The organism is Hydrogenophaga sp. OTU3427 (assembly GCF_038440225.1).
Taxonomy (GTDB): domain Bacteria; phylum Pseudomonadota; class Gammaproteobacteria; order Burkholderiales; family Burkholderiaceae_C; genus Hydrogenophaga.
Map to the genome: position 1 here is coordinate 1 of NZ_JASATI010000025.1, position 56218 is coordinate 56218.

51 protein-coding genes (1 of these 51 cut by a window edge) are annotated in these 56218 nt (G+C 67.8%); 28 read left to right on the forward strand and 23 right to left on the reverse strand.

The window, feature by feature from the left end:
• Nucleotides 1–71: 71 nt before the first annotated feature.
• Both AAHB17_RS14880 and AAHB17_RS14885 read left to right on the forward strand, forming a co-directional pair.
• Nucleotides 72–1862, forward strand: a complete 1791-nt coding sequence (locus AAHB17_RS14880; RefSeq protein WP_342131414.1) for an acyl-CoA dehydrogenase — start codon at nt 72–74, stop codon at nt 1860–1862.
• 93 nt (nt 1863–1955) lie between these two features.
• Complete coding sequence (locus AAHB17_RS14885; RefSeq protein WP_342131415.1) at nt 1956–2924, forward strand: NAD(P)H-dependent flavin oxidoreductase; 969 nt, start codon at nt 1956–1958, stop codon at nt 2922–2924.
• Nucleotides 2925–2974: 50 nt separating this feature from the next.
• On the opposite strand, the gene AAHB17_RS14890 is transcribed toward AAHB17_RS14885, so the two are convergent.
• From AAHB17_RS14890 to AAHB17_RS14900, 3 genes are read right to left on the reverse strand one after another with little or no spacing between them, the layout of a single operon-like run.
• Nucleotides 2975–3979 (reverse strand): cytochrome d ubiquinol oxidase subunit II, encoded by a 1005-nt coding sequence (locus tag AAHB17_RS14890; RefSeq protein ID WP_342131416.1) that lies wholly within the window; start codon nt 3977–3979, stop codon nt 2975–2977.
• 13 nt (nt 3980–3992) lie between these two features.
• Nucleotides 3993–5375: a cytochrome ubiquinol oxidase subunit I gene (locus AAHB17_RS14895; protein ID WP_342131417.1), complete on the reverse strand. Its 1383-nt coding sequence runs from the start codon at nt 5373–5375 to the stop codon at nt 3993–3995.
• A gap of 17 nt (nt 5376–5392) precedes the next feature.
• Nucleotides 5393–5965 (reverse strand): GbsR/MarR family transcriptional regulator, encoded by a 573-nt coding sequence (locus tag AAHB17_RS14900; protein ID WP_342131418.1) that lies wholly within the window; start codon nt 5963–5965, stop codon nt 5393–5395.
• 151 nt (nt 5966–6116) lie between these two features.
• Between AAHB17_RS14900 and AAHB17_RS14905 the strand changes: the two genes are divergently transcribed.
• The gene (locus tag AAHB17_RS14905) at nt 6117–7205 is read left to right on the forward strand and encodes a PA0069 family radical SAM protein (RefSeq protein ID WP_342131419.1); all 1089 of its coding nucleotides are present in this window, start codon (nt 6117–6119) and stop codon (nt 7203–7205) included.
• A gap of 10 nt (nt 7206–7215) precedes the next feature.
• Here AAHB17_RS14905 and AAHB17_RS14910 read toward each other — a convergent pair whose 3' ends face one another.
• Nucleotides 7216–8580: an MBL fold metallo-hydrolase gene (locus tag AAHB17_RS14910; RefSeq protein ID WP_342131420.1), complete on the reverse strand. Its 1365-nt coding sequence runs from the start codon at nt 8578–8580 to the stop codon at nt 7216–7218.
• Nucleotides 8581–8699: 119 nt separating this feature from the next.
• Between AAHB17_RS14910 and AAHB17_RS14915 the strand changes: the two genes are divergently transcribed.
• On the forward strand, nt 8700–9017 hold the full coding sequence (locus AAHB17_RS14915; protein WP_342131421.1) for a DUF805 domain-containing protein: 318 nt from the start codon (nt 8700–8702) through the stop codon (nt 9015–9017).
• 71 nt (nt 9018–9088) lie between these two features.
• On the opposite strand, the gene dnaJ is transcribed toward AAHB17_RS14915, so the two are convergent.
• The 3 genes from dnaJ to grpE form a co-directional block, all read right to left on the reverse strand.
• Nucleotides 9089–10222 (reverse strand): molecular chaperone DnaJ, encoded by a 1134-nt coding sequence (dnaJ, locus tag AAHB17_RS14920; protein WP_342131422.1) that lies wholly within the window; start codon nt 10220–10222, stop codon nt 9089–9091.
• A gap of 88 nt (nt 10223–10310) precedes the next feature.
• A complete protein-coding gene (gene dnaK, locus AAHB17_RS14925) occupies nt 10311–12251 on the reverse strand; it encodes a molecular chaperone DnaK (RefSeq protein WP_342131423.1) in 1941 nt (646 codons plus the stop codon).
• 95 nt (nt 12252–12346) lie between these two features.
• Nucleotides 12347–12901, reverse strand: coding sequence for a nucleotide exchange factor GrpE (gene grpE, locus AAHB17_RS14930; RefSeq protein WP_342131424.1), 555 nt, complete (start codon nt 12899–12901; stop codon nt 12347–12349).
• A 110-nt stretch (nt 12902–13011) separates the two neighbouring features.
• Between grpE and AAHB17_RS14935 the strand changes: the two genes are divergently transcribed.
• Nucleotides 13012–13860: a fumarylacetoacetate hydrolase family protein gene (locus AAHB17_RS14935; protein WP_342131425.1), complete on the forward strand. Its 849-nt coding sequence runs from the start codon at nt 13012–13014 to the stop codon at nt 13858–13860.
• 470 nt (nt 13861–14330) lie between these two features.
• Nucleotides 14331–16595 (forward strand): CshA/CshB family fibrillar adhesin-related protein, encoded by a 2265-nt coding sequence (locus AAHB17_RS14940; protein ID WP_342131426.1) that lies wholly within the window; start codon nt 14331–14333, stop codon nt 16593–16595.
• 18 nt (nt 16596–16613) lie between these two features.
• Here the strand turns inward: AAHB17_RS14940 and AAHB17_RS14945 are convergent, their stop codons facing one another.
• The 11 genes from AAHB17_RS14945 to AAHB17_RS14995 all read right to left on the reverse strand — a co-directional run bounded on the left by AAHB17_RS14945 (nt 16614) and on the right by AAHB17_RS14995 (nt 28901).
• Nucleotides 16614–17156: a MarR family winged helix-turn-helix transcriptional regulator gene (locus AAHB17_RS14945; protein WP_342131427.1), complete on the reverse strand. Its 543-nt coding sequence runs from the start codon at nt 17154–17156 to the stop codon at nt 16614–16616.
• A gap of 13 nt (nt 17157–17169) precedes the next feature.
• A complete protein-coding gene (locus tag AAHB17_RS14950; RefSeq protein ID WP_342131428.1) occupies nt 17170–17589 on the reverse strand; it encodes an acyl-CoA thioesterase in 420 nt (139 codons plus the stop codon).
• A gap of 31 nt (nt 17590–17620) precedes the next feature.
• Nucleotides 17621–19321: an acyl-CoA dehydrogenase family protein gene (locus AAHB17_RS14955; protein WP_342131429.1), complete on the reverse strand. Its 1701-nt coding sequence runs from the start codon at nt 19319–19321 to the stop codon at nt 17621–17623.
• Nucleotides 19318–20046 (reverse strand): ABC transporter ATP-binding protein, encoded by a 729-nt coding sequence (locus tag AAHB17_RS14960; protein ID WP_342131430.1) that lies wholly within the window; start codon nt 20044–20046, stop codon nt 19318–19320. The genes AAHB17_RS14955 and AAHB17_RS14960 overlap by 4 nt, the downstream gene beginning before the upstream one ends.
• 1 nt (nt 20047) lies before the next feature.
• Entirely contained in the window at nt 20048–21814 is a 1767-nt protein-coding gene (locus tag AAHB17_RS14965; protein ID WP_342131431.1) for a branched-chain amino acid ABC transporter ATP-binding protein/permease, read from the reverse strand.
• A gap of 2 nt (nt 21815–21816) precedes the next feature.
• Nucleotides 21817–22857: a branched-chain amino acid ABC transporter permease gene (locus AAHB17_RS14970; RefSeq protein WP_342131432.1), complete on the reverse strand. Its 1041-nt coding sequence runs from the start codon at nt 22855–22857 to the stop codon at nt 21817–21819.
• 111 nt (nt 22858–22968) lie between these two features.
• On the reverse strand, nt 22969–24102 hold the full coding sequence (locus AAHB17_RS14975) for an ABC transporter substrate-binding protein (RefSeq protein WP_342131433.1): 1134 nt from the start codon (nt 24100–24102) through the stop codon (nt 22969–22971).
• Between the two features lie 43 nt (nt 24103–24145).
• On the reverse strand, nt 24146–24910 hold the full coding sequence (locus tag AAHB17_RS14980; RefSeq protein ID WP_342131434.1) for a 3-hydroxyacyl-CoA dehydrogenase: 765 nt from the start codon (nt 24908–24910) through the stop codon (nt 24146–24148).
• A 49-nt stretch (nt 24911–24959) separates the two neighbouring features.
• A complete protein-coding gene (locus AAHB17_RS14985; RefSeq protein ID WP_342131435.1) occupies nt 24960–26210 on the reverse strand; it encodes a thiolase family protein in 1251 nt (416 codons plus the stop codon).
• Nucleotides 26211–26217: 7 nt separating this feature from the next.
• On the reverse strand, nt 26218–28083 hold the full coding sequence (locus tag AAHB17_RS14990) for a feruloyl-CoA synthase (protein WP_342131436.1): 1866 nt from the start codon (nt 28081–28083) through the stop codon (nt 26218–26220).
• Nucleotides 28084–28118: 35 nt separating this feature from the next.
• On the reverse strand, nt 28119–28901 hold the full coding sequence (locus AAHB17_RS14995) for a crotonase/enoyl-CoA hydratase family protein (protein ID WP_342131437.1): 783 nt from the start codon (nt 28899–28901) through the stop codon (nt 28119–28121).
• A 118-nt stretch (nt 28902–29019) separates the two neighbouring features.
• Between AAHB17_RS14995 and AAHB17_RS15000 the strand changes: the two genes are divergently transcribed.
• The 4 genes from AAHB17_RS15000 to AAHB17_RS15015 all read left to right on the forward strand — a co-directional run bounded on the left by AAHB17_RS15000 (nt 29020) and on the right by AAHB17_RS15015 (nt 32126).
• Nucleotides 29020–29883 (forward strand): amidohydrolase family protein, encoded by an 864-nt coding sequence (locus AAHB17_RS15000; protein WP_342131438.1) that lies wholly within the window; start codon nt 29020–29022, stop codon nt 29881–29883.
• A gap of 31 nt (nt 29884–29914) precedes the next feature.
• A complete protein-coding gene (locus AAHB17_RS15005) occupies nt 29915–30718 on the forward strand; it encodes an enoyl-CoA hydratase/isomerase family protein (RefSeq protein WP_342131439.1) in 804 nt (267 codons plus the stop codon).
• A gap of 62 nt (nt 30719–30780) precedes the next feature.
• Entirely contained in the window at nt 30781–31209 is a 429-nt protein-coding gene (locus AAHB17_RS15010) for a hypothetical protein (RefSeq protein ID WP_342131440.1), read from the forward strand.
• Between the two features lie 26 nt (nt 31210–31235).
• Complete coding sequence (locus AAHB17_RS15015) at nt 31236–32126, forward strand: DMT family transporter (RefSeq protein WP_342131441.1); 891 nt, start codon at nt 31236–31238, stop codon at nt 32124–32126.
• A 194-nt stretch (nt 32127–32320) separates the two neighbouring features.
• Here AAHB17_RS15015 and AAHB17_RS15020 read toward each other — a convergent pair whose 3' ends face one another.
• Complete coding sequence (locus AAHB17_RS15020; RefSeq protein ID WP_342131442.1) at nt 32321–33442, reverse strand: 5-methyltetrahydropteroyltriglutamate--homocysteine S-methyltransferase; 1122 nt, start codon at nt 33440–33442, stop codon at nt 32321–32323.
• 197 nt (nt 33443–33639) lie between these two features.
• Between AAHB17_RS15020 and AAHB17_RS15025 the strand changes: the two genes are divergently transcribed.
• The 13 genes from AAHB17_RS15025 (at nt 33640) to AAHB17_RS15085 (ending at nt 46490) form a co-directional block, all read left to right on the forward strand.
• Nucleotides 33640–34407, forward strand: a complete 768-nt coding sequence (locus tag AAHB17_RS15025; RefSeq protein WP_342131482.1) for a GntR family transcriptional regulator — start codon at nt 33640–33642, stop codon at nt 34405–34407.
• A gap of 168 nt (nt 34408–34575) precedes the next feature.
• Nucleotides 34576–35748 (forward strand): ABC transporter substrate-binding protein, encoded by a 1173-nt coding sequence (locus AAHB17_RS15030; protein WP_342131443.1) that lies wholly within the window; start codon nt 34576–34578, stop codon nt 35746–35748.
• Between the two features lie 83 nt (nt 35749–35831).
• A complete protein-coding gene (locus AAHB17_RS15035; protein WP_342131444.1) occupies nt 35832–36698 on the forward strand; it encodes a branched-chain amino acid ABC transporter permease in 867 nt (288 codons plus the stop codon).
• Nucleotides 36699–37670 carry a branched-chain amino acid ABC transporter permease gene (locus AAHB17_RS15040; protein ID WP_342131445.1) on the forward strand — a complete coding sequence of 324 codons (972 nt, stop codon included), beginning with the start codon at nt 36699–36701 and terminating at the stop codon, nt 37668–37670.
• Nucleotides 37667–38458: an ABC transporter ATP-binding protein gene (locus AAHB17_RS15045; protein ID WP_342131446.1), complete on the forward strand. Its 792-nt coding sequence runs from the start codon at nt 37667–37669 to the stop codon at nt 38456–38458. The genes AAHB17_RS15040 and AAHB17_RS15045 overlap by 4 nt, the downstream gene beginning before the upstream one ends.
• Nucleotides 38455–39180 (forward strand): ABC transporter ATP-binding protein, encoded by a 726-nt coding sequence (locus AAHB17_RS15050; protein WP_342131447.1) that lies wholly within the window; start codon nt 38455–38457, stop codon nt 39178–39180. The genes AAHB17_RS15045 and AAHB17_RS15050 overlap by 4 nt, the downstream gene beginning before the upstream one ends.
• A gap of 45 nt (nt 39181–39225) precedes the next feature.
• On the forward strand, nt 39226–40287 hold the full coding sequence (locus tag AAHB17_RS15055; protein ID WP_342131448.1) for an aromatic ring-hydroxylating dioxygenase subunit alpha: 1062 nt from the start codon (nt 39226–39228) through the stop codon (nt 40285–40287).
• Nucleotides 40288–40297: 10 nt separating this feature from the next.
• The gene (locus tag AAHB17_RS15060) at nt 40298–41266 is read left to right on the forward strand and encodes a PDR/VanB family oxidoreductase (protein WP_342131449.1); all 969 of its coding nucleotides are present in this window, start codon (nt 40298–40300) and stop codon (nt 41264–41266) included.
• 140 nt (nt 41267–41406) lie between these two features.
• On the forward strand, nt 41407–42384 hold the full coding sequence (locus AAHB17_RS15065) for a Bug family tripartite tricarboxylate transporter substrate binding protein (RefSeq protein WP_342131450.1): 978 nt from the start codon (nt 41407–41409) through the stop codon (nt 42382–42384).
• Nucleotides 42385–42401: 17 nt separating this feature from the next.
• Nucleotides 42402–43301: an NAD(P)-dependent oxidoreductase gene (locus AAHB17_RS15070; protein ID WP_342131451.1), complete on the forward strand. Its 900-nt coding sequence runs from the start codon at nt 42402–42404 to the stop codon at nt 43299–43301.
• Between the two features lie 7 nt (nt 43302–43308).
• Nucleotides 43309–44265: an AEC family transporter gene (locus tag AAHB17_RS15075; protein ID WP_342131452.1), complete on the forward strand. Its 957-nt coding sequence runs from the start codon at nt 43309–43311 to the stop codon at nt 44263–44265.
• Nucleotides 44266–44296: 31 nt separating this feature from the next.
• Complete coding sequence (locus AAHB17_RS15080; protein WP_446719606.1) at nt 44297–45454, forward strand: NAD(P)/FAD-dependent oxidoreductase; 1158 nt, start codon at nt 44297–44299, stop codon at nt 45452–45454.
• Nucleotides 45455–45515: 61 nt separating this feature from the next.
• Nucleotides 45516–46490 carry an NADPH:quinone reductase gene (locus AAHB17_RS15085; protein WP_342131453.1) on the forward strand — a complete coding sequence of 325 codons (975 nt, stop codon included), beginning with the start codon at nt 45516–45518 and terminating at the stop codon, nt 46488–46490.
• A 9-nt stretch (nt 46491–46499) separates the two neighbouring features.
• On the opposite strand, the gene AAHB17_RS15090 is transcribed toward AAHB17_RS15085, so the two are convergent.
• Nucleotides 46500–47552, reverse strand: a complete 1053-nt coding sequence (locus AAHB17_RS15090) for a quinone-dependent dihydroorotate dehydrogenase (RefSeq protein WP_342131454.1) — start codon at nt 47550–47552, stop codon at nt 46500–46502.
• A gap of 37 nt (nt 47553–47589) precedes the next feature.
• Between AAHB17_RS15090 and rpiA the strand changes: the two genes are divergently transcribed.
• Nucleotides 47590–48261, forward strand: a complete 672-nt coding sequence (rpiA, locus tag AAHB17_RS15095; RefSeq protein WP_342131455.1) for a ribose-5-phosphate isomerase RpiA — start codon at nt 47590–47592, stop codon at nt 48259–48261.
• 10 nt (nt 48262–48271) lie between these two features.
• On the opposite strand, the gene AAHB17_RS15100 is transcribed toward rpiA, so the two are convergent.
• Genes AAHB17_RS15100 through AAHB17_RS15110 form a run of 3 tightly spaced genes read right to left on the reverse strand, consistent with a single transcriptional unit; the run spans nt 48272 to nt 51527 of the window.
• Nucleotides 48272–48934 (reverse strand): glutaredoxin family protein, encoded by a 663-nt coding sequence (locus AAHB17_RS15100; RefSeq protein ID WP_446719607.1) that lies wholly within the window; start codon nt 48932–48934, stop codon nt 48272–48274.
• 24 nt (nt 48935–48958) lie between these two features.
• Entirely contained in the window at nt 48959–50998 is a 2040-nt protein-coding gene (locus AAHB17_RS15105; protein WP_342131457.1) for a M3 family metallopeptidase, read from the reverse strand.
• Nucleotides 50999–51056: 58 nt separating this feature from the next.
• The gene (locus AAHB17_RS15110) at nt 51057–51527 is read right to left on the reverse strand and encodes a YhbY family RNA-binding protein (RefSeq protein ID WP_342131458.1); all 471 of its coding nucleotides are present in this window, start codon (nt 51525–51527) and stop codon (nt 51057–51059) included.
• A 15-nt stretch (nt 51528–51542) separates the two neighbouring features.
• Here AAHB17_RS15110 and AAHB17_RS15115 point away from each other — a divergent pair, with 15 nt between their 5' ends.
• The 4 genes from AAHB17_RS15115 to glmM form a co-directional block, all read left to right on the forward strand.
• Nucleotides 51543–52196, forward strand: a complete 654-nt coding sequence (locus AAHB17_RS15115; protein ID WP_342131459.1) for an RlmE family RNA methyltransferase — start codon at nt 51543–51545, stop codon at nt 52194–52196.
• Nucleotides 52197–52320: 124 nt separating this feature from the next.
• A complete protein-coding gene (gene ftsH / locus AAHB17_RS15120) occupies nt 52321–54237 on the forward strand; it encodes an ATP-dependent zinc metalloprotease FtsH (protein ID WP_342131460.1) in 1917 nt (638 codons plus the stop codon).
• Between the two features lie 46 nt (nt 54238–54283).
• Nucleotides 54284–55114 carry a dihydropteroate synthase gene (gene folP / locus AAHB17_RS15125; protein ID WP_342131461.1) on the forward strand — a complete coding sequence of 277 codons (831 nt, stop codon included), beginning with the start codon at nt 54284–54286 and terminating at the stop codon, nt 55112–55114.
• Between the two features lie 32 nt (nt 55115–55146).
• On the forward strand, nt 55147–56218 hold the 5' portion of the coding sequence (glmM, locus tag AAHB17_RS15130; RefSeq protein WP_342131462.1) for a phosphoglucosamine mutase. 260 nt of this gene lie beyond the right edge of the window; 1072 of the gene's 1332 nt are visible here — the first part of the coding sequence; it begins with the start codon at nt 55147–55149; its stop codon lies beyond the right edge, outside the window.

Consider the following 56218-nt stretch of genomic DNA (forward strand, 5'->3'; position numbering starts at 1 on the left):
AGCCTTTGATGTTTTGACATCCCGGCAGGCGTCAATGAACTTGACGCCTTTTTTGTATCTGGAGACAAAAGATGAGTTACACCGCCCCCCTGAAGGACATGTTGTTTGACATCGAGCACCTGGCGAACATCGCGCAGGTGGCCGAGTTGCCGGGTTTTGAAGAAGCCGGCCTGGACACCGCACAGGCGGTGCTCGACGAATGCGCCAAGCTCACCGAAGGGGTGGTGGCGCCGCTGAACTGGGAGGGCGACAAGAACCCGTCCTGGTTCAAGGACGGGCAGGTCACCACCACGACCGGCTTCAAGGACGCTTTCAAGCAATACGGCGAAGGCGGCTGGCAGGGCTTGCAGCACCCGACCGAGTTCGGTGGTCAGGGCCTGCCCAAGACCATTGGCGCGGCCTGCATTGAAATGCTCAACAGCGCCAACATGAGTTTCGCGCTGTGCCCCTTGCTGACCGATGGCGCCATCGAAGCCCTGCTGACCGCCGGCAGCGACGAACTCAAGGCCACCTACCTCGAAAAGTTGATCAGCGGCCAGTGGACCGGCACCATGAACCTGACCGAGCCCCAGGCCGGCTCGGACCTGGCCGCCGTGCGCAGCCGCGCCGAACCCTTGCCCGATGGCAGCTACAAGGTCTTTGGCACCAAGATCTTCATCACCTACGGTGAACACGACATGGCCGAGAACATCGTCCACCTCGTGCTGGCCCGCGTGACCGGCGCGCCCGAAGGCGTCAAGGGCATTTCGCTGTTTGTGGTGCCCAAGTTCATGGTGAACCCCGATGGCTCGCTGGGCGTGCGCAACGACGTGCATTGCGTGAGCATCGAACACAAGATGGGCATCAAGGCCAGCCCCACCGCCGTGCTGCAGTACGGCGACCACGGCGGTGCCGTGGGCTACCTGGTGGGCCAGGAGAACCGCGGCCTGGAGTACATGTTCATCATGATGAACGCGGCCCGTTACGCCGTGGGCATGCAGGGCGTGGCCATTGCCGAGCGCGCCTACCAGAAGGCCGTGGGCTACGCCCGCGACCGCGTGCAAAGCCGCCCGGTGGACGGCAGCCTGAACACCGCCGCGCCCATCATCCACCACCCGGACGTCAAGCGCATGCTCATGACCATGCGCGCACTGACCGAAGGCTGCCGCGCCATGGCGCTGACGGCCGCCGCCGCCTACGACGCCTCGCACCACCACCCGGACGCCGAGGTGCGCAAGCAGAACCAGGCCTTCTACGAATTCATGGTGCCGCTGGTCAAAGGCTACAGCACCGAGATGAGCCTGGAGGTCACCAGCCTGGGCGTGCAGGTGCACGGCGGCATGGGCTTCATCGAGGAAACCGGTGCCGCCCAGCACTACCGCGACGCCAAGATCCTGACCATCTATGAAGGCACGACCGCCATCCAGGCCAACGACCTGGTGGGGCGCAAGACCGCGCGCGATGGTGGGCAGACCGCCTTGGGCCTGGCCAGGCAGATCGAAACCACCGAAGCCGAACTGGCCCAGAGTGGCAGCGCCCACGCCCTGGCTGTGGCCAAGCGCCTGACGGCCGCGCGCGTGGCCTTTGAAGACGCCGTGAAATTCGTCGCCGGCCACACCAAGGCCGATCCGAACGCCGTGTTTGCCGGCAGCGTGCCCTACCTGCTGCTGGCGGGCAACGTGATGGCGGGCTGGCAGATGGCGCGTGCGCTGCTGGTGGCGGAGGCGCAACTGGCCGCAGGCACCGACGTGGCCTTCATGCAAGCCAAGATCACGACCGCGCGTTTCTACGCCGACCACATCCTGAGCCGCGCCCCGGGCGTGCGCGACAGCATCGTCGAAGGCGCGCTGGGCGTGACCGAGATGGCGTTGGACGCCTTCTGAAGCACCCTGCATCGCCGGCCCTGTAGCTGCGGCGACAGGGCGCGGCGGCCTGTTCCCACCAGAATCGCACAGCACATCATCCACGGAGACCCCATGTCCAGACTGCCCCCGGTATTGCAGAAGATCAAGTTTCCCGTCATCGGCTCACCGCTGTTCATCATCAGCAACCCCAAGCTGGTGATCGCCCAATGCAAGGCGGGCGTGGTGGGCTCCATGCCCGCGCTCAATGCGCGTCCGGCCGCGCAGCTCGACGACTGGCTGGCCGAGATCACCGAGGCCCTGGCCGCCCACGACAAGGCCAACCCCGACAACCCGTCCGCGCCCTTCGCCATCAACCAGATCGTGCACAAGAGCAACGACCGGCTGGAGCACGACCTGCAGCTGTGCGCCAAGTACAAGGTGCCCATCGTCATCACCTCGCTGGGCGCGCGCGAGGACGTGAACCAGGCCGTCCACAGCTGGGGCGGGATCGTGCTGCACGACGTCATCAACAACGTGTTCGCGCGCAAGGCCATCGAAAAGGGCGCCGATGGTCTGATCCCGGTGGCCGCGGGTGCCGGAGGACACGCCAGCGCCAAGAGCCCGTTCGCCATGGTGCAGGAAATCCGCGAATGGTTCGACGGCCCGGTCGCGCTGTCGGGCGCCATTGCGTCGGGCGGCGCCATCCTGGCCGCGCAGGCCATGGGGGCCGATTTCGCCTACATCGGCTCGGCCTTCATCGCCACCGACGAGGCCCGTGCGGTGGAGGGCTACAAGCAGATGATCACCGAGAGCAACTCGGACGACATCGTCTACAGCAACTTCTACACCGGCGTGCTGGGCAACTACCTCAAGGGCAGCATCAAGAACGCCGGCATGGACCCCGACAACCTGCCGGTCAGCGACCCGAGCAAGATGAATTTCGCCAGCGGCGAGGGGTCCAACTCCGCCAAGGCCTGGAAGGACATCTGGGGTTGTGGCCAAGGCATTGGCGCCATCCGCGAGGTGGTGCCGGCGGCCGAGCTGGTGGCCCGTTTCAAGCGCGAATACGCCGAGGCCAAGGCCCGCCTGGCCATCGCCTGAGTTCGACTCAGATCTTGCACCACAACGCGCCTTCGGGCGCGTTGTGCATTTCAGAGCCCGTAGGTCAGCTCGCGCGCCTTGCCCCAGAAGACCCGGTACATGAACACGGTGTAGACCACGATGGCGGGCAGCGTCACCGCGACACCCGCCAGGACCACCAGCAGCGACTCGGTGGCGCTCGCGGCCTCCCAGACATTCAGGCGGTCGAGCACGATGTAGGGGTAGAGGCTGTAGGCCAGTCCGAAGAAGGCCAGCACGAAAACCAGCACGGTGGCGGCGAACACCACCCAGCCGTGGCCGGCCTGCACCAGCAGGGGGCGGCGCAGCACGTGGCGCGCCGCGAACAGCGCCACCACGCAGGCCAGCGGTATCGGCAGCAACGCGAACAGCTGGGGCAGGGCGAACCACTTGTGCGCGACGGTCTGGCTCACCACCGGCGTGGCCAGGGAAATGGCCCCCAGCGCCAGGGCCATGGGCCAGAAGGCGCGCAGGCCCCAGCGCACGGCTTTGTGCTGCAGTTCACCTTCCACCTTCATGATCAGCCAGCCCGCGCCCAGCATGGTGTAGGCGGTGGGCAGGGTCAGCGCGATGCCTGCCGCGAACAGGAGCGACAAGGTGTCGCGGCCAAAGCCGCCGAGGTAAGCGCCCAGCATCCAGCCCTGGGCCATGCTGGCCAGCAGCGAGCCAAGGGCAAACACCGCGTTCCAGAAGCCCTTGTGGACGGCGCGGGCCTTGACGCGAAAATCAAAGGCCACGCCGCGCAGCGTCAGGCCCATCAGCATCACCGCCACCGGCAGGTACAGGGCCTGCAGCACCAGGCCGTGGGCCTTGGGAAAGGCCACCAGCAGGACGCCGATGCCCAGCACCAGCCAGGTCTCATTGGCGTCCCAGAAGGGGCCGATGCTGGCCACCATGGCGTCCTTTTCGGCCGCCGTGGCAAAGGGCAGCAGCATGCCCACGCCCAGGTCGTAGCCATCCAGCACCACGTAGGTCAGCAGGGCCAGGCCCATCACGGCCATGAACAGCAGCGGCAACACATAGGTCCAGTCGATCATGGGGGCTCCAGGTTCAGGCGTTGGGGGCGGCCGGGATCGTCGCGGTGGCCGGCGCGCGCGCGGAGGCGGGGTCGACCAGCTGGACCGGGTGCTCGGCCATGTACTTCACGACCGCCACGTAGGACACCAGCAGCACGAGGTACAGCGCGAGGTAGGCGACCAGCGTGATGGCGACCATGGGCGGCGCGTTGGGGGCCACCACGTCGGCGGTGCGCAGCAGGCCATAGACGATGAAGGGCTGACGGCCGATCTCGGTGACGTACCAGCCGGCCAGCGTGGCCACCCAGCCCGAGAAGGACATGCCCGCCAGCGCCCACAGCAGCGCACGCGGTGGCTCGGCGCCACGGCGCCGCGCGCGGCGCAGCAACCAGGCGGCCGACCAGGCGACGGCCAGCATCAACATGCCAACCCCCACCATGATGCGAAAGCCGAAGAACACAGGGGCCACCGGCGGGTGGGCATCGGGGAAGGCGTCCAGGCCTTTCAGCTCGGCGTTGGCGTCGTGCGCCAGCACCAGGCTGGCCGCCTTGGGAATCTGCAGCGCATACAGGGTGCGGCCTTCCTTTTCGCTGGGCCAGCCGAACAGGGTCAGCGGTGCGCCCTTTTCGGTGTGCCAGATGCCCTCGATCGCGGCGATCTTGGCCGGCTGGTGCTGCAGCGTGTTCAGGCCATGCAAGTCGCCCACGAAAATCTGCAGCGGGATCAGCACGGCGGCGGCGGTGACCGCCGCGTGCAAGGCCTGGTGTGTGCCCGCATGTGGGGTGCGCTTGAGCACCTGCCAGGCGCTCACGCCGGCGATCAGGAAGGACGCGGTCAGCCCCGAGGCCAGCAGCTTGTGGCCCAGGCGGTAGGGGAAGGAGGGGTTGAAGACGATCTCGCGCCAACTGCTGGCATGGAACTCGCCATCGACGATGGTGTAGCCTGCGGGCGTCTGCATCCACGAGTTCAGGCTCAGTATCCAGAAGGCCGACAAGGTGGTGCCGATGGCCACCATCAGCGTGGCGATGAGGTGCACACGCTCCGAGACGCGCCCGCGCCCGAACAACATGATGCCCAGGAAGGTGGCCTCGAGGAAAAAGGCCGTCAGCACCTCGTAGCCCAGCAGCGGGCCGGCGATGTTGCCGGCCTTTTCCATGAAACCTGGCCAGTTGGTTCCAAACTGGAAACTCATGGTGATGCCCGACACCACGCCGATGGCGAAGGTCAGCGCGAACACCTTGGTCCAGAAGTAGTAGGCCGTCTCCCAGCCCAGTGCGGCGGGTGAGCCGCGTGTGGCGCTGAAACGCCAGCGGAAGAACAGCAGGAACCAGCACAGCGCGATGGTGATGGTGGGAAACAGGATGTGGAAGCTGATGTTGGCCGCGAACTGCAGGCGCGACAGCATGAGGGTGTCCATGGCGGGGTCCGTTGAGGTCAGGGGGTTTTGCGCGTGCCGGCGCCGGTCAGACGGTCCTTGAGCTCCAGCACCTTGGTGACCGCAGTGCCCATGCCCATCAGCTGCATGGCGGTCTCAGGCGCCAGCCGCTGCACGTCGTCGAACCATGTCATCAGCCGGTCGATCAGATCGTGCATCTCACGCATGCGCTGCTGGGCGTGGCGCTCATCGTCGGTCTGCGCCTCTTCCAGCAAGGCCATGCGCAGCATGGACAAGGTGGGTTCGATCTCGCGGCGACGCCGCTCCTCGGCCAGCATGCGGAAGATGTCCCACACGTCGTCCGGCGCCTCGAAATACTCGCGCCGGTCGCCCGGCAGGTGGCGCAACTTGACCAGACGCCAGGACTGCAGCTCCTTCAGGCCCATGCTGACATTGGAGCGCGAGAAGGCCAGCACCTCGGCGATCTCGTCCGCGTTGAGCGCGCGTGGCGAGATGAAGATCAGCGCATAGATCTGGCCCACCGTGCGGTTGATGCCCCATCGGCTGCCCATTTCACCGAAGTGGGCGATGAATTGTCGGTTCAGCGGAGGCAGGGGGGCGGGGGTTGTCATGCGCGTGATTGTCCATCTATTTACTGAAATTTCAGTAATTGCTGAAAATTCAGAAGGATTTTTGATCGGCAACAAACACGGTCCACCTTGCATCGCTTATAGGAATCACGGATACTGTAATTTCATACAGTTCCCTGATGCTTGTCTGGCCGTGAACGCAGTCTATCTCCCCATCAGCGCCGTCAAGGGGCGCGGCGCGGCTTCACGGCTGGCGCACCGTTTTGTGGTCGACCAGCGGGAGGCTTGCGACGACGGCTGGGGAACGCTGGATCGGTCGGCCGAAGAAGCGCCACGGCCATCACCCACCACAGTGATCGATGAAATCGCCTGCAGCGCAATCAGCCGCAACGCGTCGCCGGACGTGCCGTTCAGCCAGTCCCTCAACCCCTACCGGGGCTGCGAACACGGCTGCATCTACTGCTACGCCCGGCCCACCCACAGCTACCTCAACCTCTCGCCAGGCCTGGATTTCGAAACCAAGATCATCGCCAAGCGCAACATCGCCGATCTGCTGCGCGTGGAACTGGCCAAACCCGGCCACCGACCCGAAGCGCTGGGCCTGGGCACCGTGACGGACGCTTACCAGCCGGTCGAACGCGAACTGCGCCTGACGCGGGCCCTGCTGGAGGTGTTGCACGAGGCGCGGCACCCGCTGGCCATCATCACCAAGTCCAGCGGCGTGGAGCGCGACCTGGATCTGCTGGCGCCCATGGCTGAACAGCGGCTGGCCTCGGTCTACGTCACCATCACCACCCTCGATCCGGTGCTGGCGCGCGCACTGGAACCCCGCGCCGCCGCGCCGCACCGTCGCTTGCGCACCATCCGCACGCTGGTGGACGCCGGGGTGCCGGTGGGGGTGAGCGTGTCGCCACAAATTCCCTTCATCAACGAAGACATGGAGCAGGTGCTGGCCGCAGCCCGCGAAGCCGGTGCCGACCGCGCCTTCTACCAGGTGGTGCGCCTGCCCTGGGAAGTGGCGCCGCTGTTCCGCGAGTGGCTGCAGGTGCACCACCCGCTGCGCGCCGATCGGGTGATGGCACGCATCCACGACCTGCGCGGTGGCAAGGACTACGACAGCGACTTCGCCACCCGCATGCGCGGCCAGGGCCTGTGGGCCGACCTGATCCACCAGCGCTTCGAGAAGGCCTGCCGCCGCCTTGGACTCAACCGCGAACGCCATGTGCTGGACGGCAGCCTGTTCCGCCCGCCCGGTCAGGCTGGGCAGATGGCCTTGTTCTGATGCTGCCGCTTCAGGCGGACCAGGTGGCGCCGTGCTCGGGCACCGTGGCGCGCCAGCGCAGTTCCCGGTCGATGCGCAGGCGCAAGGCGTCGGACGCGCTCGGGTCGCCATGCACCACAAAGACTTGCTCGGGGCGAGACGGCATGGCACGCAGCCAGGCCACCAACTGCCCCGCATCGGCGTGGGCCGACGCGCTTTGCAGTTGCACCACCTCGGCCCGCACCGGGTGGTCCTGCCCATGCAGACGCAGGTGGGAGCCGCCGGCGGCCAGCGTGGCGCCACGGGTGCCGGGCGCCTGGTAGCCGGTCAGCACCACCATGTGACGGTGATCCCCGAGGTACTGCGCCAGGTGGTGCAGCACACGGCCACCGGTGGCCATGCCGCTGGCCGCCAGTATCACCTTGGGTCCATGGTTCATGGCGATGGCGCGCGACTGGTCGGGCGTCGCGGTGTAGGTGGCCGCGTGAGCCATCTGCCGGCACTGGGCGGCATCCAGCCGGTGTTCACCCAGGTGCTGCCTGAACAGTTCGGTGGTGTGGATGGCCATGGGGCTGTCCAGGTAGATGGGCAGCGATGGCGGGATGGTGTGGCGTGATTTCAGCTCGGCGATGGCGTGCAGCAGCGCCTGCGCCCGGCCCACCGCAAACACCGGCACCACGGCGGTGCCACCGCGGGCGGCCACACGCGTCAACGCCGGCCCCAGCTCGGCGATCAGGTCCTCCCTGGGGTGCTCGCGGTCGCCGTAGGTGGACTCGATCAGCACCGTGTCGGCGGCCGGTGGTGCCTCGGGGGGCTTCATCAGCAGGTCGTCTGGGCGGCCCAGGTCGCCCGAGAACAGGATGCGGCGCCCGCCCACTTCCAGCAGCAGGCTGGCGGCGCCGAGGATGTGGCCGGCGCCGCTGAAAAGCGCCACCCAGCCCGGCAGCGGCTCAAAGGCTTCCTGCACAGGCACCGCATGCAGCAGCTTGAGGCTGCGCCGTGCATCGTCTTCCGTGTACAGGGGCAGGGCGGGCGAATGCCGGGAAAAGCCGTGGCGGTTGGCGAAGGCGGCGTCTTCCTCCTGGATGTGGCCGCTGTCGGGCAGCAGGATGTGGGCGAGGTCGCGCGTGGCCGGTGTGACCCACGCCTTGCCGTGAAAGCCCTCCTTGGCCAGCAAGGGCAGGTGGCCGCTGTGGTCGAGGTGGGCGTGGGTCAGCACCACGGCGCCCAGCTGGCGCGGATCGAGGGGCAACGGCTGGCGGTTGCGCAGGCGCAACTGCTTGTAGCCCTGGAACAAGCCACAGTCGACCAGCAAGCGCTGGCCCGCGTGTTCCACCAGGAATTTGGAACCGGTGACCGTGCCGGTGCCGCCGAGGAAGGTGATGTGGACGCCCATGAGGGCATCTTAGGGCCTGCGCAGCGGCGCGGGGAGGGCGGGCCGGACAGCACCACCTGCGGCGGTTTCATTTTTGATATTACGATGGGCGCGTATCTGTCTGTTCTGGAGAAAACGCAATGACATTCGTGGATGCCATCAAGGTCTGTTTTTCCAAGTACGCCGATTTCAGCGGCCGCGCGGGCCGCTCCGAATTCTGGTGGTGGGTCTTGTTCAACTTTCTGGCCTACATCGCCTTGGCGGTGGTCAGCGACAAGCTGGCGCTGGTGTTCATGGTCGCGACCTTGGTGCCCTATTTCGCCGTCACGGCCCGTCGGCTGCACGACACCGACAGGAGCGGGTGGTTGCAGCTGGTGGGGCTGATCCCGCTGGTCGGCTGGGTGTTTGTCATTGTCTGGTGCGCCCAGGACAGCAAGAGCCCGAACAAGTACGCCTGACGGCATGGCCCGTGGCCCGCAAAAAAGCCAGCATGAAGCTGGCTTTTTTGCGGGTGGGGCGGGGCGCGTGGTCAGCTGAAGAAGGCCTTGGCCTTGTCGAACCAGCCCTTGTCGTTGGGGCTGTGCTTGTGGCCGCCCTTCTTGAAGGACTCGTCGAGTTCCTTGATCAGCTTGCGCTGGTGCTCGGTCAGCTTGACCGGTGTCTCCACCACGATGTGGCAGTAGAGGTCGCCCGGGTAGCTGGAGCGCACGCCCTTGACGCCACGGCCGCGCAGGCGGAAGGTCTTGCCGCTCTGTGTGCCCTCGGGGATGTCGATGGTGGCCTTGCCGGTCAGCGTGGGCACGTCGATCTCGCCACCCAGCGCCGCGGTGGGCATGCTCACCGGCACCTGGCAATGCAGGTCGTCGCCATCACGCTCGAAGATGTCGTGCTTGCGGATGCGGATCTCGATGAAGAGGTCGCCCGACGGTCCGCCGTTGCGCCCGGGCTCGCCGTTGCCGGCGCTGCGGATGCGCATGCCGTCGTCGATGCCGGCCGGGATCTTGACTTCCAGCGTCTTGTGCTTCTTGAGCTTGCCCTGACCGTTGCAGGTCGTGCAGGGCTCGGGGATGATCTTGCCGCTGCCGTGGCAGTGCGGGCAGGTCTGCTGCACGCTGAAGAAGCCCTGGCGCATCTGCACCGTGCCAGAACCGCTGCAGGACGGGCAGGTCTTGACGCTGGTGCCGGGCTTGGCGCCGGTGCCGCTGCAGGTGTCGCAGTTGTCCCAGGAGGGAATGCGGATCTGCGCTTCCTTGCCGTGGGCCGCCTCCTCGAGGCTGATCTCCATGGCGTAGGACAGGTCGTTGCCACGGTAGACCTGGCGCCCGCCACGGCCACCGCCGCGCTGGCCGCCGAAGATGTCGCCGAAGATGTCGCCAAAGGCTTCCGAAAAGCCACCGAAGCCTTCGGCCCCCGGGCCGCCGCGCATGTTGGGGTCCACGCCCGCATGGCCGTACTGGTCGTAGGCCGCCTTTTTCTGCGGGTCCGAGAGCATCTCGTAGGCCTCTTTGGCTTCCTTGAACTTCTCCTCGGCGTTCTTGGCCGTGTCACCCTGGTTGCGGTCGGGGTGGTGCTTCATGGCGAGCTTGCGGTACGCCTTCTTGATCTCCTCGTCGGAGGCGTTCTTGGGCACACCCAGCACTTCGTAAAAGTCGCGTTTTGCCATGGTCTGTCACTGTTCCTGTTGAACACGAACGCCGCGCCAGCCACCTTGCAGTGTCCGGGCGCGGCGGCGGTGGCGGGTTTCGGCCCGATCAGCCCTTCTTCACTTCCTTGACTTCGGCGTCGACCACATCGTCATCGGCGGGCTTGGACGAGGACGCGGTGCCTTCTGCTGCACCCGCACCCGCACCGGCGGCCGCTTGCTGCGCCTGCTGGTCGGCATACATCTTCTCGCCCAGCTTCTGGCTGGTGGTCATCAGGGCGGTGGACTTGGCTTCGATCGCCTCCTTGTCCTCGCCCTTGGCGGCCTCTTCCAGGTCCTTGATCGCGGCTTCGATCGCGTCCTTTTCACCTGCATCCAGCTTGTCGCCGTACTCGGTCAGGCTTTTCTTGACGCTGTTGGCCAGGGCTTCGGCCTGGTTGCGGGCCTGCACCAGCTCGACCTTCTTCTTGTCCTCGGCCGCGTTGAGCTCGGCGTCCTTCACCATCTTCTGGATTTCCTCCTCGGTCAGACCCGAGTTGGCCTTGATGGTGATCTTGTTTTCCTTGCCCGTGCCCTTGTCCTTGGCGCCGACGTGCAGGATGCCGTTGGCGTCGATGTCGAAGGACACTTCGATCTGCGGCGTGCCACGCGGAGCGGGCGGAATGCCTTCGAGGTTGAACTCGCCCAGCAGCTTGTTGCCGGCGGCCACTTCGCGCTCGCCCTGGAAGACCTTGATGGTCACGGCCGGCTGGTTGTCGTCGGCGGTCGAGAACACCTGCGCGAACTTGGTCGGGATGGTGGTGTTCTTGGCGATCATCTTGGTCATGACGCCGCCCATGGTCTCGATGCCCAGCGACAGCGGGGTCACGTCGAGCAGCAGCACGTCCTTGCGGTCACCCGAAAGCACCTGGCCCTGGATGGCGGCACCCACGGCCACGGCTTCGTCGGGGTTGACGTCCTTGCGCGGCTCCTTGCCGAAGAACTCCTTGACCTTGTCCTGCACCTTGGGCATGCGGGTCATGCCGCCGACCAGGATGACGTCGTGGATGTCGCCCACGCTGATGCCGGCGTCCTTGATGGCGGTGCGGCAGGGCGCGATGGTGCGCTCGATCAGCTCGTCGACCAGGCTTTCCAGCTTGGCGCGGGTCATCTTGATGTTCAGGTGCTTGGGGCCCGACGCGTCTGCCGTGATGTAGGGCAGGTTGATGTCGGTGGCGGCCGAACTGGACAGCTCGATCTTGGCCTTCTCGGCGGCTTCCTTCAGGCGTTGCAGGGCCAGCACGTCCTTGCTCAGGTCGACGCCTTGCTCTTTCTTGAACTCGCCAATGATGTAGTCGATGATGCGTTGGTCGAAGTCTTCGCCACCCAGGAAGGTGTCGCCGTTGGTGGACAGCACCTCGAACTGCTTTTCACCATCGACGTCGGCGATCTCGATGATGGAGACGTCGAAGGTGCCACCGCCCAGGTCATAGACCGCAATCTTTCGGTCGCCTTTTTCCTGCTTGTCCAGGCCAAAGGCCAGGGCGGCGGCGGTGGGCTCGTTGATGATGCGCTTGACGTCCAGACCGGCGATGCGGCCGGCGTCCTTGGTGGCCTGGCGCTGGGCGTCGTTGAAGTAGGCCGGCACCGTGATCACGGCCTCGGTGACGGCTTCGCCCAGGTAGTCCTCGGCGGTCTTCTTCATCTTGCGCAGGATGTCGGCGCTGACCTGCTGGGCCGAGATCTTGTTGCCGCGCACTTCCACCCAGGCGTCGCCGTTGTCGGCGGCAACGATGGCGTAGGGCATCAGGTTGATGTCCTTCTGCACTTCCTTCTCGGTGAACTTGCGGCCGATCAGGCGCTTGATCGCGTACAGCGTGTTCTTGGGGTTGGTCACGGCCTGGCGCTTGGCGCTGGCGCCGACCAGCACCTCACCGTCTTCCTGGTAGGCCACGATGGACGGCGTGGTGCGCGCGCCCTCGCTGTTCTCGATCACCCGCGTGGTGTTGCCTTCCATGATCGACACGCAGCTGTTGGTGGTGCCGAGGTCGATGCCGATGATTTTTCCCATGATGTTCTCCGTGAATTTGAAAGGATGCTGAAAAACTCAGATGTGGATGAGGTGTGGATAAGTGGCTGGATTTCAAGTGCACAAGCTGTGCGCCGTCACTTGGGCGCCGCCACGGTCACCAGGGCCGGGCGCAGCACGCGCTCGGCGATCAGATAGCCCTTTTGCAGCACCGCCACCACCGTGTTGGCCTCTTGTTCCGCCGGCACCATGCTGATGGCCTGGTGGTGGTGCGGGTCGAATTTGGCGCCGGCCTCGGGCGCGATGGGCAGCACCTTGTGGCGTGCCAGCGCGCTGCTCAATTGCTTGAGGGTGGCGTCCGCGCCTTCGCGGATCTGCTCGGGCGTGGCGTCCTGGATGGCCAGGCCGGCTTCCAGGCTGTCGGCCACCGCCAGCAGGCTTTCGGCAAAGCTCTCGACGGCGAACTTGCGGGCCTTGCTGACCTCTTCGTCGGCGCGGCGGCGGGCGTTTTCGGCCTCGGCCTTGGCGCGCAGGAATTGGTCGGCCAGGTCGGCGTTTTGCGCCTTCAGGGTGGCCAGCTCATCGGCCATGGCCTGTTCGGCTTCGGCCTGGTTGGCGGCCAGGGCGGCTTCGGCTTCCTCGGGGCTCACCGGGGTACCGGCGGCTTGGGGGTCGTTTGCAGGGTGGCTCATGGGTGCGTTTGGGCGAAGAGTGAAAACAAAATCGAACCGCAATTGGGGGCGGTCCCCGGCCTTTCAAGGCCCTCATGACAAAATGGTTGAAAACCCCACAGGAAACCCCCATGAAGCTCATGCGACACGGCCCGCGCGGCCAGGAAAAACCCGGCCTGGTGGACGCCCACGGCGGCCTGCGCGACCTCTCGGCCCACGTGGCGGACATCACACCCGCCACCCTGCACCCGGACACGCTGGCCCGGCTGGCCGCGATCGATCCGACCACCTTGCCGCTGCTGCCCGAAGGCACCCGCCTGGGCGCCTGTGTCGGGCAGGTGGGCAACGTGGTCGCCATCGGCCTCAATTATGCCGACCACGCCGCCGAGGCCGGCTTGAAGGCCCCCAGCCAGCCGATTGTCTTCAACAAGCACAACGGCGCCATCGGCGGACCGAATGACGACGTGCTGATGCCGCCCGGCAGCGAGAAACTGGACTGGGAGGTGGAGCTGGGCATCGTGATCGGCCGCCCGACCTGGCACGTGAGCGAGGCGGATGCCCTGCAGCATGTGGCCGGTTATTGCCTGGTCAACGACGTCTCCGAGCGCGCCTATCAGATCGAGTACGAAGGCCAGTGGACCAAGGGCAAGAGCTACCCCGGCCATTGCCCCATCGGCCCCTGGCTGGTCACGCCCGATGAGATCGCCGACGTGCAGACCATCGACCTGTGGCTGGACGTCAACGGCCAGCGCCGCCAGACCGGCAACACCCGGACCATGATTTTTGGCGTCGCCCACATCGTGAGCTACCTCAGCCGTTTCATGGCCCTGCAGCCTGGCGACGTGATTCCCACCGGCACGCCGCCCGGGGTGGGCATGGGGCACAAGCCGCCGGTTTACCTGCGGCCCGGCGACATCATGGAGCTGGGCGGTGGCGTGTTGGGCCGGCAGCGCCAGCGGGTGGTGGCTTACCCGGGCTGAGGCGCCAGGCCGGCGCCGGTGCTGGGCCCGGCGCTGCAGGGCGGATGCCTGAGCGGCCACGGACCAGCGGTGCTCGGGCCGCGGCGTGCACCCATCCCCGCCGACGTCTTGTCTGAAGCGCCGCCATCTGCGGCCTGCCACCACCGGCCAGAGCTCTGGTGTGGTGTGTCGCGACACCGCCCCCGACGCTCGGCAGCCATGTCGATCGGGCGAGCGCCAGGCAGGCACATTGGCCATCCGCCGAGGCTTCACGGCAGGGCAAATGGTTGGTAAGCTGCGGATCGAACAATGAGTGAGTTGCGGGGAGGATGTGGGCGCACAAGCCGCCGAAGCGGTCGCGCCTGTTCGTGAGACGGCAAGGCATGCCGCACCTCCCTGCGCAACGTCCAGCAGGGGGGTATATGTGCGTGATTCACAACCGCCGGCATGGGTGCGCCGGCCTTCATGCGTTGGCAAGGCGCTGGTGTGCGGTGTTGTGGCTGGCCCTGGCCTGCTGCGGCCAGGCGAGCGCACAGTACGCGACTGGAGGGGCGGGCGCCTACCGCGATCACATCCTGTGGTTCAACTGGGGGGCGGTGGGCACGGCCATACCCGGCACGGGCACCACCGTCACCCATGGCTTCGACGTTGCCGGTGCAACTCTGTCGGTGTCGTGCACCCTGTCCAACATCGTGGGCGTTCCAGCCCATGTCCCCGACCTGGAGGTGTACGCCCCCGGCGGCTACTTCCAGGACGGGCTGGACAACCTCTACAACATCGGCGGCATCGACGCCGCCAACACCTTGGCGGTCGGCGTCAAGAGCGTGGACCATGGGGCATCGGTCACCTTCGACTACGCCTGTTCGGCCACCCTGGACGGTGTCCCATACGCGCTGCCCGGCCTGGTGTTGGCGGATGCCGAGACCTCCAGCGTGTACGAGTCCATTCATGCGCGTCTTCCCCCCGGCGCCCGGCTGAGGCTGCTGGACCGCATCCGTGGCCCGGGGTGCGATGTGAGGTACTACGTCAGCCAGGATGGCGCTGGCAGCCATGTGATGTCGGCGGGCGATGGTCTCACGCAGACCTATCCCGACAGCTGTGACAGCGAGCCCAACCCGACCGGCGTCTTTTTCGTGGACGGCGCAAGCGCTGCCCAGATCGTGCTCAACGGCGGTGGCCTGCAGGCGGTGGCCCTGGGGGTGATGGTCCAGGGCGGCGACCGCGGTGATGCGCCGGCTTCGTACGGCGCGGCGGCCCATCTGCCCAGCGAGGTCCTCACCGGCGGCGACATACCGGTCGCATCGGCGCCCGGCACCGACATCTTCACCCTGGCGCTGGCGGGTCGGGTTCTGCCGGCGGTGCGCCTGGGGGCCGACGTGTCGGTCGACAGGACGGCATTCCCCGATGCCGCCGGGGCTTCGGCCGACACCTTTGACGACGCCCTGGCGACCCCCTTGCCGGTGTGGGGGGGCGATGGCAGCACCTACGCTCTGACGCCGGCCTGCAGCGTGGCCGGCAGCACGGTGGCCGGATGGATGGACTTCGATTTCAATGGCCAGTTCGATGCCGGCGAGCGGACGCAGGCGCTGTGTGACGGCGCGCAGGCCAGCCTGGCGTGGACGGTGCCGGTCGGCACGTCGAACCGGGCAGGTACCACCTACCTGCGCCTACGCATCGCCAGCAACGCCGCCGAACTGGTCTTGCCCACGGGGGTGGCCGCTGACGGCGAGGTGGAGGATTACGCACTGGACGTGGCCGACATGCGCGTGAGCCTGACCCAGATCCCTGCCAATCCCATCAATGGCCTGCTGCAGACGGGCTTGACCCTGACATGCACCAACGCCGGCGCCGCAGCGGTCAACGCGATGTGTGCCGTATCGATTTCAGTGGGCACGGTGTCGGCCATGTCCTGTTCGCCCACCGTGCCGGCGGCCATCCTGCCGGCGGGCGCGAGCATCGTCTGCACCTTCAACTACACCGGTACTGGGGCACCGGTCACGTTCACCGGCAGCACGGGGGCGGCCAACGAAACCAACACCGGCAACAACACCGTGGTGGCACTGTCCCCGGCGAGCATCGTCGCTGCGGACGACAGCCTCGGCACGCTGTCCTTTTTGACAGGCGGGCTGACCCCATCCGTGCTGGCCAACGACCAGCTGGGTGGCATCTTGCCGGCGCCCGACCAGGTGCTCATCACGCTGCTGGGGCAGACGGGACCCGCAGGCGCCTTGTTCAGCCTGGCGCCGGATGGCCGGGTCAGCGTGCCGCCCAATGCGGCCATTGGCAGCCATGTGCTGAGCTACCGCCTCTGCTCGGTGGCCACCGCCTCCCTGTGCGACGACGCACAGGCGGTGCTGAATGTGGTCGGTGGGCTGGTCGCCGCGCCGGACAGCGCCAGCACCGCCTCGGGCCAGCCGGTGTCGGTTGCCGTCACCGCCAACGACAGTTTCCCGCCGGGTGCCCTGGTTACCGTGCCCGCGGCTTCCACCGCTCAGGGAGGCGCCGTGACCTGCACGCCGGTGGCACCGGCCAGTTGCACCTACACGCCCGCGCCAGGCCACGTCGGCGCCGATCAATTCACGTACAGCTTGTGCGCGCCGGCGCCCAATGCCGCCGTCTGTGCCCAGGCCACGGTGTCGGTCACCGTGGCGCCCCATCCCGTGCAGCCGGTGCCGGTGGTATCACCGTGGTGGCTGGCGTTCGGCCTGGGGATGAGCACGGTCTGGGCGGCGCGGCGGCGGCGCCTTGGCGCGTGACCAGCAGGACCGGCTGGCCTACCCGAGCGCTTCGGTGTCGGTGCCGCCCCGAGGATGGCTGTACACCCGGCGCAGCAGGCTGTGCAGGGTCTCGCGTTCGTCGGCGCTGAGACCGGGCAGGGCATCCACTTCCAGCGCGGTGGCCGTGGCCTTGGCTTGGGCGTAGAGTTTTTTGCCAGCGGCACTCAGGTGCAGGCCCTGGGCGCGGCGGTCGGTCGGGTGCTCGCGTTTTTCGATCAGCCCGCGCGTTTCCAGCTGGCGCAGCATGCCCACCAGGTTGGGCGGCAGGATGTCGAGCGCGCCACACAGCTGGCGCGAGGTGATGCCGGGGTTGTGCGCGATCAGCGACAGCACCGAAAAATCCACCGGACGCAGGTCGTAGGGCGCCATGCGTTCGAGGAAGACCGAGATGATGGACAAGGCGGCCCGGCGGGCGTTGTAGCCGGTCAGGGTCTCCAGGAAGGAGGTGTCCACGGTGGTCACCGCAGCGGCGGCGGGTTTGCGCGTGGCGCCGGCGCTGGCCGGGCGGCGCAGGCTGCGGGCGGTCGAGGGCTCGGTCATGGCAGGGGCCAGCTCAACTGCACAGGGCCTTGATGTCCTCGGGCACCGGGATGGCCTTGATGCGGTCCGGGTTCTCGGGCGGGTGGACCACGAAGGCGCGGGTCTCAAAGCCTTCGCACAACACGGTGTCGCCCCGGCGCACCACGTGTTTCTGGATGAAGACCTTGTCGCGCCATTCCTCCACCGTGGTTTCGATGCGCAGCGTCTCGCCGTAGGTGGCGGGCACCATGAAGCGGGTGTTGATCTCCAGCAGCGGTGTGCCGACGATGCCGCGCGTCTTGACCAGCTCGCGCCAGGGCGGCACGCCATTGGCCATGAAGAAATGCAGCGAGGCGGCGTCCATCCACTTCGAGAAGTTGGGGAAGAAGACGATGCCGGCGGGATCGCAATCGCCGAACTGGACCTGGATGTCGTAGAAAGTGGACTTGCTCATGGTGGGGAAGAAGGGGGCGTCGGGCCAGGCTTTATTGTGCACAGCGCGCCAGCACCATCTGTTCGCGCATGGCGAACTCGGGCAGCACGCGCTGGCGCAGGGCCTGGGCGGGGCGGGACCATCGGTCGTCATCCGCGGGTGCGGCGCGCTCGATCTGGTGGCCAGCCCACTGCAGCAGCACCAGGGCGGTGGCGCGCAGGTAATCGCCCGCCACCTCGTGGGCCAGCGTGTCCTCGCGCGGTGCGGCCAACACCACGGCCTGCGTCAGTTCGCGCAGCTGGATGATGCGCTGGCGCAGCGCGGTGTCCTGTGCGCCGGTGCCCAGGTTGTGTGACAGGTCGTCGAGCAGGGCCTGCAGCGAGGCACCGCCATCGGGCAGTACCTTGCGCAGCAGCAGGTCGATGGCCTGGATTTCGTTGGTGCCCTCGTAGATCATGCTCACGCGCGCGTCGCGCACGATCTGCTCGATGCCCCATTCGCGCACATAGCCGTGGCCCCCAAACACCTGCAGGCATTCGCTGGCGCCGCTGAAAGCCTGTTCGGTGAAAGCGCTCTTGAGCACCGGTGTGGTCAGGGCGCACCAGCGCTGGGCCGCGGCACGGCGCGCAGCGTCGGGGTGGTGTTTGGCGACGTCCAGTTCCAGTGCGGTGCGGTAGGCCAGCACGCGCCCGGCGTCGACCCAGGCGCGCTGGGTGTCCAGCTTCTGGCGCATGGCCGGGTGGCGGGCGATCAGGTCGGCCGGCTCGGTGTCGCTGCGCGGGCCGGGCGCGCGCATCTGGCGGCGTTCGGCGGCGTAGGCGTCGGCTTTCTGCCAGGCGGCATCGAGCAGGCCCACACCCTGCAGCGCCACGTGCAGGCGGGCGGCGTTCATCATCACGAACATGGCGTTCAGTCCACGCCCGGGTTCGCCCACGATCTGTGCGCTCGCTTCGTCAAAACGCATCACACAGGTGGGGCTGCCGTGCAGGCCCATTTTTTCCTCGATGCGCTCACAGACGACGGCGCTGCGGCTGCCGTCCGGGTAGAACTTGGGCACGAGGAACAGCGACAGGCCCTTGGGGCCGGCCGGCGCGTCGGGCAGCCGGGCCAGCACCAGGTGCACGATGTTGTCGCTGAGGTCGTGTTCCCCGCCCGAGATGAAGATCTTGGTGCCGCTGAGTCGGTAGCTGCCGTCCGCCTGCGGCACGGCCTTGGTGCGCACCAGCCCGAGGTCGCTGCCAGCGTGGGGTTCGGTCAGGCACATGGTGGCCAGCCATTCGCCGGTGGCCAGCTTGTCAAGATACAGGGCCTTGAGCTCGTCGGACGCGTGGTGCTTCACACACTCGTAGGCGCCGTGCAGCAGGCCGGGGGCCATGGTCCAGCCGTGGTTGGCCGCGCTCAGCCATTCGTAGAGCACCGCTTCCAGCACCGTGGGCAGGCCCTGGCCGCCGTCTTCGGTGGCGGTGGCGAGCGCCGGCCAGCCTGCCTGCCAGAACGCACGGTAGGCGTCGGCAAAACCAGGGGGTGTGGTGACGCGCCCGGCCTCGAAGCGGCAGCCGATCTCGTCGCCGTCGCGGTTCAGGGGCGCCACCACCTCGGCGACGAACTTGCCGGCCTCCTCCAGCACCTGTTGCATCAGCGCCGGGTCGGCGGTTTCGGCCAGGGCGGGCAACTCGGCCAGCTGCTGTGGCAGGCGCAGGACGTCGAACAGCAGGAAAGTGGTCTCGGCGGCGTTGGGCTGGTAGGCGTTCATTGTTTGGCCGCCCCGAGGTAGGTGTCGATCACGCGCGGGTCCTGTGCCAGCTCGGCCGCCGGGCCGTGCAGGCTCAGCTCGCCCATTTCCAGCACGTAGCCGTGGTCGGCCACGGCCAGCGCGGCGCGCGCGTTCTGCTCCACCAGCACGATGGTCACGCCGGTCTGCCGCAGGGTCTCGATGATGGCGAAGATTTCCTTCACGATCAGCGGTGCCAGGCCCAGGCTGGGTTCGTCCAGCATGAGCACGCTGGGGCGGGACATCAGCGAACGGCCCACCGCCAGCATCTGGCGCTCACCGCCCGACAGGGTGCCGGCCAGCTGGGCGCGGCGTTCCTTGAGACGCGGGAACAGGCTGTAGACGTCATCGAGCCGGTCGCGCCACTGGGCGTTGCCCAGGCGCATCTGGCGGTAGCCGCCCAGCACCAGGTTGTCCTCCACCGGCATGGTGCCGAAGAGTTCGCGTTTTTCGGGCACCAGGGCGATGCCGCGCATCACGCGCTCCTCGAGCGTGAGGGTACCGATGTCCTCGCCCTCGAACTCGACCCGGCCCTTGGACGGCAGCAGGCCCATCATGCTGTTGAGCAGGGTGGACTTGCCGGCGCCATTGGGGCCGATGACGGTGATCACGCTGCCCTTGTCGGCGTGGAGGTCGATGCCGTGCAGCACCTCGGCGCGGCCGTAACCGGCGCGCAACTGCTGGATGCGAAGAAGTGGGGTGCTCATGTCAATGTTCCGTGCCGAGGTAGGCCGCGCGGACCTTGGGGTCTTGCTGGACGTGGGCCGGTGTGCCCTGGGTCAGCAAGGTGCCGAACTCCATCACCACCAGGTGGTCGCAGACCTGCATCACCAGGTCCATGTCGTGCTCCACCAGCAGGATGCTCACGCCTTCGCGCTGCAGCTGGCGCAAGACGTCGGCCAGCGCCTGTTTTTCCTTGTGGCGCAGGCCGGCGGCGGGCTCGTCGAGCAGCAGCAGGGCCGGGTCGGCGCACAGCGCGCGGGCGATTTCCATCAGGCGCTGCGGGCCCATGGCCAGGTTGCCGGCCTGTTCGTGCAGGTAGGCGCCCATGCCGATGCGCTCCAGCTGGCGCTGCGCCTCGCGGAACAGGCGGCGCTCCTCGTCGCGGTTGGCGCGCAGCATGGCAGGCAACACGCCCTTGGATCCACGCGTGTGGGCACCCAGGGCCACGTTCTCCAGCACCGTCATGTCGGGGATCATCTTCACGTGCTGGAAGGTGCGCGCCATGCCGGCCCGCGAGATCTCGCGCGAGGGCTGGCCACCCACGGCCTGGCCGCGGAACACCACCTGCCCGCTGGTCATGCCCAGCACCCCGGTGATGAGGTTGAAGGTGGTCGACTTGCCGGCCCCGTTGGGACCGATCAGGCCCACGATCTGGCCGGCCTGGATCTGGAAGCTGATGTCGTTGACGGCGGTCAGCCCGCCGAACTGCTTGCGAATCTTCTGCACGTCGAGCACCACCTCGCCGGTGGCCGGCTTGACGCGCTCGGGCAGGGCGGCGGCGCCGGTCCAGTCCACCTTGCGCTGCTTGCGCGGCAGCTTGCGCTCCACCAGCGACCACAGGCCGTCGGGCAGGTATTTCAGCACCAGCACCATGGCGATGCCGAAGACGATCACCTCGTAGCTGCCGCTGGTGCCGATCAGCTTGGGCAGCAGCACCTGCAGTTGGTCGTCCAGCAGCTTGATCAGGCCGGCACCGGCGATGGCGCCCCAGACGTGGCCGACGCCGCCGAGCACCGTCATGAACAGGTACTCGATGCCCATCTTGAGGCCGAAGGCCGAGGGGTTGACCGTGCGCTGGAAGTGCGCCAGCAGCCAGCCCGCCACCGAGGCGAACAGCGCCGCCAGCACAAAGATGGTGACCTTGTACTTGAAGGTGCTGATGCCCATGGCCTCGGCCATCTGCGAGCCACCCTTCATGGCCCGGATGGCGCGCCCGGGGCGCGAGTCCAGCAGGTGCATCAACGCGAAGGCACAGGCCAGCAGGATGGCCCAGGTGAGCACGAAGAAGGCCCGGCCCTGGCCGATGTCGAAGCCGGCGACCGACAGGCTCTTGATGCCCAGCAGGCCATCGTATTTGCCCAGGGCATCGAGGTTGCCCATGAGGTAGTAGAGCGACAGGCCCCAGGCGATGGTGGCCAGCGGCAGGTAATGGCCCGACATGCGCAGCGTGATGACCCCGACCACCAGCGCGCTGATGGCGGTGAAGGCCAGCCCGATGAACAGCGTGATCCAGGGCGAGTAGCCCAGGTTGAGCGTGAACCAGGCGGTGGTGTAGGCGCCTATGCCCACAAAAGCCGCCTGCCCGAAGGAGGTCAGGCCACCCACGCCGGTGAGCAGCACCAGGCCGAGCGAAGTCAGGCTGTACAGGCCGATGTAGTTGAGCTGCGTGATCCAGAAGTCAGGCAGGGGCAGCACCGCGATCAGCGGCACGGCGGCGATGAGGGCAACAAGCCCGGATTTTCGGATGTCCATTTTCAGTGGTCCTCGTCGGAGTGGCCGCTGGCGATGGAGCGGATCAAGAGCACCGGCAGGATCAGCGTGAACACGATCACTTCCTTGAAAGCGCTGGCCCAGAAGGAGCCGAAGGATTCGACGATGCCGACGAACAGCGCACCGATGAGCGCGCCGGGGTAGCTGGACAGGCCCGCCACCACCGCGGCGACGAAGCCCTTGAGGCCGATCAGGAAACCCGAGTCGTAGAAGACCGTGGTGGTGGGGCCGATCAGCAGGCCCGACAGGGCCCCGAGCAGCGCCGCCATGGTGAAGGTGAGCTGACCGGAGCTGTGGGTGGAAATGCCCATCAGGCGCGCGCCGGTGCGGTTGACCGCGGTGGCGCGCAGCGCCTTGCCCTTGAGCGAGCGCTCGAAGTAGAGGTAGAACAGCACGATCAGCGCCACCGTGCTCAGGCCGATGATGATGGTCTGGCCGCTGAGCGTGAGCGGGCCGAGCTGGCCACGGTAGTCCCAGAAGCTGGGGTTGCGGAAGCCTTCGGCGCCGAAGAACAGCAGGCCCAGGCCGGTCATGGCGAAGTGCACGCCGACCGAGACGATGAGCAGCACCAGCGGGGTGGCGTCTTCCAGCGACTGGTAGGCGACGCGGTAGACCAGCGGGCCGAAGGCGGTGACCACGGCCACCGACAGCAGGGCCTGGGCGACCAGGGGCCACTGTTGTGGCGCCGCCCAGATGGTCAGCAGCGAGACCAGCACGGGTGCGACCAAGGTCTTGAACGCGGCCTGCGCGGCGCGCCCGGCATGGCCATGGTGGCGGAAACGCCCCAGTCCTTCCATGATGGCGGCGATGCTGGCCAGGATCAGAAGCAGCCACACCGTGCCCGGCGTCTTGCCGCTCTGCAGCATGGCGAGCGTGAGGGCCCCATAGGCGACAAACTCGCCCTGGGGAATGAAGATGACGCGCGTGACGGTGAACACAAGCACCGTGGCTAGGCCCAGCAACGCGTAGATCGCGCCGTTGGTCACGCCGTCCAGCAGCAGGATGCTGGCGATCGAAAAGTCCATGGCCGGGTCCGGTATGGGTTGGTGAGGAAGGGCGCACGCGGGCCGAGGGCCGTGCCGTGCCGCGTGCGTCCGGGGCGGCGCCAGCTCCGTGGCGCGCCCCGGGGTTCAGGCTTATTCGACCTTGAACTTGCCGTCGACGACCTTGAGCATCACACCGGTTTCGTTGGTGTAGCCCCAGTGGTCGCTGGCGGTCCAGTTCATCACGCCGTGCGAGAAGATGGTGCGGCCCATGGTTTCCATGCCATCACGCAGCGCAGCGCGGAACTCGGGCGTGCCGGGCTTGGCCTTTTTGAGGGCGCCGGGGAGGATCTTCTCCAGCACCACCTGCGCGTCGTACGAGTGGCCGGCGAACTGGTTGCGCGAGTTGGCCCCATAGGCCTTTTCGTACTTCTGGACGAAGTCGACCGCCAGCTTCTTGGACGGGTGGCTGTCGGGCAGCTGCTCGGCGATCACGGCCGGACCCGACACCACAAACGAACCCTCGACGGCCTTGCCGCCGACGCGCATCAGGTCCTGGGTGGCGGCCGCGTGGGTCTGGTAGATCTTGCCCTTGTAACCACGGTCGACCACGGCCATGTGCGGCATGGCCGCACCCGAACCCGAGGCCACGATCAGCATGGCGTCGGGGTTGGCCGACGTCAGCTTGAGCGCCTGCGGCGTCACGCTGGTGTCGGTGCGGGCGAAACGCTCGGTGGCCACGATCTTGATGCCGGCCTGGTCGAGCAGGGGCGTGATCTCCTTCAGCCACTGTTCGCCGTAGGCGTCGGTGTAGCCCAGGAAGCCCAGGGTCTTGACGCCCTGTTTTTTCATGTGCTCGACCACGGCGCTGCCCATCACGGTGTTGGACTGCGGCAGGCGGAACATCCACTTGTCCTTGCCGGCGGGCACACCCACCGGCGAGGCGGCCAGCTGCACCGTGCCGGCTTCGCTGGCGATGTCCGTCATGGCGGCGGCCACGGCGGTGATGCACGAGCCGATGATCATGTCGACCTTGTCCTCGGTCACGAAGCGGCGGGCATTGGCCGCGCCCTTGCCGGGATCGGTGGCGTCGTCGAGGATGATCAGGTTGACTTTCTCGCCGGCGATCGTTTGCGGGAACAGCTTGAAGTAGTTCTGCATCGGGATGCCCAGGCCCGAACCCGGGCCGGTCAGCGCGAGGCTGACGCCGATGTTGACGTCGGCTTGTGCGGCGCCGGTGGCCAGCACGGCCACGGCGGTGGCGATCAGGGTCTTGATGTTTTTCATGGTGTGTCTCCTGGTGGTTGGCGGAAAGGGAGCGGGGAAAAAATCAGCGCGGCGCCATGCGCAGGGCGCCATCAAGGCGAATGACTTCGCCGTTGAGGTGGGTGTTGGTCACGATGTGGGCCGCGAGTTGGGCGAACTCCTCGGGTTTGCCCAGGCGCGGAGGGAAGGGGATGCTGGCCGCCAGCGAGGCCTGCACCGGCTCGGGCAGGCTTTTCATCAGCGGCGTGGCGAACAGGCCCGGTGCGATGGTGCACACGCGGATGCCGTGCTGTGCCAGATCGCGCGCCATCGGCAGGGTCATGCCCACCAGGCCACCCTTGGAGGCGCTGTAGGCCTGCTGGCCCACCTGGCCGTCGAAGGCGGCCACCGAGGCGGTGAACACCATCACGCCGCGTTCGCCGTCTTCCAGCGGGTCCAGCTTGGCGCAGGCGGCGGCAAACAGGCGGCTGGCGTTGTAGGTGCCCACCAGATTGACCGTGATCACCTTGGTGAAATCGTCCAGCGGCGCGGCGCTGCCGTCCTTCTGCACGACGCGCTTGGCGGTGCCGATGCCGGCGATGTTCATCAGGATGCGGGCCGGGCCCAGCGTGGCCGTCACCCGGTCCAGCGCGGCCAACAGGCTGTCGGTGCTGGTGATGTCGCACTGGCAGGCCACACCCTTGATGTCGGCCGCCACGCGCTCGGCGTTGGCCAGGTTGACGTCCAGCACCGCCACCTTGGCGCCCAGACGGGCGAGTTCGCGTGCGGTGGCCTCGCCGAGGCCGGAGCCGCCGCCGGTGACGAGGGCGACGTGGTCCTTGATCTGCATGTGTGTGTCCTTGTGTGGTGCGGGTGAGGGATGGTGAGCCGACTTGGGCTCAGGCGGCGTCGGGGTTTTCCACCAGCAGCGCGATACCCTGGCCGCCGCCCACGCAGGCACTGGAGATGCCGTAGCGTTGGCCGCTGCGCCGCAGTTCACGCGCCAGGGTGATGGTCAGGCGCACGCCGGTGGCGGCCAGCGGATGGCCCAGCGCGATGGCGCCGCCGTTGACGTTGAGCCGGGCCAGGTCCAGGCCCAGCTCGCGGCCCACGGCCAGGGTCTGCGCTCCCTGGGCTTCGTTGATCTCGAAGCGGCCGATCTGGTCCAGCGTCAGGCCGGTGCGCGCCAGCAGCAGGCGGATGGCCGGCGCCGGGCCGATGCCCATGATCTCGGGCGGCACGCCCACGGCGGCGGCGGCCACAATGCGTGCCAGCGGCTTTTTGCCCTGGGCCTTGGCGTAACGGCCCGAGGCCACCACGGCGGCCGCGGCGGCGTCCACCAGGGCCGAGCTGTTGCCGCCGGTCTGCACGCCGCCTTCGTAGACCGGCTTGAGCTTGGCCAGCACCTCCACGGGGGAGATGCGGGCGTGGGTGTCGGTGGCCACCTCGGTGACCTTGCCCTGCAGCTTGATGCCGCGCGGCTTGTAGCCGTCCAGCTCGAACTTTTCGGTCACCACGGGAACGATTTCCCCGGCGAGGAAGCCGCTTTCCTGCGCCGCCACCGCCTTGGCGAAAGAGCTGGAGGCGAAGGCGTCCACGTCCTCGCGGCTGATGCTGTATTTTTTTGCCAGGTTCTCGGCCGTCTGGATCATGTTGATGCCGGCGGCTGGGTCTTTCAGCGCCTCCCACATGTAGTCCTTGAAGCCCACCGGCGCGCCCAGTTTGAAGCCGGTGCGGTGGTCAAAGGCGGCGATGGGGTTGCGCGTCATGCTTTCGGTGCCCACCACCAGCGCGGCCTCGCAGGCGCCGCCCTGGATGTGCTCGCCGGCCTGACGGAACAGTTCGAAGCCGGTGCCGCAGATGCGCTGCGCCATGATGGCCGGCACGTCCACCGGCACACCGGCGTAGAGGCCGATGTGGCGCGGCAGGAAGAACTGGTCGAAGTCGCCGGGCGCCATGTTGCCGGTGACCACCGAGCCGATGTCGCTGCCCGGCACGCCGGCGCGGGCCAGCACGGCGCGGGCCGCCTTGATGCCGAGGTCGGTGGGCGAGATGTGGCCCAGGGCGCCGCAGTAGTCGACCATGGGCGTGCGCACGCCGTCGAGCATCCAGACGTCGTCGAAGGAGGAGAAAAAGCCTTGTGCTGCCATGGGAGTCTCAAGCCGGTATGAGGATGTGGTGCAGGCGGCCTGCGTGCAGGGCGTCCACGGTGTCGGCGCGGTGGGCCAGCACGGCGCGCTGGTTGATCGAGCCCTTGTCGGTCACCTCGCCCCGGTCGATGGTGGGCGGCTCGGCCAGCAGGCACAGGCGGGCGATGCGGTTGGCGCTGCCGGTGGCGTTTTTCGCCAGGGCGTCCACCACGGTCTGGAAATGGGCCAGCACGGGAGCGCTGGCCAGCACATCGGCCATGGGCGCGTCGGCGGGCAGGCCGGCCAGGCCGCGCACGGCCTGGGTCGGGAAAACCATGGCGCCCACCTCCTTGAGGTTGAGGCCGGTCAGCACCACGTCCTGGATGTAGGGCGCGCCGGCCGCGATGATCTTGGCGCGCAGCGGGCCAACGCTGACGAAGGTGCCGGTGGCGAGCTTGAAGTCCTCGGCGATGCGGCCGTCGAACTTCAGGCCCAGGTGCACGTCGGTCTCGTCGATCCACTTGACGGCGTCGCCGGTGCAGAAGAAGCCTTCCTCGTCGAAGGCCTCGGCGGTTTCCTTCGGAGCCCGCCAGTAGCCGGGCGTGATGTTGGGGCCCTTGTAGCGCACCTCGGTCTTGCCGTCGGTGTCGACCAGCTTGAGTTCCAGGCCGGGCGTGGGCACGCCCAGGTCGCCGGCGTTGACGAAGGGGTTGGTGACGAAGATGCCGAAGGGGCCGGACTCGGTCATGCCCAGGCCGGTGCCCATGACGATGCGCTCGCCGATCTCGCGCTCCTCGCTCTCGAACAGACTGTCCCAGATCGGCTGGGCCAGGGCGGCACCGGCGTAGAAGAACATCTTGACCCGCGACAGCAGCGTCTTGCGCAGCGTGTCGTCGGTCTTCATGGCGTGGGCGATGGCCTCGAAGCCGGTCGGCACGTTGAAATACACCGTCGGCGCGATCTCGCGCAGGTTGCGCAGGGTCTCGTGCATCAGGGCCGGCGTCGGCTTGCCGTCATCGATGTAGAGCGTGCCGCCGTGGTAGATCACCATGCCCACGTTGTGGTTGCCGCCAAAGGTGTGGTTCCAGGGCAGCCAGTCGCACAGCACCAGGGGCGACTCGGCCAGGACCGGCATGGACTGTGTCATCTGCTGCTGGTTGGCGCACCACAGGCGCTGGGTGTTGATGACGGCCTTGGGCAGTTTGGTCGAGCCGCTGGTGAACAGGAACTTGACGATGGTGTCGGGGCCGGTGGCGGCGATGGCGGCTTCCACCGCGTCGGTCGCTTCGGTCAGCGTGAGCTGCTCGAAGGACGTGACGCTGCGACCAGCCACGTCGCCTTGGGACAGCACCACTTCCACGTCGGCGGGTACGGCGGCTGCGATGGCCTTGCCGTAGCGCGCGCCGTCGGTGGCAAACACCAGGCCGGGCGTCACGGTGCGCAGCACGTGTTTGAGCTTGTCGTAGTCCTGGCTGATCAGCGAATAGGCGGGCGAGGTCGGCACGTAGGGCACGCCGGCGAGCAGGCAGCCCAGGCCCATCATGGCGTGGTCCAGGCTGTTCTCGCTCAGGATCACCACCGGGCGCTCGGCGTTCAGGCCACGCTGGATCAGCGACTGCGCGATGCGCCGGGCCGTGTCCCAGGCCTCGCGGTAGCTCACGTGGCGCCAGTCGCCCAGCACGGTCTTGCCCTGGGCGTCGGGCGTGGGCTGGCGCTGCGCCATGAAGCTGCGTTCGGGCGTGGTCTCTGCCCAATGGCGCAGGCGGTCGGTCATGCGCTCGGGGTAGGGCAGCAGGTCCTGCTCGGCGCGCAGGTAGTGCACGCCGGGCGCGCCATCGCGCAAGCTCACGCGCGTGACGCCAAACTGCATGGGGCGGAAGCGGGGGGTGCTCATCGTGTCTCCGTTGTTCTTGTGGGCCGGCCGTGGGCTCAGGCCTTCTGCACCTTGGCCGCCTTGCCTTCGAGGAAGGCGCGCACGCGTTCCTTGGCTTCGGGCGCTGCCTGCGCGATGGCGGCCATCATGGCCTCGGTCAGGAAGCCGTGGTCGGCCGGCTGCTCGGCGATGCGGGGCAGGGCGTGCATCAGCGCGTAGTTGGTCAGCGGCGCGTTGGTGGCGATCTGCGTGGCCAGGGCCAGGGCCTTGTCCAGCGCGGTGCCGGCGGGCACCAGGTACTGTGCCAGGCCCACGCGCTCGCCATCGGCGGCGTTGTAGACGCGGCCGGTCAGCATCATGTCGGTCATGCGCGCCACGCCGATCAGCTTGGGGATGCGCACCGAGCCGCCGCCGCCGACAAAGATGCCGCGTGTGCCTTCGGGCAGGGCAAAGAAGGTGGTCTCGTCGGCGACGCGGATGTGGCAGGCGCTGGCCAGCTCCAGGCCGCCGCCGACCACGGCGCCATGCAGGGCGGCGATCACCGGCACCGGGCCGCTTTGCACGCAGTCGAGCGCGGCGTGCCACATGCGCGAGTGGTGCAGACCCTGGCCGGCGTCGCGCTCCTGCAGTTCCGACAGGTCCAGGCCGGCGCAGAAGTGCTCGCCATTGCCATCGATGACGGCGGCGCGCACACTGCTGGGCAGGTTCTGGAAGGTGTCGCGCAGCGCCAGGATCAGGCCGTCGTTGAGCGCGTTGCGCTTGGCGGCGCGGTTGAGGCGGATGACGGCGATCTGCTGCGTGTCGCCTTGCAGGGTGAGGGTCAGGTCGGTGTGTGGCATGGTGTGTCTCGACGGGCCGGTGTGGCTTGCGGTTGGATGCGATTATTGTTATAAAACATAACCAATGCAATCGGTGACGGGCACCGATTCACTCAGTGTTTACCCTAGGAGACATCGCTTGGACCACCAAAACCTGATCGCCATCGACATCCACACTCACGCCGAGGTGAGCTGCCGCAACCCCTTCGACAACTACGGCGAGGAATACGACCGCGCCGCCGACAAGTACTTCGGCAGCAACCGCCGGCCCACCATCGCCGAGACCATTGCCTACTACCGCGAGAGGAAGATCGGCCTGGTGATGTTCACTGTGGACAGCGAGAGCCAGCTCGGGCGCCGGCGTATCCCCAACGAGGAGATCGCCCAGGCCGCGCGCGAGAACAGCGACATGATGGTGGCCTTCGCCAGCATCGACCCGCACAAGGGCAAGATGGGCGCGCGCGAGGCCGAGCGCCTGATCAAGGAGGAAGGCGTCAAGGGCTTCAAGTTCCACCCCACGGTGCAGGGCTACCACCCCTACGACAAGATGGCCTGGCCGATCTACGAGGTGATCAACGCGCACAAGCTGCCGGCCATCTTCCACACCGGGCACAGCGGCATTGGCAGCGGCATGCGCTGCGGCGGCGGCCTGCGCCTGGAGTACAGCAACCCCATGCACCTGGACGACGTGGCGATCGACTTCCCCGACATGCAGATCGTCATGGCCCACCCCAGCTTCCCGTGGCAGGACGAGGCGCTGAGCGTGGCCACCCACAAGCCCAACGTGTGGATCGACCTCTCGGGCTGGAGCCCCAAGTACTTTCCCAAGCAGCTGGTGCAGTACGCCAACACGCTGCTGAAGGACCGCATCCTGTTCGGCAGCGACTACCCCCTGATCACGCCCGAGCGCTGGATGAAGGATTTCGAGGTGGCCGGCTTCAAGCCCGAGGTCATGCCGGGCATCCTCAAGGGCAACGCGGTGCGCCTGCTGGGCCTCGCCTGAACACCGGCCTTCTTTGGTGAACAATCCGGGCATGAACGCCACGCCTGCTGTTTCCGATTTTCCCGAAGCATCCGCGCCGCTGCTGCACATTGCCGGCGGCGTGGCCACCGTCACGCTCAACCGCCCGCAGCACCGCAACCGCCTCGAAGACGGCGACCTGCTGACGCTGCTGGCGCACATCGCCACCGTCAACGCCGACCTGTCGGTGCGGGCACTGGTGCTGACCGCGCGTCCCAACCAGCCGCGCCCGGTGTTCAGCGCCGGCTACCACCTGGGCGCCTTCAGCGACGACGGCGAGACCGGCCCCATGCCCTTCGAGACCGTGCCCGACGCGCTGGCCACGGCCCGCCCCATCACCCTGTGTGCCCTCAGCGGCAGCGTCTACGGCGGCGCCACGGACGTTGCCCTGGCCTGCGACTTCCGCTTTGGCGTGGAAGGCATGGAACTGCGCATGCCGGCTGGCGCACTGGGCCTGCACTACTACCCCAGCGGCATGCAGCGCTACGTGGCCCGCCTCGGCCTGGGTGTGGCCCGACGCCTGTTCCTGCTGGCCGAGCCCACGCCCGACCGCGACCTGCTCGCCATGGGCTTCCTCGACAAGCTGTTGCCGGCGGCCGAGCTGCCCGCCGCCGTGTCGGCCTGGTGCGCCCAGGTGCTGGCCATGGGCCCGCTGGCGGTGCAGGGCATGAAACAGACCCTCAACGAAATCGCCCTCGGCTTCGACCAGCCCGCGCTGTGGCGCGAACGCGAAGCCCTGAGCAAGGCCAGCGCCGACTTCGCCGAGGGCAGGGCGGCGTTCGCGGAGCGAAGGGGGGCGGTGTTTCGGGGCATGTGAGGGATGCGCGAGGGGCGCGTACGCGACTTTGAGTACAGTGGGCATATCCAGGAGACACAGGCATGAAATTGGGCATGAATCGGCATGGCGCCGCGCTGATGGCGCTGGCTGTTTCGATCACGAGCGCCGCCGCCGGAACACCCGTCAAGCAACTGCAGGAGAAAGGGCTCAAGCCGCTCGCCCATGCGGAATTGATGGGCCTGTTGCCCGGCAATACCCTGTACCACGTCAATCACGAGATGAAGGTGAAGGTGCCGCTGTTCTATGTTCCGGACGGAACGCGCTACGTCAGGATTCGCGGGCAGATTCTGGAGAGCAGGTGGCGGATCGAGGGCGACAAGGTGTGCGAGCACAGCGTGGTCCTGAAGCGCGACGTGTGCCGCAGCCTGTACCGGTTTGATGGCGGTGGCGCGGTGTGTGACGATGGCGCCGATGTCTGCGAATACGGCCTCGATTGGGCCGCCGGCAATCCTGAAGGGCTGGGGAAATAGGCCGCCGATCCACTATGCTCCCGCCCATGCCATCCCGCTCCGATACCTCGATCGCCCATGCCGCCATGTGGATGGCCGGCTGGCTGACACTGATGGTGGTGATCGCCGTGGCCGGGCGCGAGGCCGCGCGCGAGTTGTCGGTGTTCCAGATCATGCTGCTGCGCTCCACCTTGGGGCTGGCCATGCTGTGGCCGCTGGTGCGCGCTTCGGGTGGCCTGGCCGCCGTCGGGACCAGGCGGCTGCCCCAGCACGCGCTGCGCAACGCCATCCACTACGCCGCGCAGTACGGCTGGTTCGTTGCCCTGACCCTGATCCCGCTGGCGCAGGTGGTCGCCATCGAATTCACCATGCCGATCTGGTCGGCCGCCCTGGCGGTGCTCGTTCTCCGCGAACGCATGAACGGCCTGAAGTGGTTCGCCGTGCTGCTGGGGCTGGTGGGCGTGGCGGTGATCGTGCGGCCCCGCGCCGGTGAGCTCGACCTCGGGCAGCTCATTGCGCTGGGCTCCGCGTTGGGGTTTGCCGTCTCGGTCGTGCTGGTGAAGTCCCTCACCCGCACCGACGCGGCGGTCGCGATCAGCTTCTGGATGCTGGTGGTGCAAAGCGTGATCGGGCTCGTGCCGGCGCTCTGGGTCTGGCAATGGCCTTCGGTGCAGGCCTGGGGTTGGGTGGTGGTGGTGGCGTTCTGCGGCACCTACTCGCACTACTGCTTCGCCCGCGCCATGGAGCATGCGGACGCCACAGTGGTCGTACCGATGGACTTCCTGCGCGTACCGCTGACCGCGCTCGTGGGCTGGCTGGCGTACTCGGAAGGGCTGGATCTCTTCACCGTGTTGGGCGTCGGCCTGATCCTGGCCGGGAACCTGCTGAACCTGGTTCGTTTGCAGACGGGTGGTTGGCGGGTCTGGCGCAAGGCTTGAGTGCTTTTCAAGCACGGACTTGGCTGGGTACCCGTTCTTGGAAGTGAAGCCCTGTGCGGGGGGTTCCACCGGTCGATCAAGGTGCTCTGTGCAACGGCGAGCGCCTGACCATTTTCAGCCAACGCCCTGTTAGCCGCAGAAAAAACGCCCGCGCAACGCGGGCGTCCATGAACAAGGCTGCAGGGCCTCAGCCCTCAAGCATCCCCCCACACCTCCTGCGCCGTCTCGATCACCAGGCGCAGCTTCTGGCGCTGGGCTTCCACGGCGATGTTGTTGCCGTGCACGGTGCTGGAGAAGCCGCACTGGGGTGACAGGGCCAGTTGGTCCAGGGGTGCGTATTGGGCGGCTTCGGCGATGCGGCGCTTGAGGGTGTCCTTGCTTTCGAGTTCGCCGAACTTGGTGGTCACCAGGCCCAGCACCACCAGCTTGCCCTTGGGCAGGTAACGCAGCGGGCGGAAGTCGCCGGAGCGGTCGTCGTCGTATTCCAGGAAGTAGGCGTCGATGTCCATTTCCTTGAGCAGGGCCTCGGCCACCGGTTCGTAGTTGCCGGCCGCGGCGTGGGTGCTCTTGAAGTTGCCTCGGCACAGGTGCATGGCCAGGGTCATGCCGGCGGGCTTCTGGGCCACCACCTTGTTGATGAACTTGGCGTAGCGGTGGGGCAGTTCGTTGGGGTCATCGCCGCGCTGGCGGGCGGCTTCGCGCATTTTCTCGTCGCACAGGTAGGCGAGGTTGGTGTCGTCCATTTGCACGTAGGTGCAACCGGCGGCGGCCAGCGAGCGCAGTTCGTCGCCGTAGGCCTTGGCCACGTCGTCGTAGAACACCGGGTCCAGCTCGGGGTAGGCGTCCTTGCTGATGCCGGCGCGCCCGCCCCGGAAGTGCAGCATGGTGGGGGAGGGGATGGTGACCTTGGCCACGTTGCCCGGGGCCACCTGGCTCTTGAGGTATTGGAAGTCTGCCAACTGGATGTCCTTGGCGTGGCGCACCTTGTCCACCACCTTGATCGTCGGCGGAGCCAGGCTGGTGCTGCCGTCGGCGTTCTGCACGGCCAGGCGGCCGACCTCGGTGGTCACGCCCCCGAGTTGTTCCAGGAAGTCGAGGTGGAAATAGGTGCGGCGGAACTCGCCGTCGGTGATGGACTTGAGGCCCACGTCCTGCTGGAACTTCACGATCTCGCTGATGGCCTTGTCCTCGACCTCGCGCAGCCGTTCGGCGCTGATTTCGCCCTTGGCCTTCTGATCACGGGCTTCGAGCAGGTATTGGGGGCGCAGGAAGCTGCCCACGTGGTCGTAGCGGGCGGGCAGGTGGGGAATGCTCATGGGGTGTCTCCAATGGGGTGAAAAGTGTCGGTGGGTCCGCACGGCAACCATGTTACGGCATCTTTTGGGCGAGTTATTGAATACAGGAATAGCTGCTTTGGTGTTATCCGGGGTTGATTTCCTTGATCTAAATCAACCACTGTATACAATGGGTATCCATGAAGCGCACCGCCTCTTCCCCTTCGTCCGGCACGGCCATGCTGGCGGGCGAACCGCGCGTGTCGGGCCCGTCCATCGACGACGGCGGCTCCCAGATGGTCAAGGCGCAACTCAAGCTGCGCGAAATGATCCTGGCCGGCGAACTGCCGGCGGGCGCCCGCATCGCCGAGCTGTCGCTGGTGGAAAAATTGGGCGCTTCGCGCACCCCCATCCGCGCCGCCCTGATGCGGCTGGAGCAGGAAGGCCTGCTGGAGACGCTGCCCAATGGCGGCTACGCGGTGCGCACGTTCTCAGAGCGCGAGGTGGCCGATGCCATCGAGCTGCGCGGCACCATCGAGGGTGTGGCCGTGCGGCTGGCGGCCGAACGCGGCGTGGCCCCCGTGGTGCTGGGCGAGGCCCAGCAGATCCTGCGCGACGTCGACGACCTGCTGCGCGAGGCGGCACTCAACGACGACGCCTTTTCCCGCTACGTGGTGCTCAACCGCCGCTTCCATGAGCTGCTGGGCGAACTCTCCGGCAGCACCGTCATGTTGCGCGAGATGGAGCGCGTGGCCAGCCTGCCATTTGCCTCGCCCTCGGCCTTTGTGGTGGTGCAGGCCAATTCGCCCCAGGCGCGCGACATGCTGATCGTGGCCCAGGACCAGCACTGGCAGGTGCTCGAGGCCATCGAACACCGTGAGGGCGCGCGCGCCGAGGCCATCATGCGCGAACACTCGCGGCTGGCGCGGCGCAACCTGCGCGAGGCCGTTCGCAGCCCCCGGCACGGCAGCATGCCGGGCGTGGGCCTGATTCGAAAACGCGACTAGTATGAAGCCCACCCCCGTCGCTTGCCCGTTGCTCGTGGCCGCATCCCCTCTCCAGGGGGCGACACCAGCCGTCTGGCGGAGGCAGCCCGGCGGTGTCCCCCGGGTGGATGGGCTCGGTCGCCGGGGGTGGTGTTTTTTCTCAACCTTTTTTTCACACTGGAGACAAGCATGCACAAGCGCATCTTTCTGAACACCCTGGCGGTCGCTGTTCTCGGCGCCGGCGTGGCCACTGGCGCCCTGGCCCAGGACAAGTTCAAGATCGGCCTCATCCTGCCCATGAGCGGGCAGCAGGCGTCCACCGGGCGCCAGATCGAGGCGGCCGTGCGCCTGTTCATGGCCCAGAACGGCGACACCGTGGCGGGCAAGAAGGTCGAGGTCATCATCAAGGACGACGCCGCCACGCCCGATGTGTCGCGCCGCTTCGCCCAGGAACTGGTGGTCAACGAGAAGGTCAACGTGCTGGCGGGCTTCGGCGTGACGCCGGCCGCCCTGGCCGCCGCCCCCATCGCCACGCAGAGCAAGACCCCGCTGGTGGTGATGGCCGCCGCCACCTCCAGCATCACCGAGGCATCGCCCTACATCGTGCGCACCAGCTTCACGCTGCCGCAGGCTTCCGTGGCACTGGCCGACTGGGCGCCCAAGAACGGGCTCAAGAAGGTGGTGACCCTGGTCAGCGACTACGGCCCCGGCATCGACGCCGAGAAATTCTTCAAGGACCGCCTGCTCTTCAACGGCGGCCAGATCGCCGACTCGCTGCGCGTTCCGCTGCGCAACCCGGACTTCGCACCTTTCCTGCAGAAGGTGCGCGACATCAAGCCCGATGCCCTGTTCGTGTTCGTGCCGTCGGGCGCCGGCGCGGCGGTGATGAAGCAGTTCCTGGAGCGCGGCATGGACAAGGCCGGCATCAAGCTGATCGGCACCGGCGACGTGACCGACGACGACCAGCTCAACGACATGGGAGACGGCGCGCTGGGCGTGGTCACCTCGCACCACTACTCGGCCTACCACCCCTCGGCCACCAACAAGAAGTTCGTCGACGCCTTCCAGAAAGCCAACAAGGGCATGCGCCCCAACTTCATGGCCGTGGGCGGCTACGACGGCATGCGCGTGATCTACGAAGCACTCAAGGCCACCAAGGGCCAGGGCGGCGGCGATGCCCTGCTGGCGGCCATGAAGGGTCAGATCTTCGAAAGCCCGCGTGGCCCGATGTTCATCGACGCCCAGACCCGCGACGTGGTGCACAACATCTACCTGCGCAAGGTCGAACGCAAGGACGGCCAGCTGCACAACGTCGAATTCGACGTCATCAAGGACGTGAAGGACCCGGGCAAGGCCAAGTGAGTGCCGATGCCACGCTGAGCGTTCCGCGCTCAGCGTGACGTCCGGCCTCGCTCCGCTCAAAGCTCTACGCTGATCGCTCAACCATGTTGACCATACTCTTCGACGGCATCGCCTACGGCATGCTGCTCTTCATCCTGGCCGTCGGGCTGTCCGTGACCATGGGCTTGATGAATTTCATCAACCTGGCCCACGGCGCCTTCGCGATGGTGGGCGGCTACGTCACCGTGGTGCTGATGCAGCGCTTCGACGTGCCCTTCATGTGGACGCTGCCGCTGGCCTTTGGCGTGGCCGCGCTGCTGGGCGCGGTGCTGGAGCGCACGCTCTACCGGCCCATGTACAAGAAGCCCCACCTCGATCAGGTGCTGTTCTCCATCGGCCTGGCCTTCATGTCGGTGGCGACGGTGGACTACCTGGTGGGTTCGCAGCAGCAGATCATGCAGCTGCCCGAGTGGCTGCGCGGACGCACCGAGCTGTGGGACGGCGCCCTGGGCATGGGCCACTACCGCCTGTTCATCATCGCCGTCTGTGCCGCGCTCACCGTGGGCCTGCAGTACGTGCTGTCCCAAACGCGCTTCGGCAGCCGCCTGCGCGCCAGCGTGGACGACCCGCGCGTGGCCGCCGGCCTGGGTATCAACACCAACACCGTGTTCGCGGTCACCTTTGCGGTGGGCTCCGGCCTGGCCGGCCTGGGTGGCGCGCTGGGCGCCGAGGTGCTGGGCCTGGACCCGACCTTCCCGCTCAAGTTCATGGTGTATTTCCTGATCGTCGTCGCCGTCGGCGGCACCTCGTCCATCACCGGCCCGCTGCTGGCGGCGCTGCTGCTGGGCGTGGCCGACGTGGCGGGCAAGTACTACATCCCCAAGCTGGGGGCATTCATCGTCTATTCGCTCATGATCGCGCTGCTCATCTGGAAGCCGCAGGGTCTGTTCGTCCGCAAGGGAGGCAAATAAATGGCCAACGCCAAGACCTCGCTGCTGAGCGCCTCGCGCTGGCGCGTCGGGGAACCCGTGTTCTGGATCGTGGCCTTCCTGTCGCCGCTGCTGATCAAGGAACATTCGCTGATCGTCAACGAGATCGCCATCGTGGCCCTGTTCGCGATCTCGCTGGACCTGATCCTGGGCTACACCGGCATCGTCTCGCTGGGCCACGCGGCCTTCCTGGGCTTCGGGGCCTACAGCGCCGCCCTGTTCGCCAAACACGTCATGCCCGACCCCACGGTGGGCCTGCTGGTGGGCACCGCCGCGGCCACCTTGCTGGGCGCGGTCTGTTCGCTCACCATCATGCGCGGCACCGACCTGACCCGCATCATGGTCACGCTGGGCATGGCCCTGATCCTGATGGAGCTGGCCAACAAGCTCGACTGGCTGACCGGCGGCGCCGACGGCCTGCAGGGCGTGGTGATGGGGCCGGTGCTGGGCAAGTTCGAGTTCGACCTCTACGGCCAGACGGCCGCCTGGTACTCGCTGTGCGTGCTGCTGGTGTTCTTCTACCTCGCCCGCCGCCTGGTGCATTCGCCCTTTGGCGCCACGCTCAAGGCGGTGCGCGACAACCGGCTGCGCGCCATGGCCATCGGCATCCCGGTGCTGTCGCGCATCGCGGTGGTCTACACCATCGCCGCCGGCGTGGCCGGTGCGGCCGGCGCGCTGCTGGCCCAGACCACCGGTTTCGCCTCGCTCGACGTGTTCGCCCTGGAACGCTCGGCCGACCTGGTGCTGATGCTGGTGATCGGCGGTGTGGGCTGGCTCTACGGCGGCATCGCTGGCGCCGTCGTCTTCAAGCTCATGCACGACGTCATCTCCGGCATCACGCCGCAGTACTGGACCTTCTGGATCGGCCTGTTCCTGGTGGTGCTGGTGCTGGTCGGGCGCGACCGCCTGCTGCGTCCCTGGACCTGGTTCGGCAAGAAAGGCGGTGCGGCATGAACGCCCCCCAAGCACATACCCCGACCCCGGTGCGCACCGTGCTGCGCACCGAGGCCCTGGTCAAGCGTTTTGGTGGCATCACCGCCACCGACCACGTGACGCTGGACGTCAAGCACGGCGCCCGCCATGCGCTGATCGGCCCCAACGGCGCCGGCAAGACCACGCTGATCAACCTCATGACCGGCGTGCTGGACGTGAGCGAAGGCCGCATCCTGCTCGACGGCGACGACATCACCCAGCTCGCCCCGCACCAGCGGGTGCGCCGTGGCATGGTGCGCACCTTCCAGATCAACCAGCTCTTCAACGGCATGACGCCGCTGGAGACCCTGGGCATGGTGGTGGCCCAGCACCAGGGCCTGGGCGGGCGCTGGTGGCAGCCCATGGGCCGCAGCGCGGCCGTGGCCGAGCGCTGCGACCAGCTGCTGGAGCAGTTCCACCTGGCCGACGTGCAGCACGTGTCCACCGAGCACCTGGCCTACGGCAAGCGCCGCCTGCTGGAGATCGCCATCGCGCTGGCCTGCGAGCCGCGTGTGCTGCTGCTGGACGAGCCGGTGGCGGGCGTGCCCGCGGGCGAACGCGAGGAGCTGCTGCAGACCGTGGCCGCGCTGCCGGCCGACGTGTCGGTGCTCCTGATCGAACACGACATGGACCTGGTGTTTGATTTCGCCAACCGCATCACGGTGATGGTCAACGGGGCGGTGCTGACCGAAGGCACGCCCGAACAGATCGCCAACGACCCCCAGGTCAAGGCGGTGTACCTGGGTCATGGAGAAGAGGTGCGCGCGTGACGGAACTGCTCAATGTCGAGAACCTGAGTGCGGGCTACGGCGAGGCCGTGGTCATCAACGGTGTCTCGTTCCGCCTCAACGAAGGCGAGACCCTGGCCTTGCTGGGCCGCAACGGCACCGGCAAGACCACCCTCATCAACACCCTGGCCGGCGCCACGCGCCGCCACGGCGGCGCCATCTCGCTGGGCGGCGTGGCGCTGCACAAGCTGCCGTCGCACGAACGCGCGGCGGCCGGCATCGGCTGGGTGCCGCAGGAGCGCAACATCTTCAAGTCGCTCACGGTGCACGAGAACCTGACGGCGGTGGCGCGCCCGCAGCGCGCCGGCCAGCCCGCCTGGACGCCCGAGCGGGTCTACGAGATGTTCCCGCGCCTGGCCGAACGCAAGACCAACCTGGGCACGCAGCTGTCGGGCGGCGAGCAGCAGATGCTGGCCGTGGGCCGCGCGCTGGTGCTCAACCCGCGCATCCTGCTGCTGGACGAACCGCTGGAGGGCCTCGCGCCCATCATCGTCGAGGAACTCCTGCGCGCCATCGCCCGCATCACCCGCGACGAAGGCCTGTCGGCCATCATCGTCGAGCAGCACCCACAGGCCATCCTGGCCATCAGCCACCAGGCCCTGGTGCTGGACCACGGCAGCGTGGTGCACACCAGCAGCGCCGAATCGCTGAGCGCCCAGCCCGAGCTGCTGGACAGCCTGCTGGGCGTGGCCAAGACCCACTGACCGTTATCCCCGAACCCGCCCCTCATTCCACCTGGAGACCGACTCATGTTCCCGAAAAACACCTGGTACGTGGCTGCCATGCCCGAAGAGATCGACGCCAAGCCGCTGGGCCGCAAGGTCTGCGGTGAAAGCATCGTGTTCTACCGTGGCGAGGAAGGCCGCGTGGCGGCGTTGGAGGATTTCTGCCCGCACCGCGGCGCGCCCCTGTCGCTGGGTTATGTGTCCGAAGGCAAGCTGGTCTGCGGCTACCACGGGCTGGAGATGGGCTGCGAGGGCAAGACCATTGCCATGCCCGGCCAGCGCGTGCGCGGTTTCCCTGCCATCCGCGCCTACCCGGTGGTCGAGCGCTACGGTTTCATCTGGGTCTGGCCCGGTGACGCCAGCAAGGCCGACGAGAGCCTGATCCCGGTGCAGGAATGGCACGACAACCCCGAGTGGGCCTATGGCGGCGGGCTGTACCACATCCAGTGCGATTACCGCCTGATGATCGACAACCTGATGGACCTGACGCACGAGACCTACGTGCACTCCAACAGCATCGGCCAGAAGGAAATCGACGAGACGCCCTGCAAGACGACGGTCGAGGGCGACATGGTGATCACCAGCCGTTTCATGGAAGGCATCGAGGCGCCACCGTTCTGGAAGCTGGCCCTGCGCGGCAACCACCTGGCCGACGACGTGCCGGTGGACCGCTGGCAGATCTGCCGCTTCACGCCACCCAGCCATGTGATGATCGAGGTGGGCGTGGCCCATGCCGGCAAGGGCGGCTACGAGGCCTCGGCCGAGCACAAGGTCTACAGCGTGGTGGTGGACTTCATCACCCCCGAGACCGAGACCTCTATCCACTACTTCTGGGGCATGGCACGCAAGTTCAACCCCAAGGACAAGGCGCTGACCGCGACCATCCGCGAAGGCCAGGGCAAGATCTTCGGCGAGGACCTGGAGATGCTGGAGCGCCAGCAGAAGAACCTGCTGGCCTGGCCCGAGCGCCACCTGCTCAAGCTCAACATCGACGCCGGCGGCGTGCAGTCGCGCAAGATCATCGACCGCCTGATCGCCGAAGAGCAGGGCGGAGCGGTGCCGGCCGCCGAAACCGCTTCGGCCTGAAGGAACCGACATGAGCAACAGCGCCACCCTGGCGGTGCGTGTCGCGCGCCGCCAGCGCGAAGCCGTGGACATCGACAGCTTCGAGTTGATCGCCGCCGACGGCAGCGGCCTGCCGCCGTTCTCCGCCGGCTCGCACGTCGACGTGCACCTGCCCGGAGGGCTGCTGCGCCAGTATTCGCTGTGCAACCCGCCCGACGAATCGCACCGCTACCAGATCGCCGTGCTGCGCGATCCGCAGTCGCGCGGCGGTTCGGCCGCCGTGCACGCGCAGCTGCAAGAGGGCACGCTGCTGCAGATCAGCGAGCCGCGCAACCACTTCGCCCTGGCCCACGACGCCCGGCGCCACCTGCTGCTGGCCGGCGGCATCGGTGTCACGCCCATCCTGTGCATGGCGGAGCGCCTGCAGCACATCGGGGCCGACTACGAGATGCACTACTGCACCCGCTCGGCCGACCGAACCGCTTTCGCGGACCGCATCCGCAACGCGGCGCTGGGCGCGCGCGTGGCCTTTCACTTCGACGATGGCGCGCCGGAGCAGAAGCTGGACCTGCAGCGCCTGCTGGGCCAGCCCCAGGACGGCACCCACCTCTACGTCTGCGGCCCCAAGGGTTTCATGGACGCGGTGCTGGGCACGGCACGCGCCAGCGGCTGGATCGAATCGCAGCTGCACTACGAGTTCTTCTCGGCCAAGGTCGAGGCCTCGGAGGCCGACGCCGCCTTCGAGGTGGTGGTGGCCAGCACCGGCCGCGTGATCCCGGTGGCCAAGGCGCAGACCGTGGTGCAGGCCCTCAGCGCCGCGGGCGTGGACGTGCAAGTGGCCTGCGAGCAGGGCGTCTGCGGCACCTGCCTGACACGGGTGATCGAGGGCGTGCCCGACCACAAGGACGTCTACCTCACCGACGAGGAGCGGGCCGCGAACGACCAGTTCACCCCCTGCTGCTCGCGCTCGAAATCGGCGCGCCTGGTACTGGACCTCTGAGGGTGCTCGTCGGCTATCGGGTTTTGGTCTAGCAGCTAGAGTCACTGGCGGTCGCCCGGTCGCGGCAGAATGCGGGACATGTTGCCAGGGCGTTCACGCCCGCGCGGCATGCCGCCCGCACACCACGACAAGGAGACACCATGCCCCAACGCCGCCGAACCGTTCTTCGCCACTTGGCCCTGGCCGCCGCCCTGGGTCTGCCCGTGCTGTCCTGGGCGCAGGCCTTTCCCGCCAAGCCCTTGCGCATCGTGGTGCCCTTCGGCGCCGGCGGCGTGGCCGACCTGACCGCCCGCACCGTGGCGCAGAAGATGGCCGAGGGCCTGGGGCAGGCGGTGGTCATCGACAACAAGCCTGGCGCCGGAGGCGTGGGCGCGGGCGAGGCGGTGGCCAAGGCCGCCCCCGATGGCCACACGCTGCTGCTGATGTCCAACGGCACGGCGGTCAGCGCCGGCCTGTTCAAGTCGCTGCCCTACGACACACTCAAGGATTTCGCGCCGGTCTCCACCCTGGGCTATTTCGACATCGCCATCGTGGTGCCCGAAAGCTCGCGCTTCAAGACCCTGGCAGACCTGCTGGCCTTCGCCAAGGCCAACCCGGGCAAGCTCAACCTGGGCACCGTCAATATCGGTAGCACCCAGAACCTGGCGGCCGAGCTGTTCAAGGCCAGCGCCGGCGCGGACATGCAGGTCGTGCCCTTCAACGGCACGCCGGCCGTGCTCAACGCACTGCGTGGCAACCAGGTGGACGCGGCGGTGGAAATCCTCAGCCCCATGCTGCCGCAGATCAGCGCCAAGGCGGTGCGTGCCCTGGCCGTGATGGGCGAAAAACATCCGCCGGCCCTGCCCACCGTGCCCACGGTGCGCGAAAGTGGCATCGCCAACTTCAACGTTGCCTCGTGGAACGCCCTGGCCGCGCCCGCAGGCACCCCGCCCGAGGTGATCGCCCGCCTGAACCGCGAGGTGGTTGCGGCGTTGAACAGCGCCGACGTCAAGAAGCGCCTGCTGGACCTCAACATCGAGGCCCGCTCCAGCACGCCAGAGCAACTGGGCAGCCTGTTGTCGAGTGAAGTCAAGCGCTGGGGCGACGTGATCACCCGCGCCAACATCCCGCGCCAGTGAACGAACGGGGCGAGGCCATGAAACTGACGCGCATCGGTCTGATCGGGTATGGCGAGGTCGGCCGGATTTTCGGCGCCGGCCTTCGGCCGCAAGCCGGTGTCACGGCCGTGAGTGCCTGGGATCTTCAACTGGCCCAGCCCGCCAGCGCTGCCGGGATGGCGACCCGCGCCCGTCAGGACGGCATCGCGCCGGTGGCCGGCGTGGCCGAGCTGTGTGACGCCGCGGAGCTGGTGATCTCGGCCGTTACCGCGTCCAACACCCTGGCCGTGGCGCAGGCCGCGGCGCCCCACCTGCGGCCGGGCAGCGTGTTCCTGGACCTCAACTCCGCTTCGCCCGGCACCAAGCAGCAATGCGCGGCGCTCATCGACGGCGCCGGGGCCCACTACGTCGAGGCCGGCGTCATGACGTCGGTGCCGCCCTACGGCATCCGCGTGCCCATGCTGCTGGGCGGCGCGCGCGCGGCCGAACTGGCCGACGTGCTGCAGGCATGGGGCATGGACGCCCGGGCGGTGGCCGAACGCGTGGGCGTGGCCAGCGCCATCAAGATGTGCCGCAGCGTCATGATCAAGGGCCTGGAGGCGCTGGTCATCGAGAGCTACACCACGGCACGGGCCTACGGCGTCGAGGACCACGTGCTGCCCACGCTGGCCGAGACCTTCCCCGGCATCGACTGGCCGCAGACCGGGGCCTATTTCTACAGTCGGGTGGCCCAGCACGGCCAGCGCCGTGCCGAGGAAATGCGCGAAGCCGCCCAGACCGTGCGCGAGGCCGGTTTCGAGCCCTTCATGGCCGCCGCCATCGCCGACAAGCAGCAGTGGGTGGCCGACCAGGCGCGCGACGGCGCCCTGACCCGACTGGGCCCGGCCGTCCGCTGGCAGGACCACGCCGACCGGCTCATCGCGGCCCGCAAGGGCTGAGCTTTTCATGCTCGACATCCTGGCCATCACCGGCCCCATCTACCTGTGCATCGTGCTGGGCTACGTCAGCGTGTGGCGGGGTTGGTTCGCCCCGGCCGACCTGCGGGTCTTGGGGCGCTTCGTGGTCCAGTTCGCGCTGCCGGCCCTGCTGTTCAATGCCATTGCCTCGCGCTCGCTGGGCGAGGTGCTCAACCCCAGCTACCTGGTGGCCTACGCCCTGGGTTCGGTGAGCCTGCTGTTGGGTGCGCTGTGGTTCGCCCGCCGGGTGGGTGGACACAGCCGCAGCGCCAGCGCCACGGTGGCCATGGGCATGTGCTGCAGCAATTCCGGCTACGTCGGCTACCCGGTGCTGATGCTGACCATGGGGCCCATCGCCGGCGTGGTGCTGGCGCTCAACATGCTGGTCGAGAACCTGTTCAAGATCCCGCTGCTGCTGGCCGTCGGCGACAGCGAAGGGCAGGCCCACGCCAACCTGTGGCACACGCTGCGCCAGACCGCCAAGGGCTTGGCCACCAACCCGATGATCGCGTGTATCGTGCTCGGTCTGCTGTTCACCCTGCTGGGCTGGCAGCTGCCGGGGCCGGTGGCGCGCACCGTCAACCTCTTCGCCAGCGCCAGCACGGCGCTGTCGCTGTTTGTCATCGGTGGCACGCTGGTGGGCCTGCAGGTCCGGGGCCTGCGCCGCCAGGTGGCGCAGATCGTCTTCGGCAAACTGGTGCTGCACCCGTTGCTGGTGCTGGCCGCCGTGGCCGGCTTGCCCTGGATGGGCCTGCCGCCGCTGAGCGCCGAACTGCGCACCGGCGCGCTGCTGATGGCGGCCATGCCCATGATGGGCATCTACACCATCCTGGCACAGCGCCACGGCCACCAGGCCATCGCGGCGGCATCCCTGCTGGTGGCCACGGTGGTGTCCTTCTTCACCCTCAGCGGCCTGCTCTGGGTGCTCAAGGCTTTCCCCACCTGAGCGGGCGGCGGTCCTGCGCCACAATGGGCGCATGACAACAGCAGACATTTCGGATGTGTCTTCCGCCGACGCGGTGGACGTGGTCGTGATCGGGGCGGGCGTGGTCGGCCTGGCGGTGGCGCGCGCGCTGGCGCAGGCCGGGCGCGAGGTGATGGTGCTGGAGCGCGAGCCCGCCATCGGCACCGGGGTCAGCTCGCGCAACAGCGAGGTCATCCACGCCGGGCTCTACTACACGCCCGGATCGCTCAAGGCCCGACTGTGTGTGCGCGGCAAGGAACTGCTCTACGCATTCTGCGCCAGCCATGGTGTCCAGCACCGCCGCTGCGGCAAGCTGGTGGTGGCCACCGACGAGGCGCAGCTGGCCGGTCTGAAGCAGATCGAGGCCCGGGCCCTGGCCAACGGGGTGCCGGTGTCGTGGCTCGACGGCGCCGAGGTTCGGGCGCTGGAGCCTGCGCTGCATGCGCAGGCCGCCCTGTTGTCGCCCAGCACCGGCATCGTGGACAGCCACGGCCTGATGCTGGCCCTGCAGGGCGACCTGGAGGCGGCCGGCGGCGCGGTTGCCTTGGCCTCCGGCGTGGCGCGGGGCGTGGTGCGTGACCAGGGCTTCCTGCTGGAGGTGCGCAGCGGTGGCGAATCCACGTGGTTGCGGGCGCGCACCGTCGTCAACGCCGCCGGCCTGCACGCGTGCGCGGTGGCCCGTGGCCTGGATGGCCTGGCCCCGCGCCATGTGCCCACCGAACGCTACGCCAAAGGCAGTTATTTCTCGCTCGCCGGCAAGGCCCCGTTCTCCCACCTGGTCTACCCGGCGCCGCAGGATGCGTGGCTGGGCGTGCACCTCACGCTGGACCTGGGCGGGCAGGCCAAGTTCGGCCCCGACCTCGAATGGCTGCCGGCGGCACAGGACCCGCTGGCCATCGATTTCACGGTGGATGCCCACCGCGCCGACGGCTTCTACGCCGAGGTGCGGCGCTACTGGCCGGCGCTGGCCGATGGTGCGCTCCAGCCCAGCTACAGCGGCGTGCGTCCCAAGATCCACGGACCCGGCGAAGCCGCACCCGATTTCCGCATCGACGGCCCCCAGGTGCATGGCGTGCCCGGCCTGGTCAACCTGTTCGGCATCGAATCGCCGGGCCTGACCAGCGCGCTGGCCATCGGCGAACATGTGGCCCACTTGCTGGAGCTGGAATGAGCGACCGCGCCGCCTTGATGCGCCACCCCGTTCAAGGTGCCAACATCCAAGGAGAAACCCCATGAGAGCCGCCTGGTACACACACAACGGTGAGGCACGCGAGGTGCTCGAGGTGGGCGATCTGCCCGATCCCGTGCCCGGCCCGGGCGAGGTGCGGGTGCGCCTCGCGACCTCGGGCGTGAATCCGTCGGATGTCAAGTCGCGCCGTGGGCGGCCGCTGGCTTGGGAGCGTGTGGTGCCCCACAGCGATGGCGCTGGCGTCATCGACGCGGTGGGCGCTGGCGTGCCGGCCCAGCGGGTGGGCGAGCGGGTGTGGGTCTGGAACGGCCAGTGGCAGCGCCCCATGGGCACGGCGGCCGAACGCATCGTGCTGCCGCAGGCCCAGGCCGTGGCGCTGCCCGAGGGCGTGGACTTCGAGGCCGGCGCCTGCCTGGGCATCCCCGCGCTGACCGCCGTGCAGGCGCTGCGCCTGGCGGGCGACGTGCGAGGGCGCCGCGTGCTGGTGACGGGCGCGGGCAACGCCGTCGGGCACTGCGTGACCCAGCTGGCGGTGGCGCGCGGCGCGCAGGTGATTGCCACCGCGGGCAGCGCACAACGGCAGGCCCACGCACGCGCCGCCGGTGCGCAGGAAGTGATCGACTACAAGCACGACGACGTGGCCGCGCGCGTGAAGGATCTCACGGCCGGCCAGGGCGCCGACGTGCTGATCGACATGGATTTTTCCGGCACGGCGGCGCTCCTGCCACACGGCGTGCTGCGCCCGCATGGGCAGCTGGTGTGCTACGGCTCCAACGACGCGGGCGACGTGCCGGTGAGCTTTCGCGCGCTGCTGTGGGGTTCGCTCAGGCTGAGCTTTTTCCTGGTCTACGACCTGCTGCCCGAGGACCGCGTGGCCTGCCTGGCGGAGCTGGACGCGCTGCTGCGCGCGGGCCGCCTGCGTCAGCACATCGGCCAGCGTTTCACGCTCGACCAGATCGCCGCCGCCCACGAGGCCGTGGAGGCGGGCGTCCCGGGCAATGTGGTCCTGACGCTCTGACCCGCCGGCTCAGCGGCCCGTCTGGCGAGCTGCCTTGAGGGCCTTGGCGGCTTCCTGCACCAGACCCGGCCCCTGGTAGATCAGGCCGGTGTAGATCTGCACGACGTCGGCGCCAGCCTCGATCTTCGCGACCGCATCGGCACCGCTCATGATGCCGCCCACGCCGATGATGGGGTAGCCCTTGCCCAGCTGGGCGCGAAGCTGGCGGATGACGGCGTTGCTGGCCTCAAACACCGGCGCGCCCGACAGGCCGCCGGCTTCGTCGCAGTGGGGAAGGCCCTTGACGGACGCGCGCGACAGCGTGGTGTTGGTGGCGACCACGCCGTCCATGCCATGGCGCAGCAACGTGGCGGCGATCACGTCGATCTGGGCGGCGTCGAGGTCGGGCGCGATCTTCACGAACACCGGCACGCGGCGGCGGTATTGCTGGGCCAGACGCTCGCGCCGCACGGCCACGGCCGACAGCAGCCCATCCAGCGCCTCGTCACTTTGCAGCGCGCGCAGGTTCTTGGTGTTGGGGCTGGAGATGTTGACGGTCACGTAGTCGGCGTGAGGGTAGACGCCGTCCAGGCAGGTCAGGTAGTCGTCGGTGGCCTGCTCGATGGGGGTGGCGGCGTTCTTGCCGATGTTCAGACCCAGCAGCCCGCCGTTCTGCCGGAAGCGGGCCTGCTGCACGTTGGTGATGAAGCTGTCCAGGCCTTCGTTGTTGAAGCCCAGGCGGTTGATCAGGGCCTTGGCCTGCGGCAGGCGGAACATGCGTGGCTTGGGATTGCCCGGCTGGCCCAGCGGGGTGACGGTGCCGACCTCGACGAAGCCGAAACCCATGGCGCCCAGCGCGTCGATCACGCGGGCGTTCTTGTCGAGCCCGGCGGCCATGCCGACGCGGTTGGGGAAGTTGAGGCCGGCCAGGGTGACCGGGTCGCTGACGCGGCTGCTGCCGAACAGGCAGGTCAGCGGTGTGCGCTGGGTACGTGCCAGCGATTCCATGGTCAGCTCGTGGGCGGCTTCGGGGTCGAGGCCAAACAGAAAGGGACGGGCCAGGCCGTAGGGGATGAGGGACATTGGATAATCTGAAGAGAAACTCCTGCGATTCTCTCAAATGACCCAAGACGAACTCAAAACCCTGGTCGGGCAGGCCGCGCTGCAGCATGTGGTGGCCGGCGAAATCATTGGCGTGGGCACCGGCTCCACCGTCAACAAGTTCATCGACGCCCTGGCGACGATGAAGGACCAGATCCGCGGCGCGGTGTCCAGCTCGGAGGCCTCCACCGCGCGCCTGCTGGCGCTGGGCATCCCGGTGTTCGACGCCAACGCGGTGGGCGAGCTGGCGGTCTATGTGGACGGCGCCGATGAAATCGACGGCCGTGGCCACATGATCAAGGGCGGTGGCGCGGCGCTCACACGCGAGAAGATCGTGGCGGCGCAATCGCGCCGCTTCGTGTGCATCGCCGACGAGTCGAAGCGGGTCGAGGCCCTGGGTGCGTTCCCACTGCCGGTGGAGGTGATCCCCATGGCCAGCGCGCGCATCACGCGCCAGTTTGCCGTGCTGGGCGGCACGGCCACGCTGCGCCTGAAGGACGGGCAGCCGCTGGTGACCGACAACGGACAGCACATCCTGGACGTGCGCGGGCTGCGCATCACCGAGCCGCTGGCCTTCGAGTCCGAGGTCAACCAGTGGCCGGGCGTGGTGACGGTGGGCGTGTTCGCGCACCAGAAGGCGCATGTGTGCCTGCTGGGCACGGCCACCGGCGTGGTGACGCTGAACTACTGAGGGTGGCCCGTCAGAAGCGGATGCCGGCCGGGTTGGCGGGCGGCGTGGCCGCAGGCGCCACGGGCCGCGACGGAGGCTGCGGCAGGTCCAGGGCGGGCGCCGCCGGCTCGCTGCCCGTCGCGCCGCCGTTCTGCGGCGCCGCCAGGGGCGTGGCCGGCGGGTTGCGGTGGTTGCGCGGCAGTTGCGACTGGCCCGGGTAACCGGCCGCGTCGAGGTACTGGGTGATCTCGCTGTCCCGGAAGCCACTCACGCGCTGGCGGCCAATGGTCATGAGCGGTAGCACGTTCTCGGCCCCCAGGCGGGCAAAGGCCTGGGCGTCTTCAGGCGTGGCCACGGTTTTTTCGACAAAGGGCACGCCGCGCTTGAGCAGCAGTTCGCGCGCGCTGACACAGGAGGCGCAGGCGTCGCGTGTGTACAGCGTGACCGGGTAGCGCAACACCACTGGCCGCAAGGTGTAGGGCAGGGCCGCGGTGTCCAGGGCGCTAGAGGCCGTGGCGCCAGTGGCGGGCGCGGCGGCCTGGGGCGCCGGCACGCTGCCGCCCACGCGGTCGGAGTAGGTTACCCGGCCGTCTGGGCCCACGGTGCGCTGCACACCCTGGGCCTGCGCGGCGCCGGCCAGCACCAGCAGGGCGGTCAGTCCGATGGGGTGAAGGCGGGCGGCGAACACGGGCATCTCCGTTGCAGAACGGGCGGGGCCTCAGGCCGCGACGGCCATGCCCTGATGGCGCAGCAGCGCGTCCAGCTGCGGTTCGCGACCCCGGAAAGCCTTGAAGGATTCCATGGCCGGGCGGCTGCCGCCGGCCTCCAGGATGGCTTCGCGGTAGCGCCGGCCCATGGCCGGGTCCAGCGGGTTGCCGGCTTCCTCGAAGGCGGCATAGGCGTCGGCGCTCAGCACCTCGGCCCACTTGTAGCTGTAGTAGCCGGCCGCGTAGCCGCCGGCGAAGATGTGGCTGAAAGTGTGGGGCGTGCGGCTGTAGGCCGGCGGCTGCAGCACGGCCACTTCCTCGCGCACCTGGCGCAGCAGGGCCAGCACGTCTCCGCCCGGGGCCTGACCCTGGTGCAGCAGCATGTCGAACAGCGAGAACTCGATCTGGCGCAGCGTCTGCAGGCCGCTCTGGAAGTTCTTGGCCGCCAGCATCTTGTCGTAGAGCGCGCGCGGCAGCGGCTCGCCGGCGTCCACGTGTGCGGTCATGTGGCGCAGCACGTCCCATTCCCAGCAGAAGTTTTCCATGAACTGGCTGGGCAGCTCGACCGCATCCCACTCGACGCCGCTGATGCCCGACACGTCGCGTTCGTTCACCTGGGTCAGCAGGTGGTGCAGTCCGTGGCCGAACTCGTGGAACAGGGTGATGACGTCGTCGTGGGTCAGCAGCGGAGGCTGGCCGTTCACGCCTTCGGCGAAGTTGCACACCAGGTGGGCCACCGGGGTCTGCAGGGCGCCGGTGTCGGGCCGCAGCCAGCGGGCGCGCACGTCGTCCATCCAGGCGCCACCGCGTTTGCCGGTGCGGGCGCCGGGGTCGAGGTAGAACTGGCCCAACAGCTGACCGGCGCGCTCGATGCGGAAGAACTCGACCTTGGGGTGCCAGACCGGCGCACGGTCGGCGCGGATGGCGACGTCGAACAGGGTTTCGACGATCTTGAACAGGCCGGCCAGCACCTTGGGCGCGGTGAAGTAGGGCTTGACCTCCTGCTCGCTGAAGGCGTAGCGCGCTTCCTTGAGTTTCTCGCCGACGTAGGGCCAGTCCCAGGCCTGCGGGTCGCTCAAGCCCAGCTCGCTGGTGGCGAAGGCGCGCATGTCGGCCAAGTCTTGCTCGGCGAAGGGGCGGGCCTGGCGGGCCAGGTCGCGCAGGAAGGTGATGACCTGCTCGGGCGAGTCGGCCATCTTGGGCACCAGCGACAGGGTGGCGAAGTCGGTGATGCCGAGCAGCTGCGCCTCTTCGTGGCGCAGGGCCAGCAGCGCCTGCATCAGCGGCGTGTTGTCGAACTTGACGGCCTCGCCCTCGGCCTGGTCGCTGGCGCGGGTGACGTAGGCGCGGTAGAGGCGCTCGCGCAGCGCGCTGCTGCGGGCAAACTGCATCACCGGCAGGTAGCAGGGCAGCTTGAGCGTGAGCTTGTGGCCGGCCTGGCCTTCGGCCTCGGCGGCGGCGCGGGTGGCGGCTTTCACGTCCTCGGGCACGCCGTCCAGTTCGTCGGGCTCGGCGAAGTAGGCGAAGGCGTCGGTGGCATCGAGCGCGTTTTCGCTGAATTTCTGACCCAGCTCGGCCTGGCGCTCCTGGATGTCGGCAAACCGCTGTTTGGCCTCGCCCTGCAGCTCGGCACCGCCCAGCACAAAGGCCCGCATCGCGTTCTTGTGGGCCTGGCGCTGCTCGGAGGTGAGCTGGGCCGGGTCCATCTGCTTGTATTTGGCGTAGAGCCGCTCGTCGGCACCCAGGCGGGTCCAGAACTCGGTGACGGCGGGCAGGGCGGCGTTGTAGGCGGTCCGCAGCTCGGGTGTGTCGGCCACGCTGTTGAGGTGGCTCACGGCGCCCCAGGCCCGTCCCAGGCGCTCGGTGGCCACGTCCAGCACCCGCGAGATGGCCGTCCACTGGGCGGGAAAGTCGGCGGCGGTGACTGTTTCCAGCGCGGTGTTGGCCTCGGCCAGCAAGGACTCGATGGCCGGTGCCACCTGTTCGGGGCGGATGGCGTCAAACAGCGGCAGGTCGGCGAAATCGAGCAGGGGATTGGAAGACGTGGTCATGCGCGGAGCTTGTGGGGCGAAAAGCGGGATTTCAAGCCCGGCCGGACCGGGCCCGGCTTCAGGGTTGCGATTTTTTCAGGCTTTTCTGTTTCGGCTGGATGCGCTTGATGTTGCCGCCGGCGGTCAGGCGCTCATTGCCCAGCACGCGCACGGTCTTGACCTCGGGTCGCTGACCGCCCTTCTTGCTGTATTTCAGCACCTTGACGTCGCGCGGCGCGCGCATGCGGTCTTCGTCGAAGACCTTTTCCTTCTCGGGCAGCGGGCGCCACAGCACCAGCAGCTTGCCGATGTGCTGGATGGGCGCGGCGTCGAGCGCGTCCGCCAGGGTCGCGAACATCTGTTCACGGGCGGCGCGGTCGTCGTTGAAGACCCGTACCTTGATCAGGCCGTGCGCCTTGAGGGCGGCGTCCACTTCTTTCTGGACGGCGGCGGTGAGGCCGTCGCCGCCGATCAGCACCACGGGATCGAGGTGGTGGGCGTCGGCACGGTGAACTTTGCGCTGGGCGGGGGTGAGTTGAATCTGAGGCATGGGACAATTATCCCCGTGAAAGTCAAAACAAACAGCAAGAAGGTCAACAAGGCTTGGCTCAACGACCACGTCAACGATCCTTACGTCAAATTGGCGAAAAAGGACGGCTACCGTGCGCGGGCGGCCTATAAGCTCAAGGAGATCGATGAAACGCTGCACCTGATCCGCCCGGGCGACACCGTGGTCGACCTCGGTTCCGCCCCCGGCGCCTGGAGCCAGTACCTGCGGCGCAAACTCTCGCCCCAGGGCGCGGCGGTGGGCGAACTCAACGGCCGCATCGTCGCGCTGGATCTCCTGCCCATGGAGGCCATCGAGGGCGTGCACTTCATCCAGGGCGATTTCCGTGAGGACGCGCTGCTGGCCCAGCTGAACGACTTGCTGGGTGAAAAGCCGGTGGATGTGGTGGTGTCCGACATGGCGCCCAACCTGTCCGGCATCGCCCAGACGGACGGCGCGCGCATCGCCCACCTGATCGAACTGGCGGTGGATTTCGCCCGCGGCCACCTCAAGCCCGACGGCGCGCTGGTGGTCAAACTCTTCCACGGACCGGGCTACGACGAGCTGGTCAAGCTGTTCAGGGACAGCTTCAAGGTCGTCAAACCGGTCAAGCCCAAGGCCAGCCGCGACAAGTCGTCCGAGACCTTTCTGGTCGGCATGGGTCTGAAATAAGCGCCCTGGCTGTCCCCGTGATCGCCAAGGACAAGACGGGTATTTCGCTTTCGCCCACTTGAAAAGCCTAAAATGGGCCCATCTGTCAAGTGTCTTGGCACGTTTTTCGCCTCAGGAGCCTTTCTTGAACAACCCCTGGTTCTCCAAAATCGCCGTGTGGATGGTCATCGCCATGGTGCTCTTCACGGTCTTCAAGCAGTTCGACGGCCGGGCCGCGGCTGGTGCGGGCTACATGGGGTACTCCGAGTTTCTCGATGAAGTGAAGGCCCAGCGCATCAAGAGCGCCACCATCCAGGAAGGCCAGGGCGGCACCGAAATCGTCGCCGTCACCACCGACGACCGCCGCGTGCGCACCACCGCGACCTATCTCGATCGTGGCCTGGTGGGCGACCTGATCGCCAACGACGTCAAGTTCGACGTGCGCCCCCGCGAAGAGGGCTCGCTGCTCATGACCCTGCTGGTCAGCTGGGGCCCCATGTTGTTGCTGATCGGCGTCTGGGTGTATTTCATGCGCCAGATGCAGGGTGGCGGCAAGGGCGGCGCCTTCAGCTTCGGCAAGAGCAAGGCCCGCATGCTCGACGAGAACACCAACACCGTCACCTTTGCCGACGTTGCCGGCTGCGACGAAGCCAAGGAAGAGGTCAAGGAAGTCGTGGACTTCCTGAAGGACCCGCAGAAATTCCAGAAACTGGGCGGGCGCATCCCGCGTGGCCTGCTGCTGGTCGGCCCCCCAGGCACCGGCAAGACCCTGCTGGCCAAGTCCATCGCGGGCGAGGCCAAGGTGCCGTTCTTCAGCATCTCGGGTTCGGACTTCGTGGAAATGTTCGTCGGCGTGGGCGCGGCCCGCGTGCGTGACATGTTCGAGAACGCCAAGAAGAACGCGCCCTGCATCATCTTCATCGACGAAATCGACGCCGTCGGCCGCCAGCGTGGCGCCGGCTTGGGCGGTGGCAACGACGAACGCGAGCAGACCCTCAACCAGATGCTGGTCGAGATGGACGGCTTCGAGACCAACCTCGGCGTGATCGTGGTCGCCGCCACCAACCGCCCCGACATCTTGGACGCCGCGCTGCTGCGCCCGGGCCGCTTCGACCGCCAGGTCTACGTGACGCTGCCCGACATCCGTGGCCGCGAGCAGATCCTCAACGTGCACATGCGCAAGGTGCCGCTGGGCACCGACGTCAACGCCTCGGTGATCGCCCGTGGCACGCCCGGCATGAGCGGTGCCGACCTGGCCAACCTGTGCAACGAGGCCGCCCTGATGGCCGCCCGCCGCAACGGCCGCACGGTGGAGATGCAGGATTTCGAGAAGGCCAAGGACAAGATCCTCATGGGCCCCGAGCGCAAGAGCATGGTCATGCCCGAGGAAGAGCGCCGCAACACCGCCTACCACGAGTCCGGCCACGCCCTGATCGGCAAGCTGCTGCCCAAGTGCGATCCGGTGCACAAGGTCACCATCATTCCGCGTGGCCGCGCCCTGGGCGTGACCATGAGCCTGCCGGCGCAGGACCGCTACAGCTACGACCGCGAGTACATGCTCAACCAGATCAGCATGCTGTTCGGCGGCCGCATCGCCGAAGAGGTGTTCATGCACCAGATGACCACCGGAGCCAGCAACGACTTCGAGCGCGCCACCCACATCGCCCGCGACATGGTCATGCGCTACGGCATGACCGACGCCCTGGGGCCCATGGTCTACGCCGAGAACGAAGGCGAGGTCTTCCTGGGCCGCTCGGTCACCAAGACCACCAACATCAGCGAGCAGACCATGCAGAAGGTCGACGCCGAGGTGCGCCGCATCATCGACGAACAGTACAAGCTGGCACGCGACCTGATCGAGGAGAACAGCGACAAGATGCACGCCATGGCCAAGGCACTGCTCGAATGGGAAACCATCGACACCGAGCAGCTGGACGACATCATGGCCGGCAAGCCGCCGCGTCCGCCCAAGGACTTCGTGCCGCGCAACCCCAGCGTGGGTGGTGGTGGCAGTGGTGGTCCGGGCGCGGTCACGACCGATCCGGCACCCAACGCGGCTTGAGGCTGCTTCCACACCAAACGGGGCTCATGGGCCCCGTTTTTCATTCATGATCTGGCAAACCTCCCGCTTCCGCCTCGACCTGACCCAAGCGCAGGTGATGGGCATCGTCAACGTCACGCCCGACTCCTTTTCTGATGGCGGATCGCACAGCGATACCCGCTCGGCCCTCCAGCACTGCGAGCAGTTGCTCAAGGACGGCGCCCACCTCCTCGACATCGGTGGTGAGTCGACCCGGCCCGGTGCGCCGCCCGTGTCGCTGGACCAGGAACTGGCCCGCGTGCTGCCCGTGGTCCGGGGGGCCGTGGCGCTGGGCGTGCCGGTGTCGGTGGACACCTACAAGCCCGAGGTCATGCGCGCGGTGCTGGACGCTGGTGCCGACATCATCAACGACGTCTGGGCACTGCGCCGGGGCGACGGCGCGGCCGTGGTGGCAGGGCACCCCAGCTGTGGCGTCTGTCTCATGCACATGCACCTGGAGCCGCAAACCATGCAGGTGGCGCCCATGGTGGGCGACGTGCTCGCCCAGGTGCGCGCCTTCCTGCGCGAACGCGCCGACGCGTTGTCGGCCGCCGGCGTGGCGCGCGAGCGCATCGCGCTGGACGTGGGCATCGGCTTTGGCAAGACGGTGGAACAGAACTTCGCCTTGCTGGCCGCCCAGGCCGAACTGCTGGACGAAGCCATGCCCTGGCTGGTGGGCTGGTCGCGCAAGTCCTCGCTGGGTGCCGTCACCGGGCGCGGTGTGCCGGCCGAGCGGGTGGCCGCCAGCGTGGCCGCCGCCCTGCTGGCGGTGGAGCGGGGCGCCCACATCGTGCGGGTGCACGACGTGCGCGAAACGGTGGACGCCCTGCGGGTATGGCAGGCCATGGCGGGCCGATAATCCCAGGTTGAGGAAACCAGAACATCAAAACCATGACACGCAAGTACTTTGGCACCGACGGCATTCGAGGCACCGTCGGCCAGGCGCCCATCACCCCCGACTTCGTTCTCAAGCTGGCCCACGCCGTGGGCCGTGTGCTCAAGCGCACCGAGGCGCACTCGGTGGTGCTGATCGGCAAGGACACCCGCATTTCCGGCTACATGCTGGAATCGGCCCTGGAGTCCGGCTTCAATTCCGCCGGCGTCGACGTGCTGCTGCTGGGCCCCGTGCCCACGCCGGCCGTGGCCTACCTCACGCGGGCCCAGCGCGCGAGCCTGGGTGTGGTCATCAGCGCCAGCCACAACCCGTTTGCCGACAACGGCATCAAGTTCTTCAGCGCCCAAGGTGCCAAGCTGCCCGACGAATGGGAGCTGGCGGTGGAGGCCGCGCTGGACGAGCCGCCCGTGTGGGCCGATTCGGCCGCCCTGGGCAAGGCGCGCCGCCTGGACGACGCGGCCGGTCGCTACATCGAGTTCTGCAAGAGCACCTTCGACAAGGAGCTCAGCCTCAAGGGTCTCAAGTTGGTGGTGGATGCCGCCCACGGCGCGGCCTACCAGATCGCCCCCAAGGTGTTCCACGAGCTGGGTGCCGAGGTCATCGCCATCGGCTGCGCGCCCGATGGCCTCAACATCAACCAGGGCGTGGGCGCCACCCACCCGCAGGCCCTGGTGGACACGGTCAGGGCCCGGGGCGCCGATCTGGGCATCGCGCTCGATGGCGACGCCGACCGCCTGCAGATCGTGGATGCGCAAGGCCGCCTGTTCAACGGCGACGAACTGCTCTACCTGCTGGCCGACGACCGCCTGGGGCGCGACGAACACGTGCCCGGCGTGGTGGGCACGCTCATGACCAACATGGCGGTGGAACTTGCGCTCAAGGCCAAGGGTGTGCCCCTGGTGCGCACCAAGGTGGGCGACCGCTACGTGCTCGAAGAGCTGGTGGCGCGGCGCTGGCTGCTGGGCGGCGAGGGCTCGGGCCACCTGCTGGTGCTGGACCAGCACACCACCGGCGACGGCCTGGTGTCGGCGCTGCAGGTGCTGCAGGCCTGTGTGCGCAGCGGCCGCG

Bases quoted from the DNA above. Each gene is read 5' to 3' on its own strand.
- AAHB17_RS14880 (WP_342131414.1), top strand. From the start codon at position 72: ATGAGTTACACCGCCCCCCTGAAGGACATGTTGTTTGACATCGAGCAC.
- AAHB17_RS14885 (WP_342131415.1), top strand. From the start codon at position 1,956: ATGTCCAGACTGCCCCCGGTATTGCAGAAGATCAAGTTTCCCGTCATC.
- AAHB17_RS14890 (WP_342131416.1), bottom strand. From the start codon at position 3,979: ATGATCGACTGGACCTATGTGTTGCCGCTGCTGTTCATGGCCGTGATG.
- AAHB17_RS14895 (WP_342131417.1), bottom strand. From the start codon at position 5,375: ATGGACACCCTCATGCTGTCGCGCCTGCAGTTCGCGGCCAACATCAGC.
- AAHB17_RS14900 (WP_342131418.1), bottom strand. From the start codon at position 5,965: ATGACAACCCCCGCCCCCCTGCCTCCGCTGAACCGACAATTCATCGCC.
- AAHB17_RS14910 (WP_342131420.1), bottom strand. From the start codon at position 8,580: ATGGGCGTCCACATCACCTTCCTCGGCGGCACCGGCACGGTCACCGGT.
- AAHB17_RS14915 (WP_342131421.1), top strand. From the start codon at position 8,700: ATGACATTCGTGGATGCCATCAAGGTCTGTTTTTCCAAGTACGCCGAT.
- dnaJ (WP_342131422.1), bottom strand. From the start codon at position 10,222: ATGGCAAAACGCGACTTTTACGAAGTGCTGGGTGTGCCCAAGAACGCC.
- dnaK (WP_342131423.1), bottom strand. From the start codon at position 12,251: ATGGGAAAAATCATCGGCATCGACCTCGGCACCACCAACAGCTGCGTG.
- grpE (WP_342131424.1), bottom strand. From the start codon at position 12,901: ATGAGCCACCCTGCAAACGACCCCCAAGCCGCCGGTACCCCGGTGAGC.
- AAHB17_RS14935 (WP_342131425.1), top strand. From the start codon at position 13,012: ATGAAGCTCATGCGACACGGCCCGCGCGGCCAGGAAAAACCCGGCCTG.
- AAHB17_RS14945 (WP_342131427.1), bottom strand. From the start codon at position 17,156: ATGACCGAGCCCTCGACCGCCCGCAGCCTGCGCCGCCCGGCCAGCGCC.
- AAHB17_RS14950 (WP_342131428.1), bottom strand. From the start codon at position 17,589: ATGAGCAAGTCCACTTTCTACGACATCCAGGTCCAGTTCGGCGATTGC.
- AAHB17_RS14955 (WP_342131429.1), bottom strand. From the start codon at position 19,321: ATGAACGCCTACCAGCCCAACGCCGCCGAGACCACTTTCCTGCTGTTC.
- AAHB17_RS14960 (WP_342131430.1), bottom strand. From the start codon at position 20,046: ATGAGCACCCCACTTCTTCGCATCCAGCAGTTGCGCGCCGGTTACGGC.
- AAHB17_RS14965 (WP_342131431.1), bottom strand. From the start codon at position 21,814: ATGGACATCCGAAAATCCGGGCTTGTTGCCCTCATCGCCGCCGTGCCG.
- AAHB17_RS14970 (WP_342131432.1), bottom strand. From the start codon at position 22,857: ATGGACTTTTCGATCGCCAGCATCCTGCTGCTGGACGGCGTGACCAAC.
- AAHB17_RS14975 (WP_342131433.1), bottom strand. From the start codon at position 24,102: ATGAAAAACATCAAGACCCTGATCGCCACCGCCGTGGCCGTGCTGGCC.
- AAHB17_RS14980 (WP_342131434.1), bottom strand. From the start codon at position 24,910: ATGCAGATCAAGGACCACGTCGCCCTCGTCACCGGCGGCGGCTCCGGC.
- AAHB17_RS14985 (WP_342131435.1), bottom strand. From the start codon at position 26,210: ATGGCAGCACAAGGCTTTTTCTCCTCCTTCGACGACGTCTGGATGCTC.
- AAHB17_RS14990 (WP_342131436.1), bottom strand. From the start codon at position 28,083: ATGAGCACCCCCCGCTTCCGCCCCATGCAGTTTGGCGTCACGCGCGTG.
- AAHB17_RS14995 (WP_342131437.1), bottom strand. From the start codon at position 28,901: ATGCCACACACCGACCTGACCCTCACCCTGCAAGGCGACACGCAGCAG.
- AAHB17_RS15005 (WP_342131439.1), top strand. From the start codon at position 29,915: ATGAACGCCACGCCTGCTGTTTCCGATTTTCCCGAAGCATCCGCGCCG.
- AAHB17_RS15010 (WP_342131440.1), top strand. From the start codon at position 30,781: ATGAAATTGGGCATGAATCGGCATGGCGCCGCGCTGATGGCGCTGGCT.
- AAHB17_RS15015 (WP_342131441.1), top strand. From the start codon at position 31,236: ATGCCATCCCGCTCCGATACCTCGATCGCCCATGCCGCCATGTGGATG.
- AAHB17_RS15020 (WP_342131442.1), bottom strand. From the start codon at position 33,442: ATGAGCATTCCCCACCTGCCCGCCCGCTACGACCACGTGGGCAGCTTC.
- AAHB17_RS15025 (WP_342131482.1), top strand. From the start codon at position 33,640: ATGCTGGCGGGCGAACCGCGCGTGTCGGGCCCGTCCATCGACGACGGC.
- AAHB17_RS15030 (WP_342131443.1), top strand. From the start codon at position 34,576: ATGCACAAGCGCATCTTTCTGAACACCCTGGCGGTCGCTGTTCTCGGC.
- AAHB17_RS15035 (WP_342131444.1), top strand. From the start codon at position 35,832: ATGTTGACCATACTCTTCGACGGCATCGCCTACGGCATGCTGCTCTTC.
- AAHB17_RS15040 (WP_342131445.1), top strand. From the start codon at position 36,699: ATGGCCAACGCCAAGACCTCGCTGCTGAGCGCCTCGCGCTGGCGCGTC.
- AAHB17_RS15045 (WP_342131446.1), top strand. From the start codon at position 37,667: ATGAACGCCCCCCAAGCACATACCCCGACCCCGGTGCGCACCGTGCTG.
- AAHB17_RS15055 (WP_342131448.1), top strand. From the start codon at position 39,226: ATGTTCCCGAAAAACACCTGGTACGTGGCTGCCATGCCCGAAGAGATC.
- AAHB17_RS15060 (WP_342131449.1), top strand. From the start codon at position 40,298: ATGAGCAACAGCGCCACCCTGGCGGTGCGTGTCGCGCGCCGCCAGCGC.
- AAHB17_RS15065 (WP_342131450.1), top strand. From the start codon at position 41,407: ATGCCCCAACGCCGCCGAACCGTTCTTCGCCACTTGGCCCTGGCCGCC.
- AAHB17_RS15070 (WP_342131451.1), top strand. From the start codon at position 42,402: ATGAAACTGACGCGCATCGGTCTGATCGGGTATGGCGAGGTCGGCCGG.
- AAHB17_RS15075 (WP_342131452.1), top strand. From the start codon at position 43,309: ATGCTCGACATCCTGGCCATCACCGGCCCCATCTACCTGTGCATCGTG.
- AAHB17_RS15080 (WP_446719606.1), top strand. From the start codon at position 44,297: ATGACAACAGCAGACATTTCGGATGTGTCTTCCGCCGACGCGGTGGAC.
- AAHB17_RS15085 (WP_342131453.1), top strand. From the start codon at position 45,516: ATGAGAGCCGCCTGGTACACACACAACGGTGAGGCACGCGAGGTGCTC.
- AAHB17_RS15090 (WP_342131454.1), bottom strand. From the start codon at position 47,552: ATGTCCCTCATCCCCTACGGCCTGGCCCGTCCCTTTCTGTTTGGCCTC.
- rpiA (WP_342131455.1), top strand. From the start codon at position 47,590: ATGACCCAAGACGAACTCAAAACCCTGGTCGGGCAGGCCGCGCTGCAG.
- AAHB17_RS15100 (WP_446719607.1), bottom strand. From the start codon at position 48,934: ATGCCCGTGTTCGCCGCCCGCCTTCACCCCATCGGACTGACCGCCCTG.
- AAHB17_RS15105 (WP_342131457.1), bottom strand. From the start codon at position 50,998: ATGACCACGTCTTCCAATCCCCTGCTCGATTTCGCCGACCTGCCGCTG.
- AAHB17_RS15110 (WP_342131458.1), bottom strand. From the start codon at position 51,527: ATGCCTCAGATTCAACTCACCCCCGCCCAGCGCAAAGTTCACCGTGCC.
- folP (WP_342131461.1), top strand. From the start codon at position 54,284: ATGATCTGGCAAACCTCCCGCTTCCGCCTCGACCTGACCCAAGCGCAG.